The following is a 44,726-nucleotide window of genomic DNA, read 5'->3' as shown; positions in this document are numbered from 1 at the left end:
GGGATCTCCAGTAAAAGCTACTGGCACCACGGAGAAATTCGTGGGTATGAGGAAAGGGTCAAGCATTTGGCCAAGGCCTCGCAAATATTGAAGAAGGGGACTTACATTGGCATAGCGCTGGATGTTGGGGCGACGGCGCTGGAGATAACGGAGGCGTGTTCCACGGGGCGTGAGCAAGCGTGTACGCAGGCGACGTATGTTGAAGGGGGTAAGTTAGTGTTTGGAGTCGGTGGCGCATCGTTAGGTGGGAGTATAGGTGCCTCTGTAGGAATAGGCGCCTGCATGGTTGTTTTTGGCATACCTACAGCAGGTGCCGGAGCTTTGGGGTGTGCCATCGTTGGCGGCGCCACAGGCGGACTCGTTTTAGGCAAAGCTGCAAGCGCTCTCGGAGAAAGCACGGGAAAAGTTCTCTATGAGGCGGTGAGGGATTAAATGGTCTTCGAATACATCGGCATGTGTGCGGGCGTCATCATGCTACTCAGCCTTCCTCTCACTTTTTTTGTCATGTTCAAAAAGCTCGATGCAGCAGAACGCTTTGTGGAGCACAGCGACTATGTAGCCATGCACAAGCGCATTTTTCGTAATGCTCCATTTGAAGGCCGACAAGTGCGCGTATTCGCCATGGCCACCATCATTCTTATGCCAAAAGTACTCCAATGGAGGCGTTTAGTGCGGGTTGAGGACGTTGAAAAAATCCCACGACATCTCAAGTATTGGATGGTCATACCGACACTGATTGCTTTCACTTCCGCTACCGTCATGTGTATTGCCTGGCTTTTTATAGAGAACTAATCCGCCTTTTTGGGCGACTGTCTTTTGCCCTTTCCCAAAACATCATCCGGCAAACTTCTGTCGTCAGGCCCTCAATGCCGATGCCGATGATGCACATCCGGAAAATGCGCATGGCTATGCCGCATCACACTGTGAACATGCACATGACTGTGCGGCTGCGCCGGGTCCCACTCAAACCCGTGCTCATGCTGATGATGTTCATCATGCACGTGCCGATGCCCATGTTCCGTGGCGTCATGCAGATGCTCATGGGCATGCCGCTCCGTCAGGTGCAGCCACACGCCCACGGCCATCAACGCTGATGCGATCCAGAACGCCACCGTTACCGATTCCCCAAACATCAGCAGGGCAACAGCCGCGCCGAGGAACGGCGCTGTCGAGAAGTAAGCGCCCGTGCGCGCACTGCCCAACCCGCGTAACGCCAGCACGAACATGACCAGGCTGATGCCATATCCCAAAAACCCAACCAGCAGGATAGGCGCCAGTTGCGCCGCACCCGGTATCTGCGCGCCGAGGTAAAGCGCCAGGCTGCAATTCACCAGCCCGGCTATCAATCCCTTGGCGCCGGCGATAAACAGCGCGTCTGAGGCCGAGACTTTGCGCGTCAGGTTGTTATCAATCCCCCAGCATGCACAGGCCAGCGCCACGGCAAACGGCCCGGTCCAGTCGTGGTTGGCGCCGCCGCCGTCGGACCATGACAACACCATGCCGCCCAGCACGATCGCGAGCATGCCGAGGACGATGCGGCGGTCGGCGTTTTCTCTGAACACCAGCCAGGCGATCACGGCGGTCAGCAACGATTCAAGGTTGAGCATCAGGGAGGCAGTCGCGCCGGTGGTGCGGGTAAGTCCGAACATCAGGGCAACCGGGCCGAGGATGCCGCCGAAGGCGATGGCGCCGAGCAGCCAGGGCCATTCAGGGCGGGTCAGCCCGCTGGGTTTCCAGCCGCGATCACGTGCGAGGCGCACGCAAGCCAGGCCGAGGCCGCTGCCGAGGTAGAGCAAACCGGCAAGGAGTACGGGCGAAAGGTTCAGGCCGAGGCTTTTGGCGAGCGGGGTGCTGGCGCCGAACAGGGCGGCGGCGGCGAGTGCATAAAGGATACTGAGGTTCATGGGCCGTCCTCGAAAGGTTGACCCATGATACGTCGCTTGCCAGGGTCAGCGCCCTGACAACTTGATACTTACTGCGCGGTTTTCAACTTGATCACATCACCCGAAATCTTGGTGGTGTAACCATTCAGTACCCACGCCCAGAACCATTTTTCCTGCACTTGGGTGTTGATCAGCGCGTCGCCGCCTTTGGCCTTGATCGCGGCATCCTGGGCGCGCACGAAGCGGCTGTTCTGGCCGATCGGGATGATGCCGAGCAACATCACGCCGGTGGCGCTGGCTTCACTGTGGCCCAAAACGGTGTACTGGCTGCTGTCGTACTGTGGGGATTGCATGGCGGTGCCGGTGCAGCCTGCGAGGGTGAAACCGAGAACAGCGGCTGCAACTACTTTACTGACGTACTTCACTGTGAAACTCCATGGACTGACCCCCGGGATTCAATTCTCGAGGGGGCGCTACTTTAATTCCTGCATTGGCAGATTGAAATCAATTACCCGGATGTTTCATTTTCAGGCCTGCACGTACACCCACGCTGTAAGACCCGACGCCAGCGCCACGGAAACGCGCTTGTAGTCCGACACCTCATACGCATCCGCTGCCGCCAGTTCCTGCGCGTTGATCTGAAAGACCATGCCTTCCACGCTGGCAGACTTTTCTTCGCTTGGCGCGACAATCGGGTGATGGGTCTTGCCGCTGGTGGCCAGCACTTGCGGGTCGGTAATTTCTACCCAGCTTTGCGCATAGCCGAGCATTGCGTCGTGTTGGCCGACCAGTTCCCGGCCAAAGTTGGCCAATTGCACGGCCTTGTCCTGCAAAGTGCCGTAGGAAAACAGCAGCACGGGAAATTGGGTGGAGCGTTCCATGGATGTTCCTTAAGCGAGTAGGTCTTCGTAAAAAGCGCCGTAGGGCTTGCTCGGGTGGGCGATCTGGATTTCCAGAATCCACAGCCCGGCGTTCGGATAGTGCTCGAAATCGCCCAGGTCGCCGCCGCGATGGATGGCATGGGGGAAGTCGCTGACGCGGTGGCCCTTGATGTCGAGGTTCAGTCGCCAGCCCATGGCTTGGGCTTGCTCTTGGGCATAGCGGTAAAGCTCAAGGCCTGCGACGTGGTCATTTTTCCAGCGCGATTGTACGCGGTCGAACAGCGCTTTGGCGGCGTTGGCGCAGGCGATCATGTCTGCGTCGTCGCCAAGGGTGAAGGTAGCACCAGCGTCGCCTTCATGGCCTTGCCACACGGCGCCCATGTCGATGAAGAAAATATCGTTTTCGGCCAACACCGGGTCGCCGTCGGAGCGCTGGTTGAAGGCTTTGAGGGTGTTGGCACCAAAACGCACCAACAGCGGGTGCCAGATGCGTTGCATGTCGAGTTCGGTGAGTACCTGTTTGCCCAGCTCGCGAGCCTCGGATTCAAGCATGCCGGGGCGGATGCGTTGGGCGAGGTGTTCGATGGCTTGCCAGGTCATGGCTTGGGCGTATCGCATGGAGTCGATGCTGTAGGCGGCGCCCACGGCTTCTTTGGGTTGTGCGGTCACCGGTGTTCCCTCGCATTCAGGCTGTGCTGGTCGTTATGCGTTTTACTATATAGCGATGCGCGGACGGAACCCAACCCTGAAAACACCAAAGATCAAATGTGGGAGCTGGCTTGCCTGCGATGGCGGTGGTTCAGCAAACAGTTATGTTGCCTGACCCACCGCCATCGCAGGCAAGCCAGCTCCCACATGATGTCAGAAATGGAGCCAGGCCAGGCTACCCAGCACCACTGCCACACCACCTGCGGTATAGGACATGCGCTTGAGCCACTCCTTGCGCGTCAGCAACGTAATCGCCGCCAACGAAATTGCGATTTGAATCGCGGTCATCGCCTGCGCCCAACGGTGATGCTGATGTAGCGCCTCTTCGGACTTCTGGTCCCATTCCTTGGATGTCGCCTCAAGCTTCTCGGCCTGTTTGCGCACCTCTTCCTTCTGGCCCTTGTAGCGCTCGATCTCGTCCTTGTAATGCGCCGCATCCACTCCGGGGATATGCGTGGCCAGCTCCGCCAGGTTCTGGCGGCTGGATTTGGCCTGGTAGTAGTTCCACTGGTTGGCGGCTTCGGTCTTGATGATGGCGGCGTTGTTCTTGTCCATCGCCGCTTCGCTTTCGGTGGAGCCGGCCTGGTAGCTGAGCATGGCGCCCAGGGTGGCCATCAACGCGGTCATTACGGCGATGCGGCTGGCAAAGTTGTCACCGCGCCCGTGCGCATGTTCGGTGGTGTGTTCGAGGTGTTTTTCGTGGGGGCTGGGGACTTCGAAGGCTTCGGACATGGGGGCGTCTATGAAGGGAGTGAGGGAGCCTGATTCTTTACCAGTGAAGCTGTCTCAATCCTGTACGTAACGCTGCAAACCCTGCACCAGCGCATCGAATGTCACGCGGCAGCGCGGGCTGTTGCGCAGGTCTTCGTGCATGGTCACCCAGGTGTCCAATTTGAGCGCAAAGCCATCGGGCAGAACCCGACGCAAACGCGGGTCGCGCTTGGCCAGTTGCACCTGGCAACCGCCGATACCGGCACCGGCGCGGATCAGCGCCAATTGCGCCAGGTCACTGTCGCTGCTGATGGCAAAGGCGCTGCGTTCAAAGCCCTTGATGGCCAAGCTGCGGATAAACGCGTTTTGCTGGTCGAAACCGATGACTGAATGGTTGACCAGATCCTGCATGTGCAGAGGAATGCCCTGCAGTTGCAGGTAATCGTCGCGGGCGTGCAAGCCGACCTCAATCAGACCGATACGCTGCGCCAGCAGTTGCTCCTGGCTGGGGCGGACCATGCGCACGGCGATGTCGGCTTCCAGTTGCAGCAGGTCGCTGAGGCGGTTGGTCAGCACCAGTTCAACCCGCAGGCGTGGGTGTTGGCGGCGCAGCTGGGTGATGATCGGCGGCAGCACTTCCACGCCGACCACTTCGCTGGCCGACACCCGCACCACGCCGCGCACTTCATCGCCGTGGGCAGACGCGGCCCGCTCCAGGGCGGCGGCGGTACGCTCCATGGTTTCGGCATGGGCGCGCAAGGTGTGGGCCACGGCCGTCGGCAGCAACCCGCCAGGCGAGCGGGTGAACAGCACCACGCCCAGCTCGGCTTCCAGCGCAGCGATGTGCCGGCCCACCGTAGGCTGCGTAATACCGAGCTGCCGCGCGGCACCCGATAACGATCCTTCCTTGAGTACGCCAAGGAATGACCGGTAAAGCTCCCAACCAATTGTCGATGCCATGCATAAATGTATAGCGGCTGGATTGTCTTCGGCAATTTATCTATAGCAAGGCTGCACACAAAATGGCCTTACCAACCGGGTAGGAGAAGGTTATGAGCAAGGTTCTGGTGCTGGGTGCAACCGGCGGGATCGGCGGTGAAGTGGCGCGGCAACTGCACGCGGCAGGCTGGGAGGTGTGTGCGCTGACGCGGGATGTGGGCAAGGCCCGCCGGGCGAATGCCGACTTTTCCTGGATCGAGGGCGATGCGCTCAATCGTGATGAGGTATGCGTTGCCGCCCGTGGTTGTGCGGTGATTGTGCATGCCGTCAACCCACCGGGTTATCGCAATTGGGCTGAGCTGGTTATGCCGATGATCGATAACAGCATTGCGGCGGCCATCGCCGAGGGCGCGACGATTGTGTTGCCGGGCACGGTCTACAACTTCGGGCCGGATGTGTTTCCGGTGCTGTATGAAGATTCGCCGCAGCACCCGCGAACGCGCAAGGGGGCTATCCGCGTACAGCTGGAGCAGCGTCTGGAACAGGCATCCCGCCGTGGCGCCCGTGTGCTGATTGTGCGCGCCGGGGATTTTTTTGGCGCTCGGGTGGCCAACAACTGGTTTGCCCAAGGCTTGATCAAACCCGGCAAACCGGTACACGCCGTGAGCTATCCGGGCGCACCGGGTGTGGCGCATCAATGGGCTTATTTGCCGGATGTGGCGCGCACCATGGTCGAGCTGCTTGAACGCCGGTCAACCCTGGAGGCTTTTGCGCGCTTTCACATGGCCGGGCATATGGACACGGACGGCACGCAGATGACCCGGGCGATCCAGCAGGTGGTGCTGCGCAGAACAGGCCAGCAACCACGCGTAGGTCGTTTCCCATGGTGGTTTCTGAAAATGGCTGCGCCCTTTGTCGTCACTCTTCGCGAGATGCAGGAGATGCGTTACCTGTGGCAAACCCCATTGCGTCTGGACAACACGCGCTTGGTCGCGACTTTGGGGCACGAGCCGCACACTCCACTGGAACAGGCGGTGGAAGCTACATTGCTCGGTCTGGGTTGTTTGCCTGACGCTGTCTGATCAAGCGTACATACACCGCGATATTCACCAGCAGCACCATGGCACCCAGCCCCAGTTGAATCTCTGGGGTCAGCCCGGCCGGGTAGATCAGGGTAAGAATGTAATGCTCGATAAAACCGCCGCCATAACCGTCCTGCCCGGCGAGGTGGCGCAGCAGGTTTTCCCAGCGGGTCAGCGGGCAGGGCAGGTGGAACACTTCCACCGCCACGCCCCAGGCTGCGGCGGGCAGGTGCAGCCACATCACTGGCCGCCACCTGAGCGCCAGCAACCCGCCGAACAGCACGAACAGGATAAAACACAGGTGGAACAGTACGAGGCTGTCGGCGGCAATGCGATAGAGCATGAAGAAATTCGCTTTTATCAGGGCTGGAGTTGAGCTTGCAGGTAATCAATGAACACGCACGGTTTTTTGGCGTGTTGCTGCGATTGAAGTCATATAATTACAGCGCACTGTGAGCACCCTGAATAGCGCCGCAGGGTGAAGGGCCGCCAAGGTTGCTTGCCTACGCTGTAGGCCGTTATTCTGCTGAATCCTTTTAGTCCTTCCCCCAAGGTTCTGTTGCGATGAATGTACCGCGTACCGCAGTCGGTCCAATCAAGGCCGTGATTTTTGATATGGACGGGTTGTTGCTGGACACTGAAGGCATCTACACCGAAGTCACACAGATCATCGCCGAACGCTACGGCCGCACCTACGACTGGGGTATCAAGCAGCACATTATCGGCCGGGGCGCCCAGGACCTGGCTGAATACGTGGTCAAGGCGCTGGATTTGCCGATTACTCCGGCGGAGTTTCTGCGGATTCGCGAACCGCTGATGAGCGAGCGTTTCCCCAAAGCCTTGGGCATGCCCGGTGCCGAAGCGCTGGTGCGACACCTGAAGGCGCACAACATTCCGATTGCCGTGGGCACCAGTTCGTCGCGCAATTCGTTTGGCCACAAGACCACCTTGCACCGTGAGTGGTTTGGCTTGTTCGGCACTATCGTCACCGCCGATGACCCTGAAGTGGGGGCCGCCAAACCCGCGCCGGATATCTTCCTCACCGCCGCACGCCGCTTGGGTGTTGCGCCCGAGGATTGCCTGGTGTTCGAAGACTCGCCGTTTGGCGTGACGGCCGCCAAGGCCGCCCACATGACTGCCATCGCCGTGCCCGATGAAGCCATGGCCGACAGCAAGTACCAGCATGCCGACCAGATCATCCGCAAGCTGGCGGACTTTGACCTGGCGGCCTACGGCTTGCCGCCAATGTCCTGAGTAAAACACGCTCAAAAAAAGTGGGAGCAGGCAAGCCAGCTCCCACATTGGGTTTTGCAGTGTTACAGAAGTTTTAAGCGCTGAAACCACCATCGATGGTCAAGCTCGCACCCGTGATGTAGCCCGCTTCCGGGCCGGCCAGATACGCCACGAAGCTGGCAATTTCCTCGACCTGCCCATACCGCCCAACCGCCATCAAGCCAATCAAACTCGCTGCAAACTCACTGTCCGCCGGGTTCATATCGGTGTCCACCGGCCCTGGCTGCACATTGTTGATGGTGATGCCGCGCGGTCCCAGATCCCGTGCCAAGCCCTTGGTCAACCCCACCAGCGCCGCCTTGCTCATTGCATACGGTCCGCCACCGCCGAACGGCATGCGCTCGGCATTGGTGCTGCCGATATTGATCACGCGGCCGCCTTCGCCCATGTGTTTGGCCGCTTCCTGGGTAGCGATAAACACGCTGCGCACGTTGATTGCCAGGGTCTGGTCGAAGTCTTCCAGCTTGAAGTCTTCCAGTGGCGCTATGGCCAGCACGCCGGCGTTGTTCACCAGGATATCCAGGCGCCCAAAGGCTTCGACGGTGGCGTTGACGGCATTGCGAATCGCCGTGGCATCGGCACTGTCGGCCTGAATGGCCAAGGCTTTGCCGCCTGCGCTGATCACGCTGTTTTGCAGTGCCTCGGCCTTGGCGGCGGAGCTGACGTAGGTAAAGGCGACGGCCGCGCCTTGCGCTGCGAGGCGCTTGACGATGGCAGCGCCAATGCCGCGGGAACCGCCCTGGATCAATGCAACTTTGCCGCTGAGGGTGTGTGTGGTCATGTCGATCTCCAAGTAGTTGATGGACCGAGTATCGGCCTCACCTACTCAAGCCGGTAGACCGTGATTGCTATAGTCTGTGTAAACCAAAAGTTTAGAGTGGTCGATATGGAGAGCTTTGGCAGTATCGAATGTTTCGTGCGCAGCGCCGAAGGTGGCAGCTTCGCCGAAGCGGCCCGGCACCTGAGTTTGACCCCGGCGGCAGTCGGTAAAAGCGTCGCCAAGCTGGAAGCGCGCCTCGGGGTTCGGCTGTTTCAGCGCAGCACCCGGCGGCTGACGCTGACCGAAGCCGGCAAGCTGTTCCTCGAAGAAGTCAGCGCCAGCCTCACCACCATCCAGAATGCCGTGGCCAACCTTGCCAGCGCCGAAGGGCGGCCGGTGGGCACCTTGAAAGTCAGCATGGGCACGGTGGTCGGCTGTTTATACATCGTGCCGTTGCTCGGGGAGTTTCTAAAACGCTTCCCCGATATCAGCCCCGACTGGCATTTTGACAATCGCCAGGTCGACCTGATTGGCCAGGGCTTCGACGCCGCACTGGGCGGCGGTTTTGAACTGCCTCAGGGCGTGGTCGCGCGTAAACTCGCGCCGGCGCATCGGGTGCTGGTGGCCTCACCGGATTATCTGGCGGCACGTTCGGCGGTTCTACAGCCAGCAGACCTTGAGCACTGCGATGGCATCCTGATTCGCTCGCCACAAACCGGCCGCGTGCGCTCCTGGCAACTGACCGGCCGCCACGGTGCGCACGGCCCGTTGAACCTTAAGGCACGCATGACGATGAGCGATTCCCAGGCGGCCTGCGTCGCGGCAGACCAGGCGTTGGGCATTGCGCTGGTGAGCATGCCGTTTGCCGTGCCTTGGCTGGCCAGCGGCAAGTTGGTACGCGTACTGCCCGATTGGTACGTCGACGACGGCAACATCTCCCTCTACTACGCCGAACACAAACTGCTGCCCGGCAAGACCCGTGCGTTTGTGGATTTCATCATCGAGCAATTTGCCGAGCAGAAACTGGGGCAAACATTCAGCGCGATTTGATCAAGGCGATCTAGCGGGTCGCGGTCAACGTCTGTGGTAAGGCGCCCGTTGTGGCGAGCAGGCTTGCCCTGCGTTGGGCTGCGAAGCAGCCCCAAATCCAGGCGCTGAGTACTTTCAGAATGAACTTCAGTGCGTTTACTGGGGCCGCTGCGCAGCCCAACGCAGGGCAAGCCTGCTCGCCACAGGAGAATATGGATGCCTTCAGCGGTGGCCTGGCCAGCCGATCACTTTCTTCGGCCGTGGCGTCGCATAAGTCCTGATCTTCGACGTCGACAACCCCAGGCGCACCAGCGATTCGGCAATGGTCACCGCCGCCGTCACGCCATCCACCACCGGCACGCCGGTGCGCTGGCGAATCTGCTCATCCAGCCCGGCCATGCCGCCGCAGCCCAGGCAGATCACTTCGGCCTTGTCGTCGCGGATGGCCAATTCCGCCTCGCGCACAATGGCTTGCATGGCGGCCAGCGGGTCTTCTTCCAACTCCAGCACCGCCATGCCGCTGGCGCGTACCGAGGCGCAACGTTGATACAGACCCGCCAGTTTCAGGCGGTCTTCAATCAACGGTACGGTGCGGTCCAGGGTGGTGACCACCGAATAGGCATGGCCCAGAAACATCGCCGTGCTGGCCGCCGCCTCGGTGATGTCCACCACTGGCACGTTGAGCAATTCCTGCAGACCTTCACGGCCATGTTCGCCATAGCCGGCCTGGATCACCGCATCAAACGGCTGGTCGTAGGCTATCACCCGGTCCATCACCGCGATGGCGGCCAGGTAGCTTTCAAAGTTGCCCTCCACTGATTCCGCACCGAAGAACGGGGTGAGCCCGACAATCTCGGTGCCCGGTGAAGCCACGGCCCGCGCCTGCTGGGCGATGGTGTCGGTGATGGAGGCGGTGGTGTTGACGTTGACCACGAGGATGCGCATGGAATGTCCTTGATTAATGACTGACGTTATCGACTGCAATACTTTCGCCGCTGACATCGGCGTAGAACGCGTGGCGCTTGGCGATCAGCAAGTACAACAGCCCTGCAATACCGGCGCCAAACAGCCAGGAAAACGGCGCGACGCTGGCAAAGCCGGGCAACAGCGCCAGCAGAATCGCGATGACCGCCGCAGGAATAAACGCCGCCACCGCGCGTAAATTGACCCCACGGCTGTAGTAATAAGCGCCATTCGGGTCTTCGCTATACAGCTGCAATACATCCACCTGGCTTTTACGGATCAGCCAGTAATCAACCATGATCACGCCATACAACGGCCCCAGCAGTGCGCCCAACCCGGAGAGGAAATACACGATTACCAGCGGGCTGTTGTAGAGGTTCCACGGCAGGATCAGCACCGCCACGGTGGCGCTGATCAGCCCGGCACGCCGGAAGTTCAGGTACTTGGGCGCCAGGTTGCTCAGCACAAAGGCCGGTGCGACAAAGTTGGCCATGATGTTCACCGCCACAGTGACGATCAGGAACGCCAGGCAGCCCAGCACGAGGAAGAAGGTATTGGGGATGGCCGCGATGATTTCGGTCGGGCTTTCAATTACCCGGCCATTGAGTTGGAACTGCCCGCCGCAGAGCAATACGGTGATCGCGGCAAACACCAGGATATTCACCGGCAAGCCCCAGAAGTTTCCGACCAGGATGGTCTTGCGGCACGGCGAGGAGCGTGCGAAGTCGCAGAAGTTGAGGATCAGCGTGCCGTAGATACTCAGCCACAGCGCGCCACCGGCAAAGATGTTGCGCCACATCTCGCCGCCGCTCAAAGGCTCGCGGATCGACCAGGCGATATTGCCGCCAACCTGGAAGTACATCCAGCCGGCCAGCGAAGCCACGGTCACCAGAATCACCGGCCCGGCGAAGGCTTCATAGCGGCGCACCATTTCCATGCCGTACGCCAGGATCGCCAACTGCACAAACCAGATCGTGATGAAACACGCCCAGCCCAAGGTCGACAGGCCGAGGATCGAGTTGTGGTCATAGTCGGCAAACCCTGGATGAATCGCCGACAGCAACACACGGAAAACCACCGAGGCCAGGTAGGTCTGGATACCAAACCAGGCAATCGCAATCACTGCGCGGATCAACGCCGGAATCTGCGCACCGTGAATGCCGAAACTGATACGGCTGATCACCGGGAATGGCACCCCAGTCTTCTGGCCCATAAACCCCGACAGGTTCATAAAGAAGTACACCAGCGCCGCGCCAATCCCCAGGGACAACAGAATCTGCCAGCCACCAAGGCCCAGCGCATACAGGCCGATGGCAAACGAATAGTTGGCGATGTTGTGCACGTCGTTGGTCCACAACGCGAAAATACTGTAGCGCCCCCAGCGTCGGCCTTCGGCTTTGGTGGGTGCCAGGTCCCTGTTGTGCAAGCGTGGGCTGAGCACCAATGGGCCAGGGCTTGTGGCCTCGGGGTTCAGGGCGGAGGAGGGCAGATCCAGTGCGATGTCATTCGAGAGGCTTGTACGCATTCCGGCAGGCTCCGGCGCATCTGCAGGAACACTGCAGATGGCAAAGTGTATGTATGTTTTGTATTTATTGTATACAAAGAGCAATTCACCTTAAGCCACATGCGTGCCAGTTTTGGCTCTATGAAAATCAGGGTTAATTTCGTTTTTGTAGGTCTGTTGAATAAATTACTGAATTAAAAGCAATATAAATTGACCGTTTGAACAGGTATTTATTTTTGATGGCGAGGCGCGCTATTGAAGCGTCGAACAGCGTGGGGAAATGGGTGTTACGTTTTGGTGCGGGAGAATACGGATTGCACACATAAATGGCACTTATGGTTACATTGATGTGTACATTTTTTATGGGGCGGCGCAAAACAAAATGTGGGAGCGGGCTTGCCCGCGATTACGGTGGATCAGTCGATATCTTCATGACTGGTAAACCGCAATCGCGGGCAAGCCCGCTCCCACATTGATTATTGACCGTAAGGGAATCAAGCCTTGCTGATGATATTCCCGGCATGCAGCCCGCATTCCTTCTGCGTGGCTTCCTCCCACCACCAGCGGCCTTCGCGCTCGTGCTGGTTGGGCAATACCGGGCGAGTGCAGGGCTCGCAGCCGATGCTGATAAAACCGCGCTCATGCAGGCTGTTGTACGGCAGCTCCAGCATGCGGATGTAACCCCAGACTTCCTCGCTGGTCATCTGCGCCAGTGGGTTGAATTTGTACAGCGTACGTTCCGGAGTCGAAAACGCCGTATCGATCTCCAGCGCCGCCACCTGGCTGCGGGTGCCGGGGCTCTGGTCGCGGCGTTGGCCGGTGGCCCAGGCGTTTACACCGGACAGTTTGCGGCGCAGCGGTTCGATCTTGCGCACGCCGCAGCATTCACCATGGCCGTCTTTATAGAAGCTGAACAGGCCTTTCTCTTTGACGAAGGGTTCCAGCTTGCTCTGGTCTGGTGAGATCAGTTCGATGTCGATTTTGTAGAAGTCGCGCACTTGCTCGATAAACCGGTAGGTCTCTGGGTGCAGGCGGCCGGTGTCGAGGCTGAAGACTTTAACGTTCTTGTTCAGCTTCCAAGCCATATCGACCAGCACCACATCCTCGGCACCGCTGAAGGAAATCCACAGGTCATCACCGAACTGGCTGAATGCCAGCTTGAGAATGTCCTGGGCGGATTTGTTGGCATAAGTCGCGGCGAGTTCAGCGACGTCGAAGGCTTGGTTCATCAGGACGGTTCCTACAGGTCAGTGGCGCTGAGCGCTCTATAGGGGAGCGATGGTATCAAAATCCGCTCTGCGTTGCGGCGCCGCGCTTGAATCGCTAGAGTTCGGCAGTCCTTTTGCTCGCTCAACTAACAACATCCAATAGGAGTGTCTTGTGGAAATTGCCTGTCTCGACCTGGAAGGGGTGCTGGTTCCGGAAATCTGGATCGCCTTCGCCGAAAAAACCGGTATTGAATCCCTGCGGGCCACCACCCGTGACATTCCCGACTACGACGTGTTGATGAAGCAGCGCCTGCGCATTCTTGACGAGCATGGGCTCAAGCTCGCCGATATCCAGGAAGTGATCGCCACCCTCAAGCCGCTGGACGGTGCCATCGAGTTCGTCAACTGGCTGCGCGAACGCTTCCAGGTGGTGATTCTGTCAGACACCTTCTATGAGTTCTCCCAGCCGTTGATGCGCCAGCTCGGTTTCCCGACCTTGTTGTGCCACCGTCTGATCACTGATGAAAATGATCGTGTGGTGAGTTACCAACTGCGTCAGAAAGACCCAAAACGCCAGTCGGTGTTGGCGTTCAAGACCCTTTACTACCGCGTGATCGCTGCTGGCGATTCCTACAACGACACCACGATGCTGGGTGAAGCTGACCGTGGGATTCTGTTCCATGCGCCGGAAAATGTGATTCGCGAGTTCCCTCAGTTCCCTGCGGTGCATACCTTTGAGGACTTGAAGAAAGAGTTTATCAAGGCATCGAATCGGCAGTTGAGCCTGTAAGTGACTCAGCGCTGTTGATGGCCCCATCGCAGGCAAGCCAGCTCCCACACTGAACGCGGTCAGCCTGTGGGAGCTGGCTTGCCTGCGATGAGGCCCGTGCGGCCACTGCCTAAACCCCGGCCAACAACCGTTCATAAGGAATGCTCAAGCCTTCATGCAGCCGCTTGATCATCGACAGGCTCAGCTTGCGCTTGTGGTTGAGTACCTCTGATACCCGCCCACTGGTGCCGATAAAGGGCTCCAGATCACGGGCAGTCATGCCAAGCTGCTCCATGCGAAATCTGATCGCCTCCACCGGGTCCGAAGGTGGCATGGGAAAGTGTTCCGCCTCGTATTTTTCAATAAGCACGGCGAGAATTTCCAGCTCGTCCCCCTCAGGCGAGCCGATGTCTGCGCCCCAGAGCTGCTCCACACGCGCAAGCGCAGCGGTCAGGTCTTCCTGGGAATGAATAGGTTTGATGTTCATCACACGGTCTCCGCGTTGATCTGGTCGTATTGCATATGGGTTCCCACGAAACGCACAAACCCCAGCTGTCGTTGATAGTCGATCGCCATGATCACTCGATACTTGTTGCCGCCCACGTTAAACACCACCCGGCTGCCCTTGAGAATACTCGCCGTTCTGAGCTCTGCCTTGAGTGCCTGTGGCGTTGTGTAGGTGGTCCTCTCCATATGGCGATACAGCTCGACCAGCGGTGTCTTGGCATCGGTATAAGCAGGATGGCTTTCCCAGAATGTCCGTAAGGTAGAGAGGGCGATTATCCGCATCGCTGTTCCCTCCCAATTTGGGAGATATTAGGTGGGGTTGGTGTGAGATGCAATCCCGGAAATAATTTCTGACGAGTAGGCATTCGCTTCACGTGATCCTTCACAGGTGGCGGGTGGACGGTCTGAGCCGGACGCTATCCGCCCGCTCATACTCCGTCCACAGCCGTTCTGATTCAGGTTTTTTCTGTCGCTGGGCGCCGCGAGCGAGCGCCAGGAGAGGCGGGGGTGCTACAGGCTTTCCAACGTGTGTAACAAGACCCGTACCTTGGTGAGCGACTCTTGATACTCCGCCTCCCATTGCGAATCCGCCACGATCCCGCCACCGCCCCAGCAGTTCACGTGCCCATCCTTGACCAGCAAACTGCGGATGGCGATGGAGCTGTCCATTTCGCCGCGCACATCCAGATACACCAGCGAGCCGCAGTACAACCCGCGTCGAGTCGGTTCCAGTTCATCGATGATCTGCATTGCGCGGATCTTCGGCGCGCCAGTGATGGAGCCGCCGGGGAAGCTGCCGGCGATCAGGTCGAGGGCGTCTTTGTCGTCGGCCAGCACCCCTGTCACGCTGCTCACCAAGTGGTGCACATTGGGGTAGCTTTCCAGGCTGAACAACTCCGGCACCTTCACCGAGCCGGTGCGGCAAGTGCGGCCGAGGTCGTTGCGCAGCAGGTCGACGATCATCAGGTTTTCGGCGCGATCCTTGGGGCTAGCCAGGAGTTCGGCGGCGTTGGCGGCGTCTTCTTCAGGCGTCAACCCCCGCGGGCGGGTGCCTTTGATCGGGCGGGTTTCGACCTGGCGCTCGCTGATCTGCACGAATCGTTCTGGCGACAGACTGAGTATCGCACCGTTATCCGGCAGGCTCTGAAACCCGGAAAACGGTGTAGGGCAGGCTTCACGCAGCGCGCAATACGCGACCCAGGGATCGCCGGCACAGGGCGCGCGAAAGCGTTGCGCAAAGTTGACCTGGTAGCAGTCGCCTGCCTGGATGTAGTCCTGAATACGCACGATGGCCTGCCGGTAGGCCTCGGATGTGAGGGCCGGTGCCATGGGACCGTTCAGCTTGAACGTGTCAGGCGATATAGCCGCAGGTTGCCCAAACAGTTTGATCAACCGTAGCCGTTCGCTGTCGGCCAGCGCGGGGTGAAACACCAACTGGCTGGTCTGCGCCTGGTGATCGCTGATCAGCGCCCAGGCATACAGCCCGAAACGCGCATCCGGCAGGTGCAGGTCATCTACGGCCCAATCAGGCAGTTGCTCCAGGTGCCGGCCAAAATCGTAACTCAAGTAGCCAATCAAGCCGCCAGCAAAGGGTAGTGCATAACCTGCAGGCAGATGCGCTTCGCCTAACTGCGTCAGGTTTGTCCGCAAGCGTTGCAGGAAATCACCACCACTTTCGTCAGGCGCTACCGTCAATGTCGCTTGTGGCCAGGCGCTGAGCAGGTCATAACGCCCGCGTTCGGCAGCCGGGCGACCACTGTCGAGCAGCACTGCGCCAGGGGCATGACGAATTGCCGCAAAGTAGTCGGCGGGGTTGGCCCGGTAGGGCAGCGGGTGTACGGAGCAGGTCGACATCGCGGGGTGGATCAGCTGTTGGCGTGGGGGTGGCGATTGTAGTCCCCCGAAGGGTTTGGTCCTAGAGGGGATGTCGGTGATAGCTAGATAGAGGTGTTGCTTGTCACAAAGCTATCGCAGGCAAGCCAGCTCCCACATTCTGGGAGCTGGCTTGCCTGCGATGAGGCCACTAGCCTTCTACCGCAGGAATATGCCCAAACATTTCCTGCACAAACTTCACCCGTTCTTCCGGAGTTTCGGTCACGCCAGCCGCTTTCAGCGCGTCCAGTCGCGCTTCCACCGCATGGGTACGCAACGTCAAACCGCAGTCGTTGGCGATCTGGATATTCAGCCCGGGCCGCGCATTCAGCTCCAGGATCAACGGGCCTTTTTCCTGGTCCAGCACCATGTCCACGCCGATATAGCCGAGCCCGCACAGCTCGTAGCAGCCGGCCGCGAGGGTCATGAACCCGTCCCAGTTGGGCAGTTGCACGCCATCCACCGCATTGGTGGTGTCGGGGTGTTTGGTAATGATGTTGTTCAGCCAGGTGCCGCGCAGAGTCAGGCCGGTGGCGAGGTCTACGCCCACGCCAATCGCGCCCTGGTGCAGGTTGGCCTTGCCGCCGGACTGGCGGGTCGGCAGGCGCAGCATGGCCATCACCGGGTAGCCCATCAGCACGATAATGCGGATATCCGGTACGCCTTCGTAGCTGATGCTCTTGAAGATCTGGTCGGGCACCACGCGGTATTCGATCAGTGCGCGGTCGCGGTGGCCGCCCAGGGAATACAAACCGGTGAGGATGCTGGAGATCTGGTGCTCGATTTCTTCATGGCTGATGATCTTGCCGGACACTGTGCGGTAGCGCCCTTCAAAACGGTCGGCCACCACCAGGATGCCATCACCGCCAGCGCCCTGGGCCGGTTTGATCACGAAGTCGCTGCGCCCGCCGATGATCTCGTCGAGCTTGTCGATTTCTTTTTCGGTGGAAATGATCCCGTACATTTCCGGCACGTGCAGGCCGGCAGCCAAGGCGCGTTCCTTGGTGATGATCTTGTCATCCACCAGCGGGTAGAGGCTGCGCTTGTTGTACTTGAGCACGTAATCGGCGTTTCGCCGGTTGATGCCCATGATCCCCCGCGCTTCCAGGGCCTTCCAGGTTTTCCAGAAGCCAAACATTACGAATCAGCCTTGAGGAAAGCCTTGAAACGTACCAGTTCGGTGAGGCGATAGCCGCGATAGCGACCCATGGCCAGCATGAAACCCACCAGAATCAACAGGATCGCCGGGAAGGTGAACACAAAGTAGACCAGCTCCGGCACGCTCATGATGATGTGCGCCAGGGCGGCGGCGAACAGTGTGCCTACGGCCACTTTCAGCGCATGGTTGGCACCGCGTTCTTCCCAGGTGATCGACAGACGCTCGATGGTCATGGTCAGAATCACCATCGGGAACAGCGCCACCGACAGCCCGCGTTCCAGGCCGAGCTTGTGGCTGAACAGGCTGATGGCCGCAATCAGTACCACCACGAAGGTCAACACCACCGAGAGTCTGGGCAGCATCTGCAATTTCAGGTGCTCCAGGTACGAACGCAGCGACAGGCCCAGCGCCGTGATGATGGTAAACAGCGCAATGCCGAAGCCCAATTGCGTCTCGCGAAACGCCAGGGCGATCAGCACCGGAGTGAAGGTGCCCAGGGTTTGCAGGCCGATCAGGTTACGCAGGATCAGAATCACCAGCACGCCGATGGGGATCATCACCATGATCATGAAGGTCTGCTGGGTTTGCAGCGGCAGGCCGTACAGCGAGTATTCGAGGAAGTTGGCGTCGGTGTTTTCGTCGGTCAGCTTGGCCAGGCGAATCGCGTTCATCTCACTGTTGTTGAGGCTGAAGGTCACCATGGCTTTCTTGCCGCCCTCCACCGAAATCAGGTTTTCATCACCGGTCCACCACAGCAGGCGGTCGGATGGCAGGCCCTGCTCGCCGGTTTCCGGGTTGAAGTACAGCCAGTCATTACCGTTGAAGCTGCGCAGCCACAGTTCCGGGGTTTGCGGCTGGTCGGCGACGAGCCGGATGGTGTGGACTTTTTCCACCGGCACATGGGCGATGGACAGCAACAGTTCGACGATCTTGGCTTTGTGCGGCGTGGACGGATCGCCCGCCAGCAGCAGCTTTACATTGTCGTCGTTGAGGTTGTTGGTGCGCTTGATCGCTTCGGTGATAAAGGTCTCGACGTCGGCCGAATGCTGGCGGATCGGCGCCAGCAGGGCTTCGGCGGCGATTTTTTCCGGGCCTTCGACGGCGATGCTGTCGCGGAAGGTCGGGCCTTTGACCTTGACCTTTTCACCGCTGTAACGCTTGGTCAGCACCAAGCGGTAATACAGCGTCTGGTTGCCCTTGGCGCGGCGCGCCGACCAGGTGACCTTGCGGTTGCCGTCGGCGCGGTTGACGCTCACGCCGTAGTTATTGGAAATAAAACTCTCGTTAAGGCTGACGAAGTCGCGGCTCAGGGGCGGCACGAACATCGAGATTTTTACCGGGTCCTTGGGGTTGGCGACGAACTCGACCTTGGCGTCGATGTTCCACAAGTCGTCGGTGGCGTCTTCGGTGACGGGGATTCCCAGCACGAAAATCTGATAGGCGGTGACCGAAATACCCAACACCACCAGGATGGTGATCAGGATTCTCAGGTGCAGGGTCAGAGAGCGCATTCGGTTTACTCGGCGGTATGAGCGTCGGCGGCGCAGGCGGGTTTGCCCGCTGCGTATTTAAGACTGGGGTCGACCAGCGCATCAAAGCGTTTCAACGCTTCGGAGCCGATCAGCAGCGGGTATTGGAAGGCGCTGCGGTCAGTCAAGTTCACTTCGATGCTGCGTAAAGCAGTGCCCATGCAGATATCCAGGGCAATCACTGGGCGGGCGGTGTAGTTCTTGTCCTCATCGGGGTCGTAGTCACCGGCGCGGCGCTTGATCTTGCTGACGCGGGCCAGGGGGCGTTCGATGGGGTGGGAATGGGCGGTGTCGATGGCGAGATAAAAGCGTACCCAGGATTCGCCGTCGCGCTTGAAACGCTTGATATCGCGGGCGCTCAACGAGGCGGTCTTGGCGCCGGTATCGAGTTTGGCGGCGACTTCCAGGTCGATGCCGGCCAATTTGGCGTATTCATTCAGGCCATACACGGTCTTCTCGGCGGCAACGCCAAGGCCAGGTAGGCACAAGAGGCAAATAAGAAGGAAGGGTTTGAGTCTCATAGATCCTGACGCGGTGCAGTGCGATGTTTAATTCAAGGCGACTGGCATTGCTGCGCAAACTCCCTCGTGCGCCGTTTCATCAAGTGATGTCAGGCAAAAGCGGCGGGCATTCTAACATGATGCTTTTCTGGCGCCAGCGCTGGCAGGCGGCCATGCTCCGCGAAGGTGCAGAAGGGGTTATTAGACGATTGTCGACAATGTGGATTTATTCTTTGACTATTAAGGCTTGATTGGCTAGTTTTTGCCGCATTGCTTTTAAAGGTGTCGACAATATGCTGGGTCAGCTGGAAACGCCGCTGGTGTCGCAAGACGATTCCCAGACGATGTCAGAGAATGTCTTTCGGCGTATCCAGGCCGCCATCGTCAAGGGTGAAATCGCTCCCGGCAGCAAGATCTCCGAACCGGAACTGGCGCGCACTTACGGCATCAGCCGTGGCCCGTTGCGTGAAGCTATCCACCGCCTTGAAGGCCAGCGCCTGCTGGTGCGCGTGCCGCATGTCGGCGCAAGAGTGGTGTCCTTGAGCCATGCCGAGCTGATCGAGCTGTATGAAATCCGCGAATCCCTGGAAGGCATGGCCTGCCGTCTGGCCGCCGAGCGCATGACCGACGCGGAAATCGAAGAGCTGCGCCAGGTGTTGCACACCCATGAGCGCGACGAGGCGTTCCAGGCGGGCCTGGGCTACTACCAGCAAGAGGGCGACTTCGATTTTCATTACCGGATAATTCAAGGCGCCGGTAACCGTACCCTTACCCAAATGCTCTGCGGCGAGCTGTACCAGTTGGTGCGCATGTACCGCATCCAGTTCTCCGCCACCCCTAATCGTCCACGCCAGGCCTTTGCCGAGCATCACCGCATTCTTGACGCGATTGCCGATCGCGACGGTGAACTGGCCGAGTTGTTGATGCGCCGGCATATCGGCGCTTCCAAACGTAATATTGCCCGTCACTTCCCGGACGGCGCTCCTTCATCACGAGGTGAGTCATGAGTTCCAACAATAAAACCACTCCAGGCCAGCGTTTTCGTGACGCCGTGGCCAGCGAACAGCCCTTGCAGGTGGTGGGCGCGATCAACGCCAACCACGCGCTGCTGGCCAAGCGCGCCGGTTTCAAAGCGATTTATCTGTCAGGCGGCGGCGTAGCTGCCGGTTCCCTGGGCGTGCCGGACCTGGGCATCACCGGCCTGGACGACGTACTCACCGACGTACGCCGCATCACCGACGTGTGCGACCTGCCGCTGCTGGTAGATGTCGACACCGGTTTTGGCTCCTCGGCGTTCAACGTGGCGCGCACCGTCAAGTCGATGATCAAGTTCGGCGCCGCCGCCATCCATATCGAAGACCAGGTCGGCGCCAAGCGTTGCGGGCATCGCCCGAACAAAGAAATCGTGTCCCAGCAGGAAATGGTCGACCGCATCAAGGCCGCCGTAGACGCGCGTACCGACGACAGCTTCGTGATCATGGCGCGCACCGACGCGCTGGCGGTAGAAGGGTTGGAGTCGGCCCTGGAGCGTGCCGCCGCCTGCATCGAAGCCGGCGCCGACATGGTGTTCCCGGAAGCCATCACTGAGCTGGAGATGTACAAGCTCTTCGCCTCAAAGGTAAAGGCCCCGATCCTGGCTAACATTACCGAGTTCGGCGCAACCCCTCTCTACACCGTCGATCAACTGAAATCTGCCGATGTTTCCATCGTGCTGTACCCGCTGTCGGCTTTCCGCGCCATGAACAAGGCCGCCGAGAACGTCTACACCGCGATCCGTCGCGACGGTACGCAGCAGAACGTGATCGACACCATGCAAACCCGCATGGAGCTTTACGATCGCATCGACTACCACACCTTCGAGCAGAAGCTCGACGCGCTGTTCGCCGCGAAAAAGTAACGAACGCGCCTCCCTGAATAACTACAAAATTGGAGAAGAACCATGGCTGAAGCAAAAGTACTGAGTGGCGCCGGCCTGCGTGGCCAGGTAGCCGGGCAGACCGCACTGTCCACCGTGGGCCAGGCCGGTGCCGGCTTGACCTATCGCGGCTATGACGTGCGCGAACTGGCCGCCGATGCGCAATTTGAAGAAGTCGCCTACTTGCTGCTCTACGGCGAATTGCCGAGCAAAACCGAACTGGCCGCCTACAGCGCCAAACTCAGCAAACTGCGCGACCTGCCGCAAGCGCTTAAAGAAGTGCTGGAACGCATCCCCGCCGACGCCCACCCGATGGACGTGATGCGCACCGGTTGCTCGTTCCTGGGCAATATCGAGCCCGAGAAAGACTTCAGCGCGCAGCACGATGTCACCGACCGCCTGCTCGCCGCTTTCCCGGCGATCATGTGCTACTGGTATCGCTTCAGCCACGACGGCAAGAAGATTGACTGCGTGACCGACGAGCCCAGCATCGGCGGCCACTTCCTGCACCTGCTGCATGGCAAGAAGCCGAGCGCGCTGCATGAAAAAGTCATGAACGTGTCGCTGATCCTCTATGCCGAGCACGAGTTCAACGCCTCGACCTTCACCGCCCGTGTGTGCGCTTCAACCCTGTCCGATCTGTATTCCTGCGTGACCGCCGCCATCGGCTCGCTGCGCGGCCCGCTGCATGGTGGCGCCAACGAAGCGGCGATGGAGATGATCGAGCGTTTCGGCTCGGCCGAAGAAGCCGTCGAAGGCACCCTCGGCATGCTGGCGCGCAAAGACAAGATCATGGGGTTTGGCCACGCGATCTACAAAGACAGCGACCCGCGTAATGAAGTGATCAAGGGCTGGGCGAAAAAACTCGCGGATGAGGTCGGCGACAAGGTGTTGTTCCCGGTTTCGGAAGCCATCGACAAGACCATGTGGGAACAGAAGAAATTGTTCCCCAACGCCGACTTCTACCATGCCTCGGCGTACCACTTCATGGGCATCCCGACCAAGCTGTTCACACCGATCTTCGTGTGCTCACGGCTGACCGGCTGGGCCGCGCATGTGTTCGAGCAGCGCGCCAATAACCGCATCATCCGTCCAAGCGCCGAGTACATCGGCGTAGAACAGCGCAAGTTCGTGCCAATCGAACGTCGCTGAGTGGGCTGAACCCGGCACATCGGCCAATGCGCTGTTCTGTGGGAGCTGGCTTGCCTGCGATCGCATCACCCTGGTGTACCTGTCACACCGCAGTGATGCCATCGCAGGCAAGCCAGCTCCCACAGAAAGCCAGGCCAGTGTCGACAGTTCGCCTTGTGAACCTACCGTGACCGAGTCCTGACGATGAACACTGAATTTCGCAAACCGCTGCCCGGCAGCCGCCTGGATTTCTTCGACGCCCGTGCGGCTGTCGAGGCCATCACGCCCGGCGCCTATGCCACCTTGCCGTACACCTCGCGCGTGCTCGCCGAAAACCTCGTGCGCCGCTGCGACCCGGCCACTCTCAACGCGTCCCTGAGCCAACTGATCGAACGCAAACGCGACCTGGATTTTCCGTGGTTCCCGGCGCGTGTGGTGTGCCACGACATCCTCGGCCAGACCGCGCTGGTCGACCTTGCCGGCCTGCGCGATGCCATCGCCCTGCAAGGCGGTGACCCGGCGCAGGTCAACCCGGTGGTGCCGACCCAATTGATCGTCGACCACTCGCTGGCCGTCGAAGCCGGTGGTTTTGACCCGCAGGCGTTCGAGAAAAACCGCGCCATCGAAGACCGTCGCAACGAGGACCGTTTCCACTTTATCGAGTGGACCAAAAAGGCCTTCAAGAACGTCGACGTGATCCCGCCGGGCAACGGCATCATGCACCAGATCAACCTGGAGAAAATGTCTCCGGTGATCCAGGTACGCGATGGCGTAGCCTTCCCGGATACCTGCGTCGGCACCGACAGCCATACCCCGCACGTAGACGCCTTGGGCGTGATCGCCATCGGCGTCGGTGGCCTTGAGGCCGAGAGTGTGATGCTGGGTCGCGCGTCTTGGATGCGCCTGCCGGAAAGCGTCGGCGTGGAATTGACCGGCAAGCTGCAACCGGGCATCACCGCCACCGACATGGTGCTGGCCTTGACCGAGTTCCTGCGCAAACAGAAAGTCGTGGGCGCGTGGCTGGAGTTCTTCGGCGAAGGCGCTTCGGCACTCACACTGGGCGACCGCGCGACCATCTCCAACATGGCCCCGGAATACGGCGCTACCGCCGCAATGTTCTACATCGACCAGCAGACTATCGCCTACCTGAAACTCACCGGCCGCGAAGACGAACAAGTCACGTTGGTGGAGCAATACGCCCGCCACACCGGGCTGTGGGCCGATGACCTCAAGGGCGCGCAATACGAGCGTGGCCTGACCTTCGACCTGTCCAGCGTCGTGCGCAACATGGCCGGCCCGAGCAACCCGCATGCGCGCGTGGCAACCAGTGATCTGGCGTCAAAAGGCATCTCCGGTCAGTGGGATGAAGTGCCGGGGCATATGCCCGACGGCGCGGTGATCATCGCCGCCATCACCAGCTGCACCAACACCAGCAACCCGCGCAACGTGATTGCCGCAGGCTTGCTGGCGCGTAATGCCAACCAGCTTGGGCTCACGCGCAAACCGTGGGTTAAATCCTCGCTGGCGCCGGGCTCGAAAACCGTGGCCATGTACCTGGAAGAAGCCGGCCTTGGCCACGAGCTGGAAAAGCTCGGCTTCGGCGTAGTGGCCTTCGCTTGCACCACCTGCAACGGCATGTCCGGCGCGCTCGACCCGGTGATCCAGCAGGAAATCATCGACCGCGACCTGTACGCCACGGCCGTGTTGTCGGGTAACCGCAACTTCGACGGGCGCATTCACCCGTATGCCAAGCAAGCGTTCCTGGCGTCGCCGCCGTTGGTGGTGGCCTACGCGATTGCCGGCACCATCCGTTTTGACATCGAAAAAGACGTGCTGGGCCTGGACGCCGACGGCAAGGAAATCCGCCTGAAAGACATCTGGCCGAGCGACGAAGAAATCGACGCCGTGGTCAAGGCGTCGGTCAAGCCGGAGCAGTTCCGCGCCGTCTACATCCCGATGTTCGCGATCCATGAAGACACCGGCCCCAAAGTCACGCCGCTGTACGACTGGCGCCCGCAAAGCACCTATATCCGTCGCCCGCCATACTGGGAAGGCGCACTGGCCGGCGCGCGCCCGCTCAAGGGCATGCGCCCGCTGGCAGTGCTGCCAGACAACATCACCACCGACCACCTGTCGCCGTCCAACGCGATCATGCTCGACAGCGCTGCGGGTGAATACCTGGCGAAAATGGGCCTGCCGGAAGTCGACTTCAACTCCTATGCGACGCACCGTGGCGACCACTTGACTGCGCAGCGCGCGACCTTTGCCAACCCGAAGCTGTTCAACGAGATGGTGGTGGAAAACGGCAAGGTCAAGCAGGGTTCCCTGGCGCGTATCGAGCCCGAAGGCCAAGTCACGCGGATGTGGGAAGCCATCGAAACCTACATGGAACGCAAGCAGCCGCTGATCATCATTGCCGGCGCCGACTACGGCCAGGGCTCGTCCCGCGACTGGGCGGCCAAGGGCGTGCGCCTGGCCGGTGTGGAGGCGATTGCCGCCGAAGGGTTCGAGCGCATCCACCGCACCAACCTGGTGGGCATGGGCGTGTTGCCACTGGAGTTTTTGCCGGGCACCGACCGCCACACACTGAAGATCGACGGCAGCGAAACCTATGACGTGGTCGGCCAGCGTACGCCGCGTGCGCAGCTGACGTTGGTGATCAACCGCAAGAATGGCGAACGTGTCGAAGTGCCGGTGACGTGCCGCCTGGACACCGCCGAAGAAGTGTCGATCTACGAGGCGGGCGGCGTGTTGCAACGTTTTGCCCAGGACTTCCTGGAATCGGCGGCGACCGCTTAAGGGGATAACCATGGCACACGCAGCGCAAATCAAGATCCCCGCCACCTACATGCGTGGTGGCACCAGCAAGGGCGTGTTTTTCAGCCTCAAGGACCTGCCCGAGTCGGCGCAGGTGCCGGGTGCTGCTCGCGATGCCTTGCTGTTACGGGTTATCGGCAGCCCCGATCCCTACGACAAGCAGATCGACGGCATGGGCGGTGCAACCTCGAGCACCAGCAAAACCGTAATCCTGGCCAAAAGTACCCGCGCCGATCATGACGTGGACTACCTGTTTGGCCAGGTCTCCATCGACAAGCCGTTTGTCGACTGGAGCGGCAACTGCGGCAACCTGTCGGCGGCGGTGGGCTCGTTCGCCATCAGCGCCGGGCTGGTTGACCCTGCCCGTGTGCCGCATAACGGTGTGGCGGTGGTGCGGGTGTGGCAGGCCAATATCGGCAAGACCATCATCGCTCACGTGCCGATCACCGACGGCGCGGTGCAGGAAACCGGCGACTTTGAGCTCGACGGCGTGACTTTCCCGGCCGCCGAAGTGCAGCTTGAATTCATGGACCCGGCAGCGGAAGAAGAGGGCGGCGGTGGCTCGATGTTTCCCACCGGCAACCTGATCGATGATCTGGAAGTTCCGGGTGTCGGCACCTTCAAGGCGACGCTGATCAACGCGGGCATCCCGACGATCTTCATCAACGCCGAAGACCTCGGCTACACCGGCACCGAGCTGCAAGGCGCGATCAACAGCGACCCGAAAGCGCTGGCGATGTTCGAGACCGTGCGGGCTTATGGCGCGTTGCGCATGGGCCTGATCAAACACCTGGACGAAGCCGCCCAGCGCCAGCACACGCCAAAGGTCGCGTTTGTGGCCAAACCCTTGGATTACGTGGCTTCCAGTGGCAAGGCAATCAAGGCCGGTGATGTGGATTTACTGGTGCGCGCACTGTCCATGGGCAAGCTGCACCACGCGATGATGGGCACGGCGGCGGTGGCGATTGGCACGGCGGCGGCGATTTCCGGCACCCTGGTCAACCTCGCGGCCGGTGGTGTGGAGCGCAACGCAGTGCGGTTCGGGCATCCGTCCGGCACCTTGCGCGTCGGCGCCGAGGCCACCCAGGTAAACGGCGAATGGGTGGTGAAAAAAGCCATCATGAGCCGCAGCGCACGGGTGCTGATGGAAGGTTTCGTGCGCGTTCCCGGCGACGCGTTCTAAAGACCAACACAATCCCTTTTGGGAAGTGGGCTTGTGTGGGAGCGGGCTTGCTCGCGAATGCGGTGTATCAGTCACCTTATGTGTAGCTGACACACCGCATTCGCGAGCAAGCCCGCTCCCACAGGGGTTCAACACTGTCCGAACTACCAAGGCAGGCAACCAGACCGGCCTTAACATGATCAACCGTGAGCCCGAGGACTAACCCCAACCCACTTTGGAGTACTGCCATGAGCGCCAACGTCGACCAGAACAACCGCCCCGACTACGACCAGGTCCTGCAGGACATTGCCGACTACGTCCTCAATTACCGCATCGATTCCCGCGACGCGTTGAACACCGCACGCAACTGCCTGATGGACACCCTCGGCTGTGGCCTTTTGGCTCTGCGCTTCCCTGAGTGCACCAAGCACCTGGGGCCGATCGTCGAAGGCACCGTCGTGCCGTTCGGTGCACGTGTGCCGGGCACCTCGTTCCGTCTGGACCCGATCAAGGCCGCCTGGGACATTGGCTGCATCGTGCGTTGGCTCGACTACAACGACACCTGGCTCGCCGCCGAATGGGGCCACCCTTCGGATAACCTTGGCGGCATCCTCGCCGTGGCCGATCACTTGTCGCAAAAACGTGTGGCCAACGGCGACGCGCCGCTGACGGTGCGCGCGGTGCTGGAGGCGATGATCATGGCCCACGAAATCCAGGGCGTGATTGCCCTGGAAAACTCCTTCAACCGCGTCGGCCTCGACCATGTATTGCTGGTAAAAGTCGCCTCCACGGCGGTCACCGCCAAATTGATGGGCGCTAACCATGAACAGCTGCTGTCGGCGCTGTCCCATGCGTTTGTCGATGGGCAGGCGCTGCGCACGTATCGCCATGCGCCGAACGCCGGCTCGCGCAAATCCTGGGCGGCCGGGGATGCATCGAGCCGTGGCGTACGCTTGGCGGATATCGCGCTGCGCGGCGAGATGGGCATCCCCGGTGTGCTGAGCGCGCCGCAATGGGGTTTTTATGACGTGCTGTTCAGCCACACCAACAAAGACCTGGCGCTTAAGCCTGAGGACAAGCGCGCGTTCAGCCTGTCCCAGCCTTATGGCACCTATGTGATGGAAAACGTGCTGTTCAAGATCAGCTTCCCGGCCGAGTTCCACGCGCAAACGGCCTGTGAGGCGGCGGTGACCTTGCACCCGCTGGTCAAGGGGCGTCTGCATGAAATCGACCGCATCGTGATCACCACCCACGAGTCGGCGATTCGCATCATTTCCAAAGTCGGGAAGCTGGCCAACGCCGCCGATCGCGACCACTGCCTGCAATACATGACCGCTGTGCCGTTGGCGTTCGGCAATCTGGTGGCCGAGCAGTACGAAGATGAGTTCCATGCGGCGCACCCGATCATCGATGAGCTGCGCGACAAGATGGAGATCGTTGAAGACTTGCGCTACAGCCGCGAATACCTGGAGGCCGACAAGCGCTCTATCGCCAATGCGGTGCAGGTGTTTTTCAAGGATGGCACCCACACCGAGCAGGTCGCGGTGGAATACCCGATTGGCCATCGCCGGCGTCGGGCAGACGGCATTCCGTTGCTGGAGGATAAGTTCAAGGCCAACCTGGCCACGCGGTTTACCGCGCAGCGCACTGGCGAGATTTTTGCGTTGTGCAAGGATCAGGCGCGGCTTGAGGCCACGCCGGTGAATCGGTTTGTGGACCTGTTTGTAATCTGACAAACACCCCGTACCCAATGTGGGAGCGGGCTTTGTGGGAGCTGGCTTGCCTGCGATAGCATCACCTCGGTGTAGCTGAAAGACCGAGTTGTCTGCATCGCAGGCAAGCCAGCTCCCACAAAAGCAGCTCCCACACTTGGTCTGTTACATACTGCCTTCCACATCATCCAGGCTAAACGTCTCGGTATGGTCGTCATACGAAAAAATCTCCGCATACCGCCCCCACGCCACCACGCTTTCGAGGGTTTTTTCTACGAACGCTTCGGTCATCGAGTCTTCCAGTTCCTGCTCAAAACGCACCCGTGGCGCCCGGTGCCCGCTGCGCTCAAGCAACACCTGATGAATCCGCGCGGCCAGGGGCACGTGTTTGATCAAATGCTCGGCAAACAGGGTTTTGCGTTCCTGAGTGCCGTAGTCGGCGAACAGCTTGCCGGCGTCGGTGAGGGTGATGTCCGCGCCCTTGAGTTCGGCAAAGCCCAAATGCTCGAGCATCTCGGCCACCGGGAACAGGTCGTCGACTTCCAGCAAGCGCCGTTCGGCCACGGTGGGCAAACCGGCGTGGCCGTTGTAAGGCTCGGCGGCCAGGGTTTCGATCAGGCCGGCCATCAGGTTGGTGGACACCTCCGGCAGCAGGCTGCCCATTTTCAGCTCGGGTATGCCACGGCTGGCATCGGCGCTGCGTCGGTCGGTCATCAGGGCGTAGATGTCATCGACCATTTGCCGGAACGTCGGGTCCAGGCGGTTGCGCGGGTGCGCGAACGGTACTTTGATCTCGGCGACCACGCGGCCGGGGTTGGATGACAACACCAGGATGCGGTCGCACATCAGCACCGCTTCTTCGATGTTGTGGGTCACGATCAGGATCGACTTGATCGGCAGTTGCTTGCCGCTCCACAAATCCAGCAGGTCGGTGCGCAGGGTTTCGGCGGTGAGCACGTCGAGGGCCGAGAAGGGTTCATCCATCAGCAACAGCGTGGGGTTGACCACCAGGCCACGGGCAAACCCCACGCGCTGGCGCATGCCGCCGGACAGCTCGCGCGGGTAGGCGTTTTCAAAGCCGTCGAGGCCGATCAAGTCGATGGCGGCCAAGGCGCGCCGGCGGGTTTCCTTGCGTTCGACCTGCAAGGCTTGCAGGCCGGCTTCGACGTTTTCCAGCACGGTCAGCCAGGGGAACAGCGCAAAGGTCTGGAACACCATGGCCACGCCTTCGGCCGGGCCGTTGAGCGGCGCGCCGTTGTAGCGTACTTCGCCGGATGACGGCTGGATCAGCCCGGCGATAATGCGCAGCAAGGTGGACTTGCCCGAGCCGGAGCGGCCAAGCATGCCGACGATCTCGCCTTCGTGCAGGCTCAGGTCGACGCCGCTGAGCACTTGCAGCTCGTCTTTACCTTTGCCGAACACTCGGTTGACGTTTTTCAGCGAGTAGATTTGCGGGGTATCGGCAGTGTTTTCGGTGTAGGTAGTCATCACAGCGAATCCCATCAATTCAGACGAAGTTTGTTTTCAGCGATGGCGTACATCGGCCGCCAGACCGCGCGGTTGAACGCCACCACGAAGATCGACATCACCACCACGCCCAGGGCAATTTTCGGGAAGTCACCGGCTGCGGTGGTTTGCGCGATGTAGGCGCCCAGCCCATGGGCGACCACGTTGTCCTGGCCCCACGACACGTACTCGGAGACGATACTGGCGTTCCAGGCACCGCCCGAGGCGGTAATGGCGCCGGTGACGTAATAGGGGAAGATTCCCGGCAGCATCACCTTGCGCCACCACAGCCAGCCGCGAATGCGGAAGTTGGCGGCGGCTTCTTTGAAGTCATTGGGGAAGGCGCTGGCGCCGGCAATCACGTTGAACAGGATGTACCACTGGGTGCCCAGCACGATCAGCGGGCTCAGCCAGATATCCGGATTGAGGTTGTAGTGCAGGATCACGATCACAAAGACCGGGAACAACAGGTTCGCCGGGAAGGCCGCGAGAAACTGTGCCAACGGCTGGATTTTTTCCGCCAGCGCAGGGCGCAAGCCGATCATGACACCCAATGGCACCCAGATCAGCGAGGCGATCAGGATCAGCCCGGCCACGCGTAGCAAGGTGATCAGGCCCAGTACAAACACATGGCCGACTTCGGCGAAGGTCACTTCGGTGCCCACGTATTGCACGATGTGGTACAGCGCATACGCGGCCAGCAACGCAATCAGCGTGCCCCACACCCAGTCGATCATTTTCGATGCCGCCGGTGTTTCGGCCGGCAACGCCTTGAACGCACCGCCCGCCAGGCTGAACCGTTTGTTGCCGATCCGACTGAAGGCACGGGTGATGGGGCGCAGGATGCGCTGGACGATGCGCGTGCGCTGGATCAGGTTCAGCAGCCAGGATTGTGGCGCCGCGCCCTGGGACGCGGTGGTTTCCATGCGGAACTTGTCAGCCCAGGCCACCAGCGGGCGGAACAGCAACTGGTCGTACAGCAGGATCACCACAATCATCGCCAGAATCACGTAACCCACGGCGTGCAGGTCTTTCTGAGCGATCGCCAAGGCCAGGTACGAACCCACGCCCGGCAGGGTGATGGTTTTGTCGCCGACGGTGATGGCTTCGGAAGCCACCACGAAGAACCAGCCGCCGGACATGCTCATCATCATGTTCCACACCAGCCCCGGCATGGCGAACGGCACATCGAGCTTCCAGAATTTCTGCCAGCCGGAAAGCCGCAGGTTGGTCGACACCTCCACCAAATCGTGGGGCAGCATGCGCAGCGACTGGTAGAAGCTGAACGTCATGTTCCAGGCCTGGCTGGTGAAGATCGCAAAGATCGCCGCGAGTTCGGCGCCGAGTACGCGCCCAGGGAACAGCAGCAGGAAGAACGTCACCGTGAAAGAGATGTAGCCGAGCACCGGCACCGATTGCAGGATATCGAGCACCGGCACCAGCAGCTTTTCAGCGCGTCGGCTTTTGGCGGCCAGGGTGCCGTACAGCAAGGTAAAAACCAGCGCCGCGACCATGGCCGCGAGCATGCGCATCGTAGTGCGCATCGCGTATTCCGGCAGGTTGGCCGGGTCGAGGGAGATGACTTCACTTTGCAAGGTGGCGATGGGTGCCCAGGTTTCCCGAGCCGTGAGGGAGAAAAACAGCAGAAAGCCGATCACCAGTGGCAGCGCGACCAGGTCCCAGCGGTTGGGCAGCAAGCGCAGGGTGGATGCCGGTAGGTAATCGCGGAACACTTTGTTCATAGGCATTCAGTCCTGCAGCGTTCAGGTTCAGGGGCTTGGTGGGAGTGAGCTTAGCTGCTGCACGAATGACCCACAGAGGAGGACGGGCGCTGTGTTCGTGAGTCAGGGGCAACGAGACGTCGCTGGCGGGATTGTACGTTTCTGAATGTTACAAGCACATAAATTTGCTGTCAGTTTCCTGTACGAACTGCGGCTTGGGCATCGGATTTGCCTGCGTCGATCAACCTCCAGGAAAAGACTAATTGCGCTGCCGACATAATTAGCTACCCACACATCCTGTATCCCAGGAACCGCTTTCAAATAAATGCCAATCAATGGGTGAGATCGCTTGCCGCAGCAGGTCTCTGCCAACCCACAACTAAGCATTATCTGGATTTGAGAAAGCACCCTATGACTAGCGTAAATTCCCGGCCACAAACGAACTACCCTATGGGCTACGAGGCGTCTCAGCATTCGAAGCCGCCCCATCAGGAACACAAGGCCGATACCTCAAGTAGTGTCGGCACACAGGGCGATGCTGCAGCTCCCCGGCCCCCCGTGACGCCAGAGCAGCGCGGTCAGTTTTCGAGCCACAACACCCTCGTTAACCCGTCGCAATCGCAAAAGGTCGGCCCACAGGAAGAGACCCTTGAATTGGTGGGTAAAAATAACCAGATCCTGATCGACTTCAAGGCGTTTATCACCGAATGCCAGGAGAAAGTCGTCAATCTCAAAAACGATATTGTCGAACTGCGTGAGCAACTGAGTGCTCCACGCAAAGGCACAGACGAGGCCCCCGTCGAACTGCCTGAAACATCTCAAGAGCCGGATGAGCAGGTTGTTCAAGACACTCAGACAACTGAAGTTGCCCAGAATCAAGATCTTGAGGAGCCACTCAAGCTGAATACGCAGCTGCGCGCAGATATCACCAGGCTGATGCAGCAGATGACGGAGGCCTTTGAAGCGTTGGGCAAGGAGCTTAAAAGTATGACTGAGCAAGTCAAGAAGATGACTAAACCTGAAATACAGACGCCAACGGCGCCGGTGGATAAGCCCACTATGACCACCCGCGATGCCCCGGCAGATCCGACCAACGAGTCACCCACGCAGTCGGTGCCCACCGCTGAGCAATTCAGGGTGGACAACGCTGATATCGAAGCGGGTATTGCTGAGATGAAGTCCTACTACAGCACACAAATTTCAATGCTTGAGGAGCAGGTTCAGGTGTTGAAAAAACACCTCAATGAGGCGAAGCAGTAGGGCTTAGCTTTACGTCGGCAAGCGCGGTCAACAGCGCCCACGCTTAGCCGACTCACGTAATTTATCCCTCGAACCGCAGGATAACCCGGCGGTTGTGCTTGCTCTTTTTCTCGATTTTCTCGCAGAACACCCGGCCGATTTCTTCGGTGTTGATCACATGGGTACCGCCGCACGGCTGGATATCTATCCCGGCAATTTCAATCACCCGCACTGAGCCCTGGATAACCGGTGGCGCCACCGCCTGGGTGCGGGTGATCTGCAGCAGGGTCGAGTATTCCGAGGCGGGCATCGACAGTGTTTTCACCGCATGGGCTTGTTCGATCAAGGCATTGAGGTCGCGGGTGATGCTGTCCTTGTCGAGGGTCATTTCCGGTAAATCGAAGTCCAGGCGGCCTTTGTCTGCGCTGATGCTGCAGCCGGTGACGGGTGCATCGATGATCGAGCACAGCAGGTGCAGGCAGGTGTGCATCTTCATGTGCTGGTAGCGCCGTTCCCAGTCCAGGCCGGCATCCACCTGTACGCCGGCCGTCAATTGCTCGGGGCAGTGTTCAACCTGGTGCCAGATGATCGAGCGCAACACCGGGTCGCGCACGGTGCCAACCACATTGACGCGCGTGCCATCGGCCAGGGTCAGGTGCCCGGTGTCGCCCGGTTGCCCGCCGCCAGTGGGGTAGAACAGCGTATGTTCCAGGGCAATGCCCTGTTCGCTGACGGCAATCACCCGGGCGCTGAAGGCGTTCTGGTAGGGCGCGCTGTCAAACAGCGCCAGGGTTTCCATGGTATGCACGGACATGTTCAACCTCCGACGATCAGTGGGCTGGCTTGCAGCAAGTGACGCACCATTGCGCTCAAGCCAGGCGGGGAGAGCAGGGTGATTTCAAATTCGGGGCCACAGACTTTCAGGTTCAGTGGCAGGCGCGGCAGATGGTCGCCGGTATCCAGGCGACGCAGGCGAAACTGCAAGTGATGGCGCTCCTTCACCGTGGGCTCCAGCAGCAGCCCGTGCAAGGGATGAAAGTCGGCATCCAGCACGGTGACCTTATGGCTGGCGCTGACTTCGCCGACCACGTGCAAACGCTCATCCAGCGCGAAAGCGCTCAAGTAGTTGCTATGGTCGGTTTCGGCGTTCTTTTGTAACTGAATCTGGTTGACCACCTTGACCTTGGTGCCCGCCGGCACATCCTGGGTGATCACACACGAAGGGCTGATAAACACGTTGTCGCCGATCAGCACATAACCCAACACACGGGCGCCGGAGCCGACCTCGACATTGTTGCCCAGGCGCGGGTGGCGTTTGCCGTCCGGGTTGTTGGCAATGCCTCGGGCGCCGAGGGTTACGCCGCAGAGGATGTAGCAATCGTTGCCGATCTCGCAGGTTTCACCGATCACGGTGCCGAAGCCGTGGTCCAGCACAAAGCGCCGGCCAATGCGGGCTGCGGGGTGGATTTCGGCGCCGGAGAGGATTTTGCCCTGGTTGCTGAGCTTAAGGGCCAGGCGTGAAAACACACCGTTGGCCTGGTCGGGGAAATTCCACACCAGGTGTGCCAACCGGTAGAACAACACGGCCTTGAACGACGCATAGGATTCCAGGATCAACTCGCCACGCCCACGGGAGGCCGGGTCGCGATAGGCATAGGCAATCAAGTCCTCTGCCACAGCCTGGGCGGCATTCTGGATCAATGGCGCCAAATGCGGTTCCAACTGCTTCATCTGCGCAGGCGTCAGGGTCTGGATGAGGTGGGTCAGCAACTCATCGTGCAGCTGTTGCATGTCGATAAAGCCCCCCATGGAGGCACCCCCACAGTCTGGATGGTTGGGAAACCGGTTATTCGAAATTGGGCAGGTAGCTGTCGGCATTGTCGTAGACCATGGTCAACACCACCGTTTCGGGCGGGAGTTCGGGGGCGAGTTGGGCGATGGCCACCATGTTGGCGGCCGAAGACAAACCCAGGCTGATGGCATCGGTGCGCATGATGCGTTTGATCATGTCGATGCACGCCAGGCGCGAGACCTTGAGCATGCCGTCAATTACACCCACGTTAAGAATGCTCGGGATCAAGCCGATCGACAGGCCCTGGATGTGGTGTGGCGCGTGCTGGTCCTTGAGCAGGTCGCACTCCTCCGGCTCCACGCCCATGACGCGCATTGCTGGCCAGGCCGCCTTGAGGGTTTCGCCGATGCCGGTGATGTGGCCGCCGGTGCCGATGCCGCTGACGAAGTAGTCCACACGCTGCTCACCGAAGGCGCGGAGGATTTCCGGAGCAGTGGTGTCGCGGTGAGTCTGCGGGTTGGCGCCATTACGCTGCTGGTTGAGCATCACGAAGTTGGGGTTTTCCAACTGCAGTTCCATGCACTTTTCGCCGTGGGAATTGTTGCCCAGCCGGCTGTCCGACAACACCACCTTGGCGCCGTATAAACGCAGCAGTTTCTGCTTTTCAGGGCTGTAGTTGTCAGGGATCACCAGCACCACTTTGTAGCCCAGCACATTGCCGGCCATCACCAGGCCAATGCCGGTATTGCCGCCGCTGGGCTCAATGATGGTTTGCCCGGAGTCGCGAATCAGCACGCCGCGGCGTTCTGCGTCGAGGATCATGCCCAGGGCGATGCGCGCCTTATGGCTGCCGCCAGGGTTGAGGGATTCGAGCTTGGCGTAGACCTCGATGCCGAGGTCTTCGGAAAACTGCGCCAGGCGCACAATCGGCGTATGGCCGATCACGTCGAGAATGGAGTTATGCAACATCGTTCAGCCCCCGGATCAATACAAAGGCATGTCGGGTTCGACGTCGCGAACCCAATGTTTCATGCCGCCCTGCAGGACTTTGGTATTGGCGAAGCCGGCTGCCAGCAGGGTGCTGGCCGCTTGCTCGGCGCGGGTTCCGGCGTAGCAGATCAGGTAATGGGTATTGTCGCGGCTCAGGCGGCCCAACTGCCCGTCCAGTTCGGCCAGGGGGATATGCACCACGCCCGGCAATTTGCACACTTCCAGCTCGCTGGCGTCGCGCACATCCAGCAACACGTCGGCGCTGCGTGGGTGTTCGAGCAGTTGCTTGAGCACGCGCGGTTTGATGTAGCGCTCCTCGGCCAAAGCCGGTTGGCTCGGGATGGCATCCGCGCACACGGCTGGCGCGACGCTTTCGCTGTGGCGCAGGTCTGAGCAGCAGGGGCAGTCGGCACGGCGTTTGAAGCGGATCTCGCTGAATTTCATGGCCAGCGCGTCGAAGCGCATCAGGCGGCCCGACAGCGGTTCGCCGATGCCGATGAGTAACTTGATCGCTTCAGTGGCCTGGATCATGCCGACCACGCCCGGCAGTACGCCGATCACACCCCCGGCGCTGCAATTGGGCGCCAACTCGGCAGGCGGTGCTGAAGGAAACAGGCAGCGATAGCACGGCCCACCCTTGTAGTTGAGCACGCTGATCTGCCCGTCGAAGCGATAGATGGCGCCATACACCAATGGCTTGCCCAATTGCACGCAGGCATCGTTGACCAGGTAGCGGGTGTCGAAGTTGTCGGTGCCGTCGATCACCAGGTCATAAGCGCCGACCAGTTCCAGCGCATTGTCAGCATTGAGGGCGGTGTCGTGGGCATTGATCTGGATATGGCTGTTGAGGTCTTGCAGCCGCCGCTTGGCCGACTCGACCTTGGGCATGCCCAGTGTGCTGTTGCCGTGCACGATCTGGCGTTGCAGGTTGCTGCTCTCTACCACATCGAAATCCACCAGGCCCAGGGTGCCGATGCCGGCCGCCGCGAGGTACAGACTGATGGGCGAGCCCAGGCCACCGGTGCCGATGATCAGCACCTTGGCTTTTTTCAGGTTCAACTGGCCTTCCCGGCCGACGCCGGGCAGGGTGATGTGGCGCACGTAGCGCTGGACTTCTTCGTTGCTCAGTTGCTCGACGTCCATGCCACCGGAGGTGGCCAGCAGCACTTCTATTTTGGCTTTTTCCGGCAGCGGCTCATCGGCGCCAATCAGTTCTTCCTGGGCGGTGAACAGGAAGTGCTCCTTGAGCTGGTTGTTGTTTTCGTGGAACAGATGCGTGCGCAGCTGTGGGTGGCTGCTGCAGAGGTTTTCAATGACTTCGCGCAATGTCGATCCAGTGCCCTCAAGGGTCGATTCCGGCAGCTTGGCCACGCGAACCAGGATATCGGGGAAAGAGACAGCGTTCATGGACAACTCCGTGTGCAGGTCGTTGAAGGGTTTAAGGGCGAATTGCTTGCCATCCCAGGCAAACAGCTTTGAGCCCAGGGCCTGGCCCTGGCGCACGTCCACCACCAAGTAGCTGACGGGGTGGATCGGCTCACCCAGGAACAGTGCCTTGTCCTGGTCTTCATCACTGAAATAGGCGCCGACGTCGGGGTGGGAGTGGTAGATCACCACCACCGGGTTGTCGCTGCGAAACGCCTTGTTCATCAGCAGGGTGTCGGCCACCGAAAAGGTATAGCCATTGGCCGCGCTGCGCGGGTACATCTCGGGGTTTTTGCGGTGCAGCTCATTCTGGATATTGTTGCCCAGGTACACACTGCCATCGGCGAAGACAAAACCGCAGCATTCTTCCGGGTAGCTGCGGCTGGCGTGGGCATAGATCTGTTCCAGAGCGGTGGGGCGGAGGACTTCCATGTTTCTCTCGCGTTGTTGTAGTTGTGGTTTAAGAGTCAATTTTTCTTGGCCAGCAGTTTTTCAACCGGCAATTTGGTGATCGCAAAGCCAGCCAGCAGGATGGCCGAGTACAGCATCAGGTCACGGGAAATTTCCACGCCCTCGTACCAGGCGCCGATGATCACTGCGAACACCGGGAAGATGATGAACACGAACGACAAAATGATCGGGCTCAAACGTTTGAGCAACATGAAGTACACGATAAACCCGCCCACCGAGGCCACCAATCCCAGGTAGAACAAGGCACTCCACGAACGCAGGGTGATGTTTTCGAACGTCGGTGTTTCAAACCACAGGCCGGCCACGAACAGCATCAGCCCGGCGATACCGATGGGCAATGTGTTGTAGGTGATCACGCTGATGGCACTGCCTTTTTGCTTGGTAATGACGTAGCACAAGGCATGCATGATCGCGGCGGTCAGAATCGCCAGCACGCCGAAGAATTCGGCGTGGTCCAGGTGCAGGCCCTGGCTCTTGATGATCATGTAGAGGCTGCCGAAACCGATGCCGATGCCTACCACTTGGGAAAAGTAGATGCGCTCGCGCAAAAACAGCGCGGAGAAAATCAGGATGAACACCGGCATGCAGCTGAACAGCAGCGCGGTGAGGCCGGACGACACATGCATCTCGCCATAGTTGAGCAAGTAATAGGGAACGCTGAAGTACGACAGGGTCACGAATACGAAGAACCAGCGGCTTTCACGCGGGAACAGGATCGGTTCGCGGCGCACCAGGGCAAAACACAGGAACAGCGGGAACGCGATCAGAAAGCGCAGCCCGGCCGACGTCAGCGGTGGCACGCTTTCGACGGCGATCTTGATGCCCAGCCAAGTGGTGCCCCAGCTCAGGCACACGATAAGAAACATCACGCTGGTGACCAGGCCGGCCAACCACTGTTTCTGATTTTTTGTTTTTGTAGTGTTTTCAAGAACGGCGGACATTGGCATCGTTTATTGCTTCCCTGAGCCGGAATTGAACTCTATATTGACTGTGTATTAAGTTGTTTCATCCGGTGATTGAACCCGTAAAAGCACACTATTAGGGCGAATGATGGCTGTCAAAACAAATATTGACATGGTGTCAATTATGCGTGAGGGGTTGTCCAGCGGTCAGGGCGTAAAGTACAAACGCCTGTCCGATGTGATGGAGCGGGGCATCCTTGAAGGCTTGATTGAGCCGGGGTGCAAACTGCCGCCCCATCGGGTTCTTTCCGATAACCTCGGCGTGACCATTGGTACCATCAGCCGAGCCTACGGCGAGCTGGAACGCTTGGGGCTGGTGGTGGCGCGTGTCGGTGACGGCACTTTCGTGCGCAAGCGTGGTATGGAACGCCAGCGCGATGAAGGCTTTCGCAACGTCAGTGAAGAGCCTCGCCAGTACTTCGATATGAGCCGCAACATGCACATTCCCGGGCAAGAGACGGTGTTTCTGGCCCAGAGCTTCCAAACCTTGTCGACCAACGCCAAGTTCCTCCAGGACATCAGCGCCTATACGCCGGACGCCGGTTTGCCGCGCTACCGCGAGGCCGGGGCGCAATGGCTGGTGCAGCGCGATTTTCATCCGATTCCCGAGCAGGTCATCTGCGTCAACGGCGGCCAGCATGGCCTGCTCTGCGCCATGATGGCACTGCTGCGGGCGGGGGATACGGTGGTCACCGAGCAACTGACGTACCCAGGGCTTATCACCGCCGCACGTATGCTCGGCGTACGACTGATCGGCCTGGAGATGGATGACGAAGGCGTGCTGCCGGGGGCGCTGGATGAAGTCTGTCGTAATCACCGGGTTTCGGCGCTGTACTGCACGCCGACGATCCAGAACCCGACCACGGCCGTGCTGTCGGTCGCGCGTCGAGAAGCGCTGGCCAAGGTGTGCCGCGAGCATAATCTGCTGATTTTAGAGGATGAGGCCCACGGCGTGTTGGTGGAAGATCGTCCGCCACCGCTGAGTTTTTTCGCCCCTGAGCGTACGATTTTGATCAGTAGCCTGAGCAAGGCGGTGTCTGCCGGGCTGCGCGTGGGGTATGTGCATGCGCCACCGGCTTTGGTCAGCCGTATTTCAGCGGCCTTGCGCTCGACCTGCTGGATGGCCACGCCAGTGACGCTGGAGCTGGCGACCCAGTGGATCGAAAACGGCACGGCGGAATACCTGCTGCGCCAGCAAATCAACGAGATCAGCCGGCGCAAAGCCCTGGTGCGCGACCTCTTGGTCGGTTTGGAATACCGCACTCACCTCAACAGCCCGCACTTCTGGATTGAAGTCCCTGAGCCCTGGCGAGCGTCGGAAATCGAGGCAGAGCTCAAGCAGAATAATTACCTGATCGCCACCGCTGAGGCATTTGCCGTAGGGCAGACGGCGGTGCCGCAGTTTATTCGGGCGAGTATCTGTAATACGTCGGGCGATGATCAGTTACTGCGTGAGGGCTTTGATGCCCTGGCCACCGCGCTGGGGCAGGGCGGTGACAGGTTTCAGCTGTAGGCAGGTTTACCGCGTTATCGTTCATCGCGGGCAAGCCAGCTCCCACATTTGGAATGCATTCCCCTGTGGGAGCTGGCTTGCCTGCGATGAGGCCCGTGCAGGCACCCACTATTTGAAGCGGCGCTCCACACCTTTCTCCACCAGAATCTTCGCCGAGATCTCTTCCACCGAAAAATGCGTGGAATTGATGTGCGCAATATTCTCGCGACGGAACAGATTTTCCACTTCGCGCACCTCGAACTCGCACTGGGCATAGCTGGAGTAGCGGCTGTTAGGCTTGCGCTCATTGCGGATGGCGGTGAGGCGGTCCGGGTCGATGGTCAGGCCGAACAGTTTGTGCGAATGCGCACGCAGGGCGGCAGGCAGCGTCAGGTGTTCCATGTCGTCCTCGGTGAGCGGGTAGTTGGCCGCGCGGATACCGAATTGCATGGCCATGTACAGGCATGTCGGGGTCTTGCCGCAGCGCGACACGCCCACCAGGATCAGGTCGGCCTTGTCATAGTAGTGGGTGCGGGCGCCGTCATCGTTGTCGAGGGCGAAGTTCACCGCCTCGATACGCTCCATATAGTTGGAGTTGTGGCCAATGGAATGGGACTTGCCCACGGAGTAGGAGGAATGTTCGCTCAGCTCTTGTTCCAATGGCGCCAGGAACGTGGAGAAGATGTCGATCATGAAACCATTGGAGGTTGCCAGGATCTCACGAATGTCTTGATTGACGATGGTGTCGAAAATGATCGGGCGAAAACCGTCTTTTTCAGCCGCCAGATTGATTTGTTGTACCATGGCCCGCGCTTTATCCACGCTGTCTATATACGGCCGCGTAAATTTGGCGAAGGTAATGTTTTCGAACTGCGCGAGCAGGCTCTGACCCAATGTTTCGGCTGTGATGCCGGTGCCGTCGGAGATAAAGAAAGCAGATCGTTTCATTTGAGCCCTGGGCCTTAAGCTGATGGCGAATCTTGGATATGATAGGCGCGATTTTGCCGTCCCGCAGTGGGCCGCATTCTCACTTATTTTCCAGGTCCAGGCCACAAGCGCTGGCGTTTGCTCCTACTGAGCTGCCGGCGTCCTGAGCTTTTCCAACACAGAAAGTGGAGAGATCACCTTGGTAGAGTACGTAGTTTCCCTCGATAAGCTCGGCGTCCATGATGTAGAGCATGTGGGGGGCAAGAACGCATCCCTCGGCGAGATGATCAGTAATCTTGCAGGCGCTGGAGTCTCGGTGCCCGGTGGTTTCGCCACCACGGCCCAGGCTTACCGCGATTTCCTCGAGCTGAGCGGCCTCAACGCCCAGATCCACGCCGCGCTGGACGCCCTGGACGTCGATGACGTCAACGCCTTGGCGAAAACCGGCAGCCAGATCCGCCAATGGATCATGGACGCCGAGTTCCCCGAGAAGCTCAACGAAGAAATCCGCACCGCCTTCGCGGCACTGTCGGCCGGCAACCCCGACATGGCTGTTGCCGTACGCTCCTCGGCCACCGCCGAAGACTTGCCGGACGCCTCTTTTGCTGGCCAGCAGGAAACCTTCCTGAACATCCGCGGCGTTGAAAACGTGATCCGCGCCGCCAAGGAAGTGTTTGCCTCGCTGTTCAATGACCGCGCTATTTCCTACCGCGTACACCAGGGTTTCGACCACAAGCTGGTGGCTTTGTCTGCCGGTGTGCAGCGCATGGTGCGTTCGGAAACCGGCACCGCCGGCGTGATGTTCACCCTGGACACCGAGTCCGGTTTCCGTGACGTGGTGTTTATCACCGGCGCCTACGGCCTGGGTGAAACCGTCGTACAAGGCGCGGTTAACCCGGACGAGTTCTACGTCCACAAACACACCCTTGAGGCCGGCCGCCCGGCCATCCTGCGCCGCAACCTGGGCAGCAAGGCTATCAAGATGATCTACGGCGACGAGGCCAAGGCCGGTCGCTCGGTGAAAACCGTTGAAGTCGACAAGGCCGAACGCGCGCGTTTCTGCCTGACCGACGCTGAGGTCAGCGAACTGGCCAAACAAGCGATGATCATCGAAAAGCACTACAAGTGCCCGATGGACATCGAGTGGGCCAAAGACGGTGACGACGGCAAGCTGTACATCGTGCAAGCGCGTCCGGAAACCGTGAAGAGCCGCACATCGGCCAACGTGATGGAACGCTACCTGCTAAAAGAAACCGGCACTGTGCTGGTGGAAGGCCGTGCCATCGGCCAGCGCATCGGCGCCGGCAAAGTGCGGATCATCAAGGACGTGTCCGAAATGGACAAAGTCCAGCCCGGTGACGTGCTGGTCTCCGACATGACCGACCCGGATTGGGAACCGGTGATGAAGCGCGCCAGCGCCATCGTCACCAACCGTGGCGGGCGTACCTGCCACGCGGCGATCATCGCCCGTGAGCTGGGGATTCCCGCAGTCGTCGGTTGCGGCAACGCCACCCAACTGTTGAAAGACGGCCAGGGTGTGACTGTGTCCTGCGCCGAAGGCGACACTGGCTTCATCTTTGAAGGTGAACTGGGCTTCGATATCAAGCAAAACTCCATCGATGCGATGCCGGACCTGCCGTTCAAGATCATGATGAACGTCGGCAACCCGGACCGTGCGTTCGATTTCGCGCAGTTGCCGAACGCCGGTGTGGGCTTGGCCCGCCTCGAGTTCATCATCAACCGCATGATCGGCGTACACCCCAAGGCGCTGTTGAATTACGACGGCCTGCCGTTGGAAATCAAGGAAAGCGTCGACAAACGCATCGCCGGCTACAACGACCCAGTGGGTTTCTACGTCGAGAAGCTGGTTGAAGGCATCAGCACCCTGGCGGCGGCGTTCTACCCGAAAAAGGTCATCGTGCGCCTGTCGGACTTCAAGTCCAACGAATACGCCAACCTGATCGGCGGCAAGCTCTACGAGCCCGAAGAAGAAAACCCGATGCTGGGCTTCCGCGGCGCCTCGCGTTACATCAGCGAAGCCTTCCGTGACTGCTTCGAACTCGAATGCCGTGCCCTCAAGCGCGTGCGCAACGAGATGGGCCTGACCAACGTCGAGATCATGGTGCCGTTTGTACGGACCTTGGGCGAAGCGAGCCAAGTCGTCGACCTGCTGGCTGAAAACGGCTTGTCCCGCGGCGAAAATGGCCTGCGCGTGATCATGATGTGCGAACTGCCGTCCAACGCCATTCTGGCCGAGGAGTTCCTGGAATTCTTCGACGGCTTCTCTATCGGTTCCAACGACCTGACCCAGCTGACCCTGGGCCTGGACCGTGACTCGGGGATCATCGCGCACCTGTTTGATGAGCGTAACCCTGCGGTCAAGAAACTGCTGGCCAACGCCATCCAGGCCTGTAACAAGGCCGGCAAGTACATCGGTATCTGCGGCCAAGGCCCTTCCGACCACCCGGACCTGGCCAAATGGCTGATGGAGCAGGGTATCGAAAGTGTCTCGCTGAACCCCGACTCCGTGCTGGAAACCTGGTTCTTCCTGGCGGAAGGCCAAGCGTCCGCTTAAAGGCGTGACGTCAAAAGTGCCGGTCACCCAGCCTGGGTGACCGGCATTCTTATCTGTACAGGGCGGAACTCCATCCGGACGCCGCCCTTTTTTGTGCAAGAGCATTATGCAAAGCAGCAGCAACCTATTTCCCGTCGCCTTGATCAGTGCTGAACGTCGTGGCGACCTGAGTGAAGATGTGTACCGCCTTAAACCTGGCAACAGCCCCGACGGCACCGTCGAGCTGGCTGTGACCCGTTTGGGCCTGGCGGATGTCCCGGAAAACCGGGGCACGCCGGTTATTTTATTGCACGGCAGTTTTTCCAATCGGCGCTTCTGGTATTCGCCCAAAGGGATCGGCTTGGGCGCTTACCTGGCACGTCAGGGATTTGATGTGTGGATCCCGGAAATGCGCGGCCATGGCCTGTCCAAGCGCAATCAGGATTACGCCAGAAACCGCGTCGCCGATTATGCGCGATACGATTTGCCGGCTATTGGCGCGTTTGTGCGTGAGCAAAGTGCACAAATACCGCACTGGATCGGCCATTCCCTGGGTGGCACCGCCTTGGCAGCGGCCTTGGGCGGTCAGCACCTTGGCGCGCCAGCCGTGGCGTCGGTGGCACTGTTTGGTTGCCAGGTCAGCCGCACCCACTGGCCGCTGAAAATTCCGCCGCTGGAATGGACCGGCCGTTTGCTCTTGAAACGTTTTGGTGAAGTATCCGGCGTACGGCTAAAACGCGGCCCCGAGGACGAGCCGGCGGGGGTGATGATCGAAGCGATGCGCTGGAACGGCCTGTTCGGTCGTTTTGGCGAGGGTAAGCAGGACTGGTGGAAGGGGCTGGCGGGCGTCGACGTGCCGCTGTTGGCCGTCAGCGCTGCTGGCGATCAACAGGACCCGGACTGGGCCTGTCGAAAGTTGTTCGAACAAGTCGGCTCTGAACATCGCCAATACCTGTGCCTGGGGCGCAAGCAAGGCTTCAGCGGGGATTTCGGGCACGTCGAGATGCTTGTCAGCAAGGCCGCGCAGACTGAAGTGTGGCCGTTGGTGGCGCAGTGGCTGAAAGATCCTCTGACACCTTTATTGGCGGCAGAGCCGCAGGTAGCGGCAACGGTTTAGCGCAACCGCTCTGCCAAGGGCGTTTCACTCGGGAGAGGTTGCGGCTAAGATATGACGCATCAAACGCTTCTGGTCATATTCAGTCGCGCAGTCGCTATTGCGTTGCGACGGTGTGAGTCTGATCATGGCCGCCGCTGACGGGTGGGGGCTTAAAGTTAAGCCGTTGTGACGCGTTTTTCTGATGTACACCGTGGGATGTTCGACCTCTTCATTGACGACAGGAGTTTCCCGATGATTCATTACGTGACGCCCGATCTGTGCGACGCCTACCCGGAGCTGGTGCAGGTAGTTGAGCCGATGTTCAGTAATTTCGGTGGCCGAGACTCCTTTGGCGGTGAAATTGTCACCATCAAGTGCTTCGAAGACAATTCGCTGGTCAAGGAACAGGCCGACCAACCGGGCGCCGGCAAGGTGCTGGTGGTCGACGGCGGCGGCTCCCTGCGTCGCGCGCTGCTGGGTGACATGATCGCCGAAAAAGCCGCAAAAAATGGTTGGG

The 44,726-nt window shown here is 59.9% G+C and carries 41 protein-coding genes and 1 pseudogene (1 of these 42 only partly in view); 17 read left to right on the top strand and 25 right to left on the bottom strand.

Annotated features, from left to right (window positions below):
- Positions 1–432 (top strand): annotated as a pseudogene (locus K0H48_RS22725) (hypothetical protein); the annotation flags it as partial.
- A complete protein-coding gene (locus tag K0H48_RS22720; protein ID WP_219269283.1) occupies positions 433–792 on the top strand; it encodes a hypothetical protein in 360 nt (119 codons plus the stop codon).
- Between the two features lie 71 nt (positions 793–863).
- On the opposite strand, the gene K0H48_RS22715 is transcribed toward K0H48_RS22720, so the two are convergent.
- The 6 genes from K0H48_RS22715 to K0H48_RS22690 form a co-directional block, all read right to left on the bottom strand.
- A complete protein-coding gene (locus tag K0H48_RS22715; protein ID WP_219269282.1) occupies positions 864–1,904 on the bottom strand; it encodes a DMT family transporter in 1,041 nt (346 codons plus the stop codon).
- A 68-nt stretch (positions 1,905–1,972) separates the two neighbouring features.
- Positions 1,973–2,308, bottom strand: coding sequence for a hypothetical protein (locus tag K0H48_RS22710; RefSeq protein ID WP_219269281.1), 336 nt, complete (start codon positions 2,306–2,308; stop codon positions 1,973–1,975).
- A 102-nt stretch (positions 2,309–2,410) separates the two neighbouring features.
- Positions 2,411–2,764: a gamma-glutamylcyclotransferase family protein gene (locus K0H48_RS22705; RefSeq protein WP_219269280.1), complete on the bottom strand. Its 354-nt coding sequence runs from the start codon at positions 2,762–2,764 to the stop codon at positions 2,411–2,413.
- 9 nt (positions 2,765–2,773) lie between these two features.
- On the bottom strand, positions 2,774–3,433 hold the full coding sequence (locus K0H48_RS22700; RefSeq protein WP_219269279.1) for a M24 family metallopeptidase: 660 nt from the start codon (positions 3,431–3,433) through the stop codon (positions 2,774–2,776).
- A gap of 192 nt (positions 3,434–3,625) precedes the next feature.
- Positions 3,626–4,204, bottom strand: coding sequence for a DUF4337 domain-containing protein (locus K0H48_RS22695; RefSeq protein ID WP_219269278.1), 579 nt, complete (start codon positions 4,202–4,204; stop codon positions 3,626–3,628).
- Positions 4,205–4,258: 54 nt separating this feature from the next.
- Positions 4,259–5,143: a LysR family transcriptional regulator gene (locus K0H48_RS22690; RefSeq protein WP_219269277.1), complete on the bottom strand. Its 885-nt coding sequence runs from the start codon at positions 5,141–5,143 to the stop codon at positions 4,259–4,261.
- A 92-nt stretch (positions 5,144–5,235) separates the two neighbouring features.
- Here K0H48_RS22690 and K0H48_RS22685 point away from each other — a divergent pair, with 92 nt between their 5' ends.
- Positions 5,236–6,204 carry an NAD-dependent epimerase/dehydratase family protein gene (locus tag K0H48_RS22685; RefSeq protein ID WP_219269276.1) on the top strand — a complete coding sequence of 323 codons (969 nt, stop codon included), beginning with the start codon at positions 5,236–5,238 and terminating at the stop codon, positions 6,202–6,204.
- Here the strand turns inward: K0H48_RS22685 and K0H48_RS22680 are convergent.
- Complete coding sequence (locus K0H48_RS22680) at positions 6,164–6,547, bottom strand: DUF2784 domain-containing protein (protein ID WP_219269275.1); 384 nt, start codon at positions 6,545–6,547, stop codon at positions 6,164–6,166. The two genes, K0H48_RS22685 and K0H48_RS22680, sit on opposite strands and share 41 nt — an antisense overlap.
- A 221-nt stretch (positions 6,548–6,768) precedes the next feature.
- Between K0H48_RS22680 and K0H48_RS22675 the strand changes: the two genes are divergently transcribed.
- On the top strand, positions 6,769–7,458 hold the full coding sequence (locus K0H48_RS22675) for an HAD-IA family hydrolase (RefSeq protein WP_219269274.1): 690 nt from the start codon (positions 6,769–6,771) through the stop codon (positions 7,456–7,458).
- A gap of 73 nt (positions 7,459–7,531) precedes the next feature.
- Here K0H48_RS22675 and K0H48_RS22670 read toward each other — a convergent pair whose 3' ends face one another.
- A complete protein-coding gene (locus tag K0H48_RS22670; protein WP_219269273.1) occupies positions 7,532–8,278 on the bottom strand; it encodes a 3-oxoacyl-ACP reductase family protein in 747 nt (248 codons plus the stop codon).
- 105 nt (positions 8,279–8,383) lie between these two features.
- On the opposite strand from K0H48_RS22670, the gene K0H48_RS22665 reads away from it, so the two are divergent.
- On the top strand, positions 8,384–9,307 hold the full coding sequence (locus K0H48_RS22665; protein WP_219269272.1) for a LysR family transcriptional regulator: 924 nt from the start codon (positions 8,384–8,386) through the stop codon (positions 9,305–9,307).
- Positions 9,308–9,508: 201 nt separating this feature from the next.
- Here the strand turns inward: K0H48_RS22665 and K0H48_RS22660 are convergent, their stop codons facing one another.
- The 3 genes from K0H48_RS22660 to K0H48_RS22650 form a co-directional block, all read right to left on the bottom strand.
- Positions 9,509–10,231, bottom strand: coding sequence for an aspartate/glutamate racemase family protein (locus tag K0H48_RS22660; protein ID WP_219269271.1), 723 nt, complete (start codon positions 10,229–10,231; stop codon positions 9,509–9,511).
- Between the two features lie 13 nt (positions 10,232–10,244).
- A complete protein-coding gene (locus K0H48_RS22655) occupies positions 10,245–11,774 on the bottom strand; it encodes an NCS1 family nucleobase:cation symporter-1 (RefSeq protein WP_219269270.1) in 1,530 nt (509 codons plus the stop codon).
- Positions 11,775–12,247: 473 nt separating this feature from the next.
- Complete coding sequence (locus tag K0H48_RS22650; RefSeq protein ID WP_017134733.1) at positions 12,248–12,982, bottom strand: phosphoadenylyl-sulfate reductase; 735 nt, start codon at positions 12,980–12,982, stop codon at positions 12,248–12,250.
- Positions 12,983–13,133: 151 nt separating this feature from the next.
- Between K0H48_RS22650 and thrH the strand changes: the two genes are divergently transcribed.
- On the top strand, positions 13,134–13,751 hold the full coding sequence (thrH, locus tag K0H48_RS22645; RefSeq protein WP_065929901.1) for a bifunctional phosphoserine phosphatase/homoserine phosphotransferase ThrH: 618 nt from the start codon (positions 13,134–13,136) through the stop codon (positions 13,749–13,751).
- A 109-nt stretch (positions 13,752–13,860) separates the two neighbouring features.
- On the opposite strand, the gene K0H48_RS22640 is transcribed toward thrH, so the two are convergent.
- The 6 genes from K0H48_RS22640 to K0H48_RS22615 form a co-directional block, all read right to left on the bottom strand.
- Positions 13,861–14,217 carry a type II toxin-antitoxin system HigA family antitoxin gene (locus tag K0H48_RS22640; protein ID WP_099548788.1) on the bottom strand — a complete coding sequence of 119 codons (357 nt, stop codon included), beginning with the start codon at positions 14,215–14,217 and terminating at the stop codon, positions 13,861–13,863.
- Positions 14,217–14,519 carry a type II toxin-antitoxin system HigB family toxin gene (locus K0H48_RS22635; RefSeq protein WP_056861583.1) on the bottom strand — a complete coding sequence of 101 codons (303 nt, stop codon included), beginning with the start codon at positions 14,517–14,519 and terminating at the stop codon, positions 14,217–14,219. The genes K0H48_RS22640 and K0H48_RS22635 overlap by 1 nt, the downstream gene beginning before the upstream one ends.
- A 228-nt stretch (positions 14,520–14,747) precedes the next feature.
- Positions 14,748–16,091, bottom strand: coding sequence for an aminodeoxychorismate synthase component I (gene pabB, locus K0H48_RS22630; RefSeq protein ID WP_219269269.1), 1,344 nt, complete (start codon positions 16,089–16,091; stop codon positions 14,748–14,750).
- A 169-nt stretch (positions 16,092–16,260) separates the two neighbouring features.
- The gene (locus K0H48_RS22625) at positions 16,261–17,247 is read right to left on the bottom strand and encodes an alpha-L-glutamate ligase-like protein (protein WP_200432304.1); all 987 of its coding nucleotides are present in this window, start codon (positions 17,245–17,247) and stop codon (positions 16,261–16,263) included.
- Positions 17,247–18,779, bottom strand: coding sequence for an inactive transglutaminase family protein (locus tag K0H48_RS22620; RefSeq protein WP_219269268.1), 1,533 nt, complete (start codon positions 18,777–18,779; stop codon positions 17,247–17,249). Before K0H48_RS22620 ends, K0H48_RS22625 begins: the two co-directional genes overlap by 1 nt.
- Before the next feature lie 5 nt (positions 18,780–18,784).
- Entirely contained in the window at positions 18,785–19,318 is a 534-nt protein-coding gene (locus tag K0H48_RS22615) for an ATP-dependent zinc protease (protein WP_138814335.1), read from the bottom strand.
- A gap of 272 nt (positions 19,319–19,590) precedes the next feature.
- Here K0H48_RS22615 and K0H48_RS22610 point away from each other — a divergent pair, with 272 nt between their 5' ends.
- The 6 genes from K0H48_RS22610 (at position 19,591) to prpD (ending at position 28,055) form a co-directional block, all read left to right on the top strand.
- Positions 19,591–20,304, top strand: a complete 714-nt coding sequence (locus K0H48_RS22610) for a GntR family transcriptional regulator (RefSeq protein WP_138814336.1) — start codon at positions 19,591–19,593, stop codon at positions 20,302–20,304.
- Positions 20,301–21,194, top strand: a complete 894-nt coding sequence (prpB, locus tag K0H48_RS22605) for a methylisocitrate lyase (RefSeq protein ID WP_017134742.1) — start codon at positions 20,301–20,303, stop codon at positions 21,192–21,194. Before K0H48_RS22610 ends, prpB begins: the two co-directional genes overlap by 4 nt.
- A gap of 42 nt (positions 21,195–21,236) precedes the next feature.
- Positions 21,237–22,364 (top strand): 2-methylcitrate synthase, encoded by a 1,128-nt coding sequence (gene prpC / locus K0H48_RS22600; protein ID WP_017134743.1) that lies wholly within the window; start codon positions 21,237–21,239, stop codon positions 22,362–22,364.
- Positions 22,365–22,547: 183 nt separating this feature from the next.
- Positions 22,548–25,142, top strand: a complete 2,595-nt coding sequence (gene acnD / locus K0H48_RS22595; RefSeq protein ID WP_219269267.1) for a Fe/S-dependent 2-methylisocitrate dehydratase AcnD — start codon at positions 22,548–22,550, stop codon at positions 25,140–25,142.
- Between the two features lie 10 nt (positions 25,143–25,152).
- Positions 25,153–26,343 (top strand): 2-methylaconitate cis-trans isomerase PrpF, encoded by a 1,191-nt coding sequence (gene prpF / locus K0H48_RS22590; RefSeq protein WP_200432307.1) that lies wholly within the window; start codon positions 25,153–25,155, stop codon positions 26,341–26,343.
- Positions 26,344–26,570: 227 nt separating this feature from the next.
- The gene (gene prpD, locus K0H48_RS22585) at positions 26,571–28,055 is read left to right on the top strand and encodes a 2-methylcitrate dehydratase (RefSeq protein WP_219269266.1); all 1,485 of its coding nucleotides are present in this window, start codon (positions 26,571–26,573) and stop codon (positions 28,053–28,055) included.
- Positions 28,056–28,199: 144 nt separating this feature from the next.
- Here prpD and K0H48_RS22580 read toward each other — a convergent pair whose 3' ends face one another.
- A complete protein-coding gene (locus K0H48_RS22580) occupies positions 28,200–29,522 on the bottom strand; it encodes an AAA-associated domain-containing protein (RefSeq protein ID WP_017134747.1) in 1,323 nt (440 codons plus the stop codon).
- A gap of 14 nt (positions 29,523–29,536) precedes the next feature.
- Positions 29,537–31,282 carry an ABC transporter permease subunit gene (locus K0H48_RS22575; RefSeq protein WP_219269265.1) on the bottom strand — a complete coding sequence of 582 codons (1,746 nt, stop codon included), beginning with the start codon at positions 31,280–31,282 and terminating at the stop codon, positions 29,537–29,539.
- Between the two features lie 429 nt (positions 31,283–31,711).
- Here K0H48_RS22575 and K0H48_RS22570 point away from each other — a divergent pair, with 429 nt between their 5' ends.
- Entirely contained in the window at positions 31,712–32,521 is an 810-nt protein-coding gene (locus K0H48_RS22570) for a hypothetical protein (protein ID WP_219269264.1), read from the top strand.
- A gap of 61 nt (positions 32,522–32,582) precedes the next feature.
- Here the strand turns inward: K0H48_RS22570 and K0H48_RS22565 are convergent, their stop codons facing one another.
- Genes K0H48_RS22565 through K0H48_RS22545 form a run of 5 tightly spaced genes read right to left on the bottom strand, consistent with a single transcriptional unit; the run spans position 32,583 to position 38,068 of the window.
- Entirely contained in the window at positions 32,583–33,314 is a 732-nt protein-coding gene (locus K0H48_RS22565; protein WP_219269263.1) for an alanyl-tRNA editing protein, read from the bottom strand.
- 2 nt (positions 33,315–33,316) lie between these two features.
- On the bottom strand, positions 33,317–34,309 hold the full coding sequence (locus tag K0H48_RS22560) for a serine O-acetyltransferase (protein ID WP_138814344.1): 993 nt from the start codon (positions 34,307–34,309) through the stop codon (positions 33,317–33,319).
- Positions 34,310–34,346: 37 nt separating this feature from the next.
- Positions 34,347–35,261, bottom strand: coding sequence for a PLP-dependent cysteine synthase family protein (locus K0H48_RS22555; RefSeq protein WP_219269262.1), 915 nt, complete (start codon positions 35,259–35,261; stop codon positions 34,347–34,349).
- A 15-nt stretch (positions 35,262–35,276) separates the two neighbouring features.
- Entirely contained in the window at positions 35,277–37,139 is a 1,863-nt protein-coding gene (moeB, locus tag K0H48_RS22550; protein WP_219269261.1) for a molybdopterin-synthase adenylyltransferase MoeB, read from the bottom strand.
- Between the two features lie 35 nt (positions 37,140–37,174).
- Entirely contained in the window at positions 37,175–38,068 is an 894-nt protein-coding gene (locus tag K0H48_RS22545; protein WP_017134754.1) for a DMT family transporter, read from the bottom strand.
- A 160-nt stretch (positions 38,069–38,228) separates the two neighbouring features.
- Here K0H48_RS22545 and K0H48_RS22540 point away from each other — a divergent pair, with 160 nt between their 5' ends.
- Positions 38,229–39,653: a PLP-dependent aminotransferase family protein gene (locus K0H48_RS22540; protein WP_138814347.1), complete on the top strand. Its 1,425-nt coding sequence runs from the start codon at positions 38,229–38,231 to the stop codon at positions 39,651–39,653.
- A 108-nt stretch (positions 39,654–39,761) separates the two neighbouring features.
- Here K0H48_RS22540 and K0H48_RS22535 read toward each other — a convergent pair whose 3' ends face one another.
- Complete coding sequence (locus K0H48_RS22535) at positions 39,762–40,580, bottom strand: pyruvate, water dikinase regulatory protein (RefSeq protein WP_003193298.1); 819 nt, start codon at positions 40,578–40,580, stop codon at positions 39,762–39,764.
- 178 nt (positions 40,581–40,758) lie between these two features.
- Here K0H48_RS22535 and ppsA point away from each other — a divergent pair, with 178 nt between their 5' ends.
- The 3 genes from ppsA to rraA all read left to right on the top strand — a co-directional run.
- Positions 40,759–43,134 (top strand): phosphoenolpyruvate synthase, encoded by a 2,376-nt coding sequence (ppsA, locus tag K0H48_RS22530; RefSeq protein ID WP_056861567.1) that lies wholly within the window; start codon positions 40,759–40,761, stop codon positions 43,132–43,134.
- Positions 43,135–43,240: 106 nt separating this feature from the next.
- Positions 43,241–44,230, top strand: a complete 990-nt coding sequence (locus K0H48_RS22525) for an alpha/beta fold hydrolase (protein ID WP_219269260.1) — start codon at positions 43,241–43,243, stop codon at positions 44,228–44,230.
- Positions 44,231–44,464: 234 nt separating this feature from the next.
- On the top strand, positions 44,465–44,726 hold the 5' portion of the coding sequence (rraA, locus tag K0H48_RS22520) for a ribonuclease E activity regulator RraA (RefSeq protein ID WP_219269289.1). The gene runs 227 nt beyond the window's last position; only the first 262 of its 489 coding nucleotides appear in the window; its start codon is at positions 44,465–44,467; its stop codon lies off the right edge, out of view.

The sequence above is a fragment of the Pseudomonas sp. Xaverov 259 genome, from assembly GCF_019352915.1.
In the GTDB taxonomy this organism is placed as follows: domain Bacteria; phylum Pseudomonadota; class Gammaproteobacteria; order Pseudomonadales; family Pseudomonadaceae; genus Aquipseudomonas.
This window is presented reverse-complemented; position numbering and strand designations above follow the sequence as displayed.

Excerpts from the sequence above, each read along its gene's own strand:
- K0H48_RS22720 (WP_219269283.1), top strand. The coding sequence starts at position 433 with ATGGTCTTCGAATACATCGGCATGTGTGCGGGCGTCATCATGCTACTC.
- K0H48_RS22715 (WP_219269282.1), bottom strand. The coding sequence starts at position 1,904 with ATGAACCTCAGTATCCTTTATGCACTCGCCGCCGCCGCCCTGTTCGGC.
- K0H48_RS22705 (WP_219269280.1), bottom strand. The coding sequence starts at position 2,764 with ATGGAACGCTCCACCCAATTTCCCGTGCTGCTGTTTTCCTACGGCACT.
- K0H48_RS22695 (WP_219269278.1), bottom strand. The coding sequence starts at position 4,204 with ATGTCCGAAGCCTTCGAAGTCCCCAGCCCCCACGAAAAACACCTCGAA.
- K0H48_RS22690 (WP_219269277.1), bottom strand. The coding sequence starts at position 5,143 with ATGGCATCGACAATTGGTTGGGAGCTTTACCGGTCATTCCTTGGCGTA.
- K0H48_RS22685 (WP_219269276.1), top strand. The coding sequence starts at position 5,236 with ATGAGCAAGGTTCTGGTGCTGGGTGCAACCGGCGGGATCGGCGGTGAA.
- K0H48_RS22680 (WP_219269275.1), bottom strand. The coding sequence starts at position 6,547 with ATGCTCTATCGCATTGCCGCCGACAGCCTCGTACTGTTCCACCTGTGT.
- K0H48_RS22675 (WP_219269274.1), top strand. The coding sequence starts at position 6,769 with ATGAATGTACCGCGTACCGCAGTCGGTCCAATCAAGGCCGTGATTTTT.
- K0H48_RS22670 (WP_219269273.1), bottom strand. The coding sequence starts at position 8,278 with ATGACCACACACACCCTCAGCGGCAAAGTTGCATTGATCCAGGGCGGT.
- K0H48_RS22665 (WP_219269272.1), top strand. The coding sequence starts at position 8,384 with ATGGAGAGCTTTGGCAGTATCGAATGTTTCGTGCGCAGCGCCGAAGGT.
- K0H48_RS22660 (WP_219269271.1), bottom strand. The coding sequence starts at position 10,231 with ATGCGCATCCTCGTGGTCAACGTCAACACCACCGCCTCCATCACCGAC.
- K0H48_RS22655 (WP_219269270.1), bottom strand. The coding sequence starts at position 11,774 with ATGCGTACAAGCCTCTCGAATGACATCGCACTGGATCTGCCCTCCTCC.
- K0H48_RS22650 (WP_017134733.1), bottom strand. The coding sequence starts at position 12,982 with ATGAACCAAGCCTTCGACGTCGCTGAACTCGCCGCGACTTATGCCAAC.
- K0H48_RS22640 (WP_099548788.1), bottom strand. The coding sequence starts at position 14,217 with ATGAACATCAAACCTATTCATTCCCAGGAAGACCTGACCGCTGCGCTT.
- K0H48_RS22635 (WP_056861583.1), bottom strand. The coding sequence starts at position 14,519 with ATGCGGATAATCGCCCTCTCTACCTTACGGACATTCTGGGAAAGCCAT.
- pabB (WP_219269269.1), bottom strand. The coding sequence starts at position 16,091 with ATGTCGACCTGCTCCGTACACCCGCTGCCCTACCGGGCCAACCCCGCC.
- K0H48_RS22625 (WP_200432304.1), bottom strand. The coding sequence starts at position 17,247 with ATGTTTGGCTTCTGGAAAACCTGGAAGGCCCTGGAAGCGCGGGGGATC.
- K0H48_RS22620 (WP_219269268.1), bottom strand. The coding sequence starts at position 18,779 with ATGCGCTCTCTGACCCTGCACCTGAGAATCCTGATCACCATCCTGGTG.
- K0H48_RS22615 (WP_138814335.1), bottom strand. The coding sequence starts at position 19,318 with ATGAGACTCAAACCCTTCCTTCTTATTTGCCTCTTGTGCCTACCTGGC.
- K0H48_RS22610 (WP_138814336.1), top strand. The coding sequence starts at position 19,591 with ATGCTGGGTCAGCTGGAAACGCCGCTGGTGTCGCAAGACGATTCCCAG.
- prpB (WP_017134742.1), top strand. The coding sequence starts at position 20,301 with ATGAGTTCCAACAATAAAACCACTCCAGGCCAGCGTTTTCGTGACGCC.
- prpC (WP_017134743.1), top strand. The coding sequence starts at position 21,237 with ATGGCTGAAGCAAAAGTACTGAGTGGCGCCGGCCTGCGTGGCCAGGTA.
- acnD (WP_219269267.1), top strand. The coding sequence starts at position 22,548 with ATGAACACTGAATTTCGCAAACCGCTGCCCGGCAGCCGCCTGGATTTC.
- prpF (WP_200432307.1), top strand. The coding sequence starts at position 25,153 with ATGGCACACGCAGCGCAAATCAAGATCCCCGCCACCTACATGCGTGGT.
- prpD (WP_219269266.1), top strand. The coding sequence starts at position 26,571 with ATGAGCGCCAACGTCGACCAGAACAACCGCCCCGACTACGACCAGGTC.
- K0H48_RS22580 (WP_017134747.1), bottom strand. The coding sequence starts at position 29,522 with ATGACTACCTACACCGAAAACACTGCCGATACCCCGCAAATCTACTCG.
- K0H48_RS22575 (WP_219269265.1), bottom strand. The coding sequence starts at position 31,282 with ATGAACAAAGTGTTCCGCGATTACCTACCGGCATCCACCCTGCGCTTG.
- K0H48_RS22570 (WP_219269264.1), top strand. The coding sequence starts at position 31,712 with ATGGGCTACGAGGCGTCTCAGCATTCGAAGCCGCCCCATCAGGAACAC.
- K0H48_RS22565 (WP_219269263.1), bottom strand. The coding sequence starts at position 33,314 with ATGTCCGTGCATACCATGGAAACCCTGGCGCTGTTTGACAGCGCGCCC.
- K0H48_RS22560 (WP_138814344.1), bottom strand. The coding sequence starts at position 34,309 with ATGGGGGGCTTTATCGACATGCAACAGCTGCACGATGAGTTGCTGACC.
- K0H48_RS22555 (WP_219269262.1), bottom strand. The coding sequence starts at position 35,261 with ATGTTGCATAACTCCATTCTCGACGTGATCGGCCATACGCCGATTGTG.
- moeB (WP_219269261.1), bottom strand. The coding sequence starts at position 37,139 with ATGGAAGTCCTCCGCCCCACCGCTCTGGAACAGATCTATGCCCACGCC.
- K0H48_RS22540 (WP_138814347.1), top strand. The coding sequence starts at position 38,229 with ATGGCTGTCAAAACAAATATTGACATGGTGTCAATTATGCGTGAGGGG.
- K0H48_RS22535 (WP_003193298.1), bottom strand. The coding sequence starts at position 40,580 with ATGAAACGATCTGCTTTCTTTATCTCCGACGGCACCGGCATCACAGCC.
- K0H48_RS22525 (WP_219269260.1), top strand. The coding sequence starts at position 43,241 with ATGCAAAGCAGCAGCAACCTATTTCCCGTCGCCTTGATCAGTGCTGAA.